Below are 57,671 nucleotides of genomic sequence, written 5' to 3' on the forward strand. Positions count from 1 at the left end.
AATGTTACGAAAATCCGATATGCCGCCGTTTTATTATCAGGTGCTTTTGGCGGTATCGGCGGAGCGATTTATGCTACCATCTTTTCGAATGAATTCAATCATGCGACAATAAATGGTCAAGGTTTCATGGCCATCGCCGCCATGATTTTTGGTAAGTGGCACCCAATCGGGGCAATGGGTGCAGCGTTATTCTTTGGTTTGGCTCAAAGTTTAAGTATCGTTGGCTCGAGCCTTCCTTTCTTCAAGGATATTCCATCGGTTTACCTCTTGATCGCTCCTTATGTTCTGACGATCATTGCACTAACTGGTTTCATTGGACGTGCAGATGCTCCAAAAGCATCCGGACAGCCATACATCAAAGGAAAAAGATAAGTTACTTAACCGGTCAGCAAACTTTGCTGACCGGTTTTTCCTTTTATATAAGCAGAAGTTCGGGCCTTATTGATGGAGATCTGGTGAAAAACCAAAAAAAGTAGCTGTAACTTGCATGATTTTTCCTTTCACATGTATATTTTAAGTAGATGTTTAAAAGGGTTCAGATCTACAAACAATAAGCTAATAAAGGTGATTTATATAATGAGGAGGATTATTCATGTCTATTGCTTCCGATACAATTACGGAAAAAAGCGGCTACAAGCTTCATGTGGTCCGTACGGGTAAATATAAAACGAATACTCTCGTGCTGAAGATGAAAGCCCCTTTGACAAAAGAGGAAGTTACATATCGTGCATTGCTGCCATATGTGTTACAAAGCAACACAAGTAAATATCCTACAACACCCGAGCTTCGATCTTATCTTGATGATTTATATGGGGCAGGGTTTTATGTCGATGTAGCTAAAAAAGGTGAATATCAAATCATAAGTTTTACGATCGATATCGTCAATGAAAAATTCCTCAGTGATTCAACGCCGCTTCTGGAAAAGGCTTTTGGATTACTATCAGAGGTGATCTTTCATCCGAAAACGAATGGCGAAGCCTTTGACTCTAAAACGGTTTCCAATGAAATCCGTTCTTTAAAACAGCGAATTCAATCCATTTCCGATGACAAAATGCGATATTCAGCTACTCGGCTTGTAGAGGAAATGTGCAAAAACGAACCATATGCTTTAGAAGCGAGCGGTAACATACAAGACTTGGAAACGATAACGCCTGAGTCCCTTTTCGCTTATTATAAAAAAATTCTGACTGAGGATGAAATCGATTTATATGTGATCGGTGATATCGATGAAGCAGAAGTAGAGGCTCTAGCTGATAAGTATGTGTCACTAGAAGAACGAGTGCCGGTGAGCCTGCCAAGGAAGACGGGCAAGGTAGTGGAGATGGAGAAGGAAAAAGAGATCATAGAAAATTCGGATGTGAAACAAGGGAAATTGAATATCGGTTATCGAACCCATGTTGCATATGGTGATCCGGATTATTATGCACTTCAGCTATTCAATGGTATTTTTGGTGGGTTTTCACATTCAAAACTTTTCATTAATGTCAGGGAGAAAGCCAGCCTTGCTTATTACGCAGCTTCAAGGCTCGAAAGCCATAAAGGTCTGTTAATGGTCATGGCCGGCATCGAAAATGCCAACTACAAGCAAGCACTGGAGATCATTCATGCACAAATGAAGGAAATGAAGCAAGGGAACTTTTCTGAAGAAGAACTGGCACAGACAAAGGCGGTCGTCAAGAACCAGCTCCTTGAAACGATAGACGTTTCGAGAGGACTGGTAGAAATTTTATATCATAATGTGGTTTCCGGGCAGAATATACCACTCGACGAGTGGTTTGCAAAAACAGAACGGACGACAAAGGAAGAAATCATTGCCGTAGGTCAAAAGATTCAGCTTGATACGATTTACTTCCTAACAGAAGCGGAGGTGCAAGGGTAATGGAGAAAATAGCATTCACTCAATTGAAAGAGGAACTTTTCCATGAAAAAATGGATAATGGCCTCGAAGTATATATTCTTCCGAAAAGTGGGTTCAATAAATCATTTGCGACGTTCACGACCAATTATGGTTCAGTCGACAACCATTTCAAACCATTGAATCAAACGGAATTCTCTAAAGTACCCGATGGTATTGCCCATTTTCTTGAACATAAGCTTTTTGAAAAGGAAGATGGCGATGTTTTTCAGCAATTTTCAAAGCAGGGAGCTTCTGCAAATGCTTTTACTTCCTTCACCCGTACAGCTTATTTATTTTCAAGCACGTCCGATTTCGATAGGAATCTAACGACTTTAATCGACTTTGTCCAGGATCCTTACTTTTCGGAAAAGACGGTAGAGAAGGAAAAAGGGATCATTGGGCAGGAAATCAATATGTATGATGATAATTCAGACTGGCGGTTATATTTCGGGACGATAGCCAATATGTATCATCAACATCCAGTGAAAATTGATATTGCCGGTACTGTGGAATCGATTGCTGATATTACCAAAGATATGCTTTACGAATGTTATAATACGTTTTATCATCCTAGCAACATGCTCTTATTCGTTGTAGGACCGGTAGAAGTCGAAAGTACCATGAAGCTGATTCGGGATAATCAAAATAATAAAGGGTACAACGAACAGCCTGAGGTGGAACGTAAATTTGACCAAGAGCCGGAAACCGTTGCCAAGGATAAGGAAATCTTAAAAATGAATGTCCAGACACCGAAAGTGATGCTGGGCATCAAGGCCATCAATGTCCATCAATCCGGTTCACAGCTTTTGAAAAGGGAATTGGCGACCAATATTTATTTGGAAATGCTGTTTGGCAAGAGTTCACCTTTGCATGAGGAGCTATACGAGAAAGGGTTGATCGATCAAAGCTTCTCCTATGATTATACACAGGAACAAGGTTTTGGGTTTGCGTTAATTGGCGGGGACAGTGCCAAACCTGATGAGTTGACCGAGTCTTTATTTGCTATCCTGCAAAAATCAAAAGCAGGAACAGGCTTGAATGAAGAAAGCCTGCAAAGGACGATCAAGAAAAAAATCGGTTCTTTCCTTCGTTCTCTGAATTCGCCGGAATATATAGCGAACCAATTCACCAGATATGCTTTCAATGATATGAACCTGTTCGATGTGGTGTCAGTATTGGAAAAACTAAAGATGGAAGATATCAGGAACGTCGCCAATGACTTAATATCCGAAGAACGGATGACTGTCTGTCAGGTACTTCCTAAATAATATAAAAGGGGGCGGGAATGTGGGGAAACGTTTTGCCCTTATTACTGGAGCCAGTGGAGGAATCGGCAGGGAAATCGCTATAAAGCTCGCTGAGGAGAATTATTCACTTTATTTACATTATAACAGCAATGAAGAAGCGATCCTTGAACTAATTGAAGAACTGAAGCCTCATCAAGTAGAACTTATTCCGGTTCAAGCAGATTTGGCTGCACCGGACGGCTACAAGAAATTGGCGGAAAATATTTTTGCCCTTCATGCAATCGTCCTAAATAGTGGCAATAGTTATTATGGGCTCATATCGGACATGGATGAGAAAATCGTCAATGAAATGGTCCAGTTGCATGTAACGAGCCCTTTCCAATTAACAAAGGAACTTCTTCCTAAGCTGATGTACCAAGAACAGGCCGCCATTGTTGCGGTCACATCCATTTGGGGGCAGACGGGTGCATCTTGTGAAGTATTATATTCAATGGTCAAGGGCAGTCAAAATGCTTTTATCAAGGCGCTTAGCAAAGAAGTATCCCTTAATGGAATCCGGGTGAATGCCGTTGCCCCCGGTGCGATTTCCACTTCCATGCTCGAATCCTTCAGTGCTGAAGATTTGGAAATCATCAAAGGTGATATCCCAATGGGCAGGATGGGCAATTCGAAAGAAGTCGCCGAGGCCGTATATTATTTGCTTTCTGACAAGTCATCTTATATAACTGGACAAATCTTAGGCGTAAATGGTGGATGGTACACATGATTTTTTTAAAGACATGTATAATTTCCTCGGTTCCTTCACAAAATATCTTTGTACTATTTTGAAGGAAAGGGTGACCATTCATGTCTGTACTAGACAATTGGGATCAATGGAAAAATTTCTTAGGCGACAGATTAAATCAAGGTGAACAACAAGGTTTGTCAGAAGGTGCTGTTAACAACTTGGCTTACGAAATCGGTGATTACCTTGCTAAGCAGGTTGAGCCCCAGAATGATCAAGAGAAAGTACTTGCTGATCTTTGGTCGGTCGCAAGCGATCAAGAAAAACATGCCATGGCAAGCGTTATGGTCAAGTTAGTCGAGAACAATGGATCAAAGTAAAATATCAATCCAAAGGCCCTGTTATTAATTAACAGGGCCTTTGGATTGAAGTTGATCACTATTTATCCTCTTATATAAAAATGAATATTTTTATAGGGTTTTTCCTTTTAACTTATCCCGAAATGCTATATTATAGAAGCTAGACAATAATAATTAATGGGTGCAAATCTTGAAATTTACGGTGGATAAGTTTTGCCCCGGATGTTGGGTAAAAGCTTTTAGGCTTAAGGAGTGTTATCGTGGAGAATAAAGAATGGTATTTTGAATATGAAATTCAAGTGAACCGTCCTGGTTTATTAGGGGATATTTCCTCCCTGCTGGGTATGCTGTCCATCAATATCATCACTATTAACGGGGTCGATGAAGGCAGGCGTGGTTTACTTTTGTTGGCGAAAGACAGCCGTAATATAGAAAGATTCGAATCAATCCTCCATACGATGGATACGATAAAGGTCATTAAGCTGCGGGAACCTAAATTGCGTGATCGTCTCGCTGTCAGGCATGGCCGTTATATTCAGCGCGATGCTGATGAGAAGAACACTTTTAGGTTTGTCCGTGATGAGCTAGGCTTGCTTGTCGATTTCATGGCCGAGCTATTTAAACAGGAAGGTCATAAATTAATCGGGATACGAGGCATGCCACGTGTCGGGAAAACTGAATCTATCGTTGCTTCGAGTGTATGTGCTAATAAGAGATGGTTGTTTGTGTCATCGACCCTTTTGAAGCAGACTATCCGCAGTCAGCTTATTGAGGATGAATATAATAATGATAATTTGTTCATTTTAGATGGAATTGTTTCCACTCGCCGTGCAAATGAGCGTCATTGGCAGTTGATTCGCGAAATAATGAGGCTTGATGCTGTTAAAGTCATTGAACATCCGGATGTTTTTGTCCAAAATACGGAGTATACCCTAGAAGACTTTGATTATATTATTGAATTGCGAAACAATCCAGAAGAAGAAATAACATATGAAGTTGTAGACCAAAAAGACCAGTTTTCAGGGTCCGATTTTGGTTCCTTTGACTTTTAAAATGGCAGGTGTTTTATTTGACTGAGTTAGGTAATCGATTAAAGGAAGCTAGGGAAGCAAAAGGTCTTAGCCTAGAAGATTTACAGGAATTAACGAAGATTCAAAAGCGTTACCTCATTGGCATTGAAGAAGGAAATTACAGTATGATGCCTGGAAAGTTCTATGTACGGGCATTCATAAAGCAATATTGTGAAGCGGTCGGGGTGGATTCAGAAGAGATTTTTGAACAATATAAGAGTGAAGTGCCCTCAGTCTATAGCGAGGAATTGCCAGAACAGCTTTCAAGGGTCCAATCCAGAAAAACGATACCGGCAGGGGATTCGAAGGTTGTAGAAATGTTACCGAAGATCTTGGCTGTCGTTTTAGTAATTGGTGTGGCCGTTTTGATATGGGTACTGGTATTGAACTATATGGGTAACCCAGATAATGATGATAAAAAGAACGCTAAAGAGAATGCAGCCGTGGGCTACAATAAAAGTGATGGGTTTAACGAAGAAAAAGAGAATGCAGACAAGAAACAGAATGAAGTAAAACCAGATTCATCTGATAAGAAGACTGAAGATGAATCAGATGTTAAAGATGAAAAGAAAGAGCAAAAACTTAGCGTCATCAGTTCCACCGGTAAAAATAGTACGTATGAATTAAAAGATACGGATACCTTTAAATTAAAGGTGACTTCCAAAGGCTCACCATGGGTTGGCATAAAAAATGGTGAAGGTAAATTACTATTCCAGGGCACCATCGACAAGAACAAAAGCCAGGAAGTTGATTTCACCAATGAAAAAGAAGCTGTCATCAATGTTGGCAGAGCGTATGAAACGGAAATTTTTGTGAATGATGAGAAGCTGGAGTATTCCATTTCACCGACTGAAGTGAATACGCAATTGGTAACGATACAATTTACGAAAGCCGAATAGTCATCTTATAGATGACTATTTTTTCTCTATATAATTCAGGCGGGAAATGGTCCACCCGGCATATTAGATTGTATTTTGAGTTAAATTATACATATAAGCATTATGTTAAGATCTAAAACGCATTGCCGAAATGGCAGGCGTAAATTTTGGAGGTTAAAAGTTTTGAATTTGCCTAATAAGATTACAGTAGCAAGAATCTGTTTAATACCAGTATTTTTAATTATCATGCTCGTACCTTTTTCATGGGGGACGTTGACTTGGGGAGAATACAGTTTGCCAGTGGCGCACCTAGCTGGAGCCATCCTCTTTATTATCGCTTCTACTACGGATTGGATCGATGGCCATTTTGCCAGAAAATATAATATGATTACTGATTTAGGGAAATTTTTAGATCCATTGGCTGATAAGCTTCTGGTTTCGGCTGCCCTAATTGTTTTGGTTGATCTGGATTTAATGTACGGTCAGTCTTGGATTGCCATCGTGATCATAAGTCGTGAGTTTGCCGTGACCGGTTTGCGTTTGGTATTAGCGGGTACAGGCGAAGTGGTTGCAGCGAACCAGCTTGGTAAAATTAAAACATGGGCACAAATCGTTTCTATTTCAGCATTATTGCTGCATAACCTTCCGTTTGCCCTCATTTCACTTCCGTTTGCTAATATCGCATTATGGATTGCATTAATCTTTACAATATGGTCAGGTTTGGATTATTTTATAAAAAACAAAGAAGTATTTGTTAATTCTAAGTAAAACGAATGGTGGTTTTGAAAAGATGGATGCAGAAATCATTGCAGTGGGCTCAGAGCTTCTTTTAGGACAAATCAATAACACTAATGGAAGATTCTTATCGCAGCAGTTTGCGGAAATGGGGATCAATGTTTTTTACCATACTGTGGTTGGGGATAACGACCGACGATTGCAACAAGCTATAGAAATCGCTGAATCAAGGGCGAACTTGATTGTCTTTACCGGTGGACTCGGTCCTACCAAAGATGATTTAACGAAGGAAACGATTGCTCGCCATATAGGGAAAAAGCTGGTTTTTAATGATGAAGCTTTGCAATCCATTGAAGCTTACTTCCAAAAGCGGGAACGGACCATGACGGAAAACAACAAAAAGCAGGCCCTTGTCTTAGAAGGCAGTGAAGTGTTGGCAAACGATCATGGCATGGCACCGGGAATGGTCTTGTCCAAATCCGGGATTACATATATGCTCCTGCCTGGGCCGCCAAGTGAAATGGAGCCGATGTTTTTAAGTTATGGTTATGAATCGATCATGAATAAATTGGAAAAGCATGAACGGATCGATTCCAAGGTTCTTCGGTTTTACGGGATAGGTGAAGCCGAACTGGAAACGGTGATTGAAGATCTCCTTGTCAATCAAACGAATCCGACAATTGCTCCGTTGGCAGCCGAAGGGGAAGTGACGTTAAGGATCACCGCTAAAGACTCTTCTAAAGAAAAATGCGAAGAGCTTATTTTAGAAGCGGAAAAAGAAATTCTTAGCAGGGTAGGTAAGTTCTATTATGGAAGTGATAATACTTCGCTAATAAAGGAACTTGTAAAAGAATTGACGGTCCGCAAGCTTTCGATCGCGGCAGCCGAAAGTTTGACCGGAGGGATGTTCCAAGAACAGCTGACAACCATCCCAGGCGCCGGTAAAGTCTTCAAAGGCGGTATTGTCAGCTATACGAATGATGCGAAGTCGAATGTCCTCGGCGTCAGTGATAATACCATCTCCGAGCATGGGGTGGTCAGCGGTGAGTGTGCAATGGAAATGGCCTCTAATGTCCGGAAAAAGCTCGATGCGGATGTAGGCATAAGCTTTACGGGTGTCGCAGGGCCGGATGAACAAGAAGGCAAGCCTGTAGGGACAGTATTTATCGGCATTTCATATCGGGATGGAAACACTCATTTCAAAGAGTTGAACCTTTCCGGAAGCAGGGCGCAGAACCGTATTCGCAGTGTGAAGTACGGATGTCATTACCTATTAAGGGATTTATGAACGCTGAAGCAGAGCTTTTTACAGCTCTGCTTTTTATTTGGTTCAAGAAGTTTGTTTCTTGAAAAAAAGGGAAAAAAGAAAAAAGTTAATTCAATGAAAATGTTTTTTTTAGGGAGTAAGTGAAAGGAAATGGAGATTTCATTAAGATAAAAAGCTTTTTTACAAAGAATATCCCGCAAGAAAAAAACGAATGAATGTTCGACTTTTTGCTTGGCAAAATAGTAAAAAGAGTATATAGTAAAGATAGGTTTTGAGACAGGATGCAAACCTTGATCTCAAATAAATTGCTAACGTAAGTACACCTTTAATCGGACAGCCGATTATTTGAATATAGAGGAGGAAATTGAGTGAGTGATCGTCAAGCGGCTTTAGATATGGCGTTAAAACAAATTGAAAAACAATTTGGTAAAGGTTCTATTATGAAACTTGGGGAACAGACTGATCGTAGGATTTCAACGATTTCAAGCGGTTCTTTAGCATTGGACGTAGCATTGGGAGTGGGCGGATATCCAAGAGGCCGGGTCATTGAGATATATGGACCTGAAAGCTCCGGTAAAACGACTGTTGCCTTACATGCTATTGCAGAAGTACAAAAAACTGGAGGCACGGCTGCATTCATTGATGCCGAGCATGCTTTAGATCCAGCGTATTCAGAAAAACTTGGTGTGAATATTGATGAGTTACTGCTTTCGCAGCCTGATACTGGTGAACAAGCCTTAGAGATCGCTGAAGCGTTAGTTCGAAGTGGAGCGGTAGATATCATTGTCATTGACTCGGTGGCAGCACTTGTTCCTAAAGCTGAAATAGAAGGCGAAATGGGAGATTCCCATATGGGTCTTCAAGCCCGGATGATGTCTCAGGCACTTAGAAAACTGTCTGGTGCCATTAATAAATCAAATACCATTGCCATTTTCATTAACCAAGTACGTGAAAAAATCGGTGTTATGTTTGGAAATCCAGAAACGACTCCGGGAGGCCGGGCATTGAAGTTCTATTCAACAGTTCGTCTGGAAGTGCGTCGTGCGGAACAATTAAAACAAGGTAATGAAATCGTCGGTAATAAAACCAAAATCAAAGTTGTAAAAAACAAAGTTGCTCCACCATTCCGTCAAGCAGAAGTTGACATCATGTATGGTCAAGGGATTTCCCAGGAAGGTGAAATCATCGATATGGGTGCAGATCTTGATATCGTCCTTAAAAGCGGATCGTGGTACTCATACAATGAAGAGCGTGTCGGACAAGGCCGCGAAAATGCGAAGCTGTTCTTGAAAGAAAATAAGGATATCGCTCTGGAAATTTCTCAGAAAATCAGAGATCACTATAATCTTGATGGAGAGCATGAATTACCACCAGAAGAAAATGAAACAGAAGAGCATTTTGAATTACTTGATTAATGGTAGGAAAAGGCCTAAGCTTGTTCGCTTAGGCCTTTTCTATATATTGTGAGAAAAGTGCGAAATTTTCAGCGGATTAAATGGCATTGAAAACAGATATCCAGACTTCTTCCATAATGAATGCTGTAGTTAATGATGGTTGATATTAAGAAAACTTGAATAATCATTGATACATAAGGGACAAACGCTTGACAATAAAAATTCTCAACTATACAATTAATATGTATATTTTACAATTTTTCAAACTAAAATTTTGAAAATTAAGTGCTGTATATTGAATTTATGTGCAATGTACTTGCCGACAGTTCAACATTTTATGTAAAAAGTTCATAGCAAGGGGAGGTGAAACGATGGAACCCATGACAATCATCTTCACTTTGCTTGGCCTAATCGTCGGTGCAGTTGTTGGTTATTTTATTCACAAATCAAAATTTGAGAGTAAAATAGCAGGGGCAAAGGGCTCTGCGGAACACATCCTTGAGGATGCAAAACGTGAAGCGGAAGCACTTAAGAAAGAAGCCTTGTTGGAAGCAAAAGATGAAATTCATAAAGTTCGTTCCGATTCGGATCGGGAATCCCGTGAAAGAAGGAACGAATTACAAAAACAAGAAAATCGGTTATTGCAAAGAGAAGAGAATCTGGACCGCAAGGATGAAACGTTAGACAAACGTGAAAGCCTTTTGGAGAAAAAAGAAGATTCTCTAAACCAAAGACAACAGCATATTGAAGAGATGGAAAGCAAAGTGGACGAGACGGTTCGTAAGCAGCAAACAGAGCTTGAACGTGTTTCCGGTTTAACTCGTGAAGAAGCTAAAGCAATCATTATAGACCGAATGGAAAACGAGCTGGCTCACGATGTAGCGCTTATGATTAAAGAAAGTGATACCCGTGCCAAAGAAGAAGCTGATAAAAAAGCAAAAGAAGTTCTTTCTCTTGCCATTCAGCGTTGTGCGGCTGATCATGTTGCAGAAACCACCGTTTCTGTAGTAAATCTTCCAAACGATGAAATGAAAGGACGGATTATCGGACGTGAAGGACGAAATATCCGGACGTTAGAAACGCTAACAGGTATTGACCTTATTATCGATGATACTCCTGAAGCTGTCATTTTATCTGGATTTGATCCAATTAGACGGGAAACGGCACGCTTGGCTCTTGAAAAACTTGTTCAGGACGGACGGATCCATCCGGCTCGAATTGAAGAAATGGTTGACAAAGCAAGACGTGAGGTAGATGAACATATTCGTGAAATTGGTGAACAAACAACTTTTGAAGTTGGAGTTCACGGTCTTCATCCAGATCTCATCAAAATACTAGGGCGTTTGAAGTTCCGTACAAGTTATGGGCAAAACGTACTTAAGCATTCAATTGAAGTGGCCCAGCTTTCAGGTTTACTGGCCGCTGAGCTTGGTGAGGATGAGGTTCTTGCCCGCCGTGCAGGTTTATTGCATGATATTGGGAAAGCGATTGATCATGAAGTGGAAGGCAGTCACGTTGAAATTGGCGTTGAATTAGCAACCAAATATAAAGAGCATCCAACGGTCATTAACAGCATCGCTTCACATCATGGCGATACGGAACCAACTTCCATCATTTCAGTTCTTGTGGCTGCCGCTGACGCATTATCAGCTGCAAGACCAGGTGCTAGAAGTGAAACGCTTGAAAATTACATTAGAAGACTTGAAAAACTTGAGGAAATTTCCGAATCCTATGACGGAGTGGAAAAATCATTTGCGATTCAAGCCGGACGTGAAGTGCGGATTCTAGTGAAACCAGAACAAATCGATGATCTTTCGGCTCATCGACTCGCACGTGATATCCGAAAAAGGATTGAAGAAGAGCTCGATTATCCAGGTCATATAAAAGTTACGGTCATCCGTGAAACAAGAGCAGTCGAATACGCCAAATAAATTGTTAATGAAAGACGAAGTGGTGCAAACCACTTCGTTTTTCTTTTTCCGATATTAATCGTTAAGCGTAATTCCTATAATTACCCCAAATTATGTTACAATACATACTTGAATAATTCATATAATTAGGTGAATCTAGAAAGGGTTTTACAATGAAATTGTTATTTATTGGAGATGTAGTGGGGTCTCCTGGACGTGACATGATCCAAGAATACCTTCCTAAGTTAAAAGAAAAGTATCGTCCGCATATCACGGTAATCAATGGGGAAAATGCTGCAAGTGGCCGTGGAATTACAGAAAAGATTTACCGCAGTTTTTTAGAGTGGGGAGCGCAGGCGGTGACCATGGGAAACCATACATGGGATAATCGCGACATTTTTAATTTTATTGATGATGCGAAATATCTCGTCCGTCCAGCGAATTTTCCAAATGGAGCACCAGGAGAAGGAATGAAATTTTTAAAATTGAATCAGCAGGAAATAGCGGTCATCAATTTGCAAGCTAGAACATTCATGCCGGATTTGGACTGTCCGTTCAAAAAGGCGGAAGAACTAGTGGCGGAGGCTCAAAAAAGGACACCAATCATTTTTGTCGATTTTCATGGAGAAGCTACAAGTGAAAAGCAAGCTATGGGGTGGTTCCTGGATGGTAAGGTTACAGCCGTTGTTGGTACACACACACACGTCCAGACAGCCGATAACCGTATTTTACCTGCGGGCACCGCTTACATATCAGATGTAGGCATGACAGGACCGTATGATGGCATCCTTGGTATGGACAGAGGGGCAGTCATTCATCGGTTCTTAACTAGCCTTCCTGTCCGTTTCGAAGTGCCTAAAGAGGGCCGGACCCTATTAAGTGGAGTTCTCCTTGAAATTGATGATAAAACTGGCAGTGCTAAAAAAATAGAAAGAATTTTGATTAACGAAGATCACCCCTTTTATAATTGATTTGAATGGATGGACAGTTAAACTGGCCATCCATTTTTTCATTCTTTAATAAATGGTGGACAATCCCGGTTTTCTTTGTCATACAAGTTTTACTTGATGAATATAGTAGCAGTGGAAAGTGTTATAACTATTGAGCCAAGTTAGAATCGGCAGGGAAAACAAGGAGGACTAGGAATGGAAATATTAAAAGTTTCAGCAAAATCTAATCCTAATTCTGTAGCAGGCGCACTAGCGGGAGTGCTCAGGGAAAGAGGGGCAGCCGAAATACAAGCAATCGGTGCAGGTGCGTTAAATCAAGCCGTCAAGGCAGTAGCAATCGCAAGAGGGTTTGTCGCACCTAGTGGAGTTGACTTGATTTGTATTCCTGCCTTTACAGATATACTTATTGACGGCGAAGAGAGAACGGCAATAAAGCTAATCATTGAACCAAGATAATTTCATGAGTGGGTGTCCTGTTTGTCGAATGGCGAGCAGGCTCTTTTTTGTCCTGAAATCCAAATGACGAAAAACCCGGGTCCCTTTATAATGGAGTATATGATCCTTTAAGGGACAGGGACAGGAAGGGGGATTACATTGGCAATTTTTGATGCACATTGTGATGTGTTGATGAAGATGTTCATAGATCCGGATATTACTTTTTTGGATAGTGATAAATTACATATAACGAAGCGGGGATTATTGGATCAAGGAGGAAAAGTCCAATGTTTTGCAATATATATTCCTGAAAAAGTACACCCTGATATGAGATTTCAAGCGGCTTTGGCAATGGTGGATATTTTTCATGAAAAGATTTTATCAGAGCCGGAAATGAAATTTATAAAAAGCAAGGCAGACATCGATTCTCTAAAAGAAAAGGAAATAGGTGCGGTGCTAACTTTGGAGGGGTGCGATTGCATTGGAAATGATTTGTTGAAACTTAAAACCCTAATTCATCTTGGAGTGTCCTCAGTAGGTCTAACTTGGAATTACGCCAACTTGGTAGCTGATGGTGCATTAGAATCAAGAGGCGGCGGATTGACAGGGTTTGGAGCGGAGGTGGTGGCGCTTTTGAATGAGAAGTCAATTTGGTGTGATTTATCCCATTTATCTGAAGTTGGATTTTGGGACACCCTAAAACTGGCAAAATTCCCAATTGCCTCACATTCGAATGCCTATCATCTTTGTTCGAATCCGCGAAATTTGAAAGACGGCCAGATAAAAGCCCTTTTACAAAAAAATGGAGTGATAGGGGTAACCTTTGTCCCTCAATTTCTATCAAATGGTGATTCGGCTTCGATAAAGGATATCTTGAAACATATAGAGCATATATGCAATTTGGGCGGGGAAAGACAAATTGGATTAGGCTCTGACTTTGATGGAATCGATCATATGGTAGAAGAATTAATGTCATATAAGGATTATCATAACCTTATCAATGAACTGAACAGGCTTTATTCAAGTGAGTTTGTAAAAGGCCTCCTTTTTGGTAATTTCACTCGTAATTTTCCGCTTAAATAGGAAATATTTTAAGTGATTTTTAATTCTTACTATATAGATATGAATAAATATTCTGAAAATATAAAAAATAAAAGCAAAAAGGTTGCAATTTAATGATTTAACCGATAGAATTGAAAGCGTTTAGTACACCTTTTCTATATTAGAACGATTAATTATACATAGTCGAATGTTCTGAAGAGAGGTGCGTTTTAAATGCATTTATATACGAACGTCCTAAAGGAGTGTAAGACATGATCAATCAACTTTCATGGAAAGTTGGCGGACAACAAGGTGAAGGTATTGAAAGTACAGGAGAAATATTCTGTATTGCCCTCAATCGCTTAGGTTATTACTTGTATGGCTACCGTCATTTCTCATCCCGAATCAAGGGTGGACACACGAATAACAAAATTCGTGTAAGTACTACGGAAACTCGTGCTATCTCTGATGATTTAGACATCTTAGTTGCTTTTGACCAAGAAACAATTGACGTCAATTATAAAGAATTACATGAAGGTGGCATCATAATCGCAGATGCAAAATTCAAACCTGTCTGCCCAGAAGATACAAAGGCAGAATTATATATTGTTCCATTTACGGAAATAGCAGGGGAATTAGGAACATCATTAATGAAAAATATGGTCGCTATCGGTGCGACATGTGCTGTTCTGGGAATGGAAATTTCCGTATTCAACGATGTGGTTGATGAAATATTCGGCCGTAAAGGTGAAGAAATCGTTAAGAAGAATATGGATGCCATTACTGCTGGCTACAAAGCAATGGAAGTGATGCTTGGAGAAAAACTGGGCGCAATGGAGCTGGAAAAGGCAGACGGCCAAAAACGATTGTTCATGATCGGAAACGATGCTATCGCTTTAGGCGCAGTTGCAGGCGGTTGCCGCTTCATGGCAGCTTACCCGATTACTCCGGCCTCGGAAATTATGGAATACCTAATTAAAAAACTTCCTCAATTGGGTGGGACTGTCATACAGACTGAAGATGAAATCGCAGCAGCTACAATGGCGATTGGTGCAAACTATGGTGGTGTACGTGCCATCACAGCTTCAGCTGGACCTGGACTTTCATTGAAAATGGAAGCGATTGGTCTAGCGGGCATCACCGAGACGCCAATTGTCATTGTCGATACTCAACGTGGCGGTCCATCTACAGGACTTCCTACAAAACAGGAGCAATCCGATTTAATGGCCATGATTTATGGTACACATGGTGAAATTCCTAAAATCGTCATGGCTCCGAGTACAGTCGAGGAAGCTTTTTATGATACGGCAGAAGCATTCAACCTTGCAGAGGAATATCAATGTCCAGTTATCATTTTATCCGACTTACAGCTATCACTAGGTAAACAGACGGTTCAGCCGCTTGATTACGGAAAAGTGGAGATAAGACGCGGTAAATTGGTGGACTTTGAAATTGAAGAGGATGAAAACAAATCATACTTCAAGCGTTATGAAGTAACTGAAGACGGGGTTTCCCCACGTGTAGTTCCTGGAATGAAAAATGGAATTCACCATGTTACAGGTGTTGAACATGATGAAACGGGCAGACCTTCTGAAACGGCTTTGAATCGTAAAGTGCAAATGGATAAACGGATGCGTAAGCTTAATAATCTTACAAACACATTCCATACGCCAGTATACAAAAACACACCGCATGAAGAAGCGGATTTATTAATTCTTGGTTTTAACTCAACACGCGGGACGATTGATGAAGCGATCGGCCGGTTAGAAACGGATGGAATGAAAGTGAATCATGCGCAAATCCGGTTGATACATCCTTTCCCAGCTGATGAAGTCCTATCATTGGTGCAAAGTGCCAAGAAAGTAGTAGTTATTGAAAATAATGCGACTGGACAATTGGCTAATATTATCAAGATGAATGTCGGACATGTTAATAAAATTAAAAGCATCCTAAAATATGATGGCAACCCATTCCTCCCGCATGAAATTCACACACAATGCAAGGAGATGTTCGAATATGGCAACGTTTAAAGAGTTTCGTAATGATGTAAAACCTAACTGGTGTCCTGGCTGCGGTGATTTCTCCGTTCAGGCTGCCATGCAGCGTGCGGCAGCAAATGTAGGATTGGAGCCGGAGAATTTGGCTGTAGTTTCCGGTATCGGCTGTTCAGGGCGTATATCCGGTTACATCAAGTCATATGGTTTCCACGGAATCCATGGCCGTTCACTGCCAATTGCCCAGGGAGTGAAAATGGCCAACCGTGAATTGACCGTTATAGCTTCTGGCGGTGACGGAGATGGATTTGCAATCGGGATGGGACACACCATTCATGCGATCCGTCGTAATATCGACATTACTTATATTGTCATGGATAACCAAATTTATGGATTGACAAAAGGCCAGACTTCTCCTAGGTCCGCTGCTGGATTTAAAACGAAATCCACTCCAGAAGGATCAATAGAACAGTCTGTTTCACCTATGGAATTAGCATTGTCAGCTGGCGCTACGTTTGTAGCCCAAAGCTTTTCCACTGACTTAAAAGACCTGACGGCGATCATTGAAGCAGGGATAAACCATAAAGGATTCTCCTTTATCAATGTTTTCTCTCCATGCGTAACTTATAATAAGATCAATACGTATGATTGGTTTAAACAAAACTTAACTAAATTGAACACGATTGAAGGCTATGATTCATCGAATAAAGAACAGGCGATGCAGACTTTGATGAAACATGACGGCCTTGTGACAGGGATTATTTATCAAGACTCTTCACGTCCTTCGTACCAGGAATTAGTGCCGGGTTATGCTGAAGAAGCGTTAAATAAATCAGATCTTACACTGGATCAAGCACATTTTGATAAGCTTGTTGAAGAATTTATGTAAAACGAAAAGGTTCACCCCTAAGATGGGGTGAACCTTTTTTGTGATTAATTGGAAAGCTCAAGTAGAGAGAATCACTATACTCTCTGGATTAGCTTACCACCAACCGTTATTGCATCCAAAGCCGCCGAAGAAATTGCAACGATTCCTTCTGCAACAACAATGGTGATGGCGGTCCCGATCGCGGTCCCGATCCCGATCGCGGTCTCTATCGCGGTCCCGGTCGTGGTCCCGATCACGGTCTCTATCGCGGTCGCGCCTATTACAGCCTCTCACAGCACGACAAAAATCGTCTGCGATTCTGTCGTTATTATTATCATGATGGTGATTATTGTTACATGACATATAAGTCACTCCTTCGTTTATTTTGGTTGTACAAGATATCTTATTCGAGAGCGGACAAGATGCTATAGAAACATGGCCCATTTAACGAAAATGTACGTATGCCCCAAGATCATCGTTATTTATGTGAAAAGGCTGGTACAAAAGCGATTATGGTATTTTTTTAATTAGTTTTTCATATCTTTACATATTAAGGTAGATGAATAGAACAGCCCTATTTCAGGGGGAGTGTAAATGTTGAGAGGGAAAATGAAAGCAGTGGTCAAACATCACCGAGGTTTTGGGGCACAATTACAAGTTGTGGATATTCCAGATATTCGTGATGACGAAGTCTTGATTCGAGTGAAATTGACCTCGATCTGTGGAACGGATATTCATATTTTCACCTGGGATAAATGGTCGCAGGGAAGAGTGAATCCGCCATACGTATTTGGACACGAATTTGCTGGGGAAGTAATCGAGATAGGGGCAAGTGTGAGCAATGTTTCAGTTGGTGATTGTGTATCTGCCGAAACACATATAGTTTGCGGTACATGCAGGCAGTGCTTAACAGGACAATTCCATATTTGTAAAAAAACCAACATTATCGGTGTCGATAAACAAGGGTGCTTTGCAGAGTATATAGCTCTGCCCGCCAAAAATCTATGGAAAAATCCAAATGATATGCCACTCGATATCGCTACCATCCAAGAACCGATGGGAAATGCCGTCCATTCAGTGCTTGCTGGCGAGGTACTGGGTAAAACGGTGGCCATAATCGGCTGTGGTCCAATTGGGCTTATGGGAGTTGCTGTAGCGAAGGCTGCAGGTGCTGATAAAGTAATCGCTCTTGATATTAATGATTATCGACTTCAGCTTGCCAAAAAGATGGGGGCTACAGACCTCATTCATTCAATTAAACAGAATCCACTGGAAATCACGAAAGGTCTGACAAATGGGGATGGAGTGGATGTGGTTTGCGAAATGAGCGGTAATCCGATAGCTATCGAACAAGGGTTTAAGATGGCGACAAACGGTGGAAGGATATCAATTCTAAGTCTGCCGTCTCAGCCCGTCACTCTTAATATAACGGATGATATTGTATTCAAGGGTCTTATTGTCCAAGGGATAACCGGAAGGAAAATGTTTTCAACCTGGCAACAGGTTTCCAGTCTGCTTGGAAGTGGCAAGGTTGATGTAAAACCAATGATTACACACCGTTTTCCGCTAAGCGATTTTGAGAAGGGATTTGAACTGATGATCAAAGGTCAGTGTGGTAAGGTGCTTCTGATACCTTAACCATCTGAAAAGGAGGAGAAATGAGAGGTTTTGAATCAACTGGAAATAGGATTATCTGGATTTGAAAAAGCTGATAAGGTGCCAGGGGTCATCCAATAAATGAATAAGAAGAGGCTAATTTCGTCATAGTGAATATACGAATCAAGCCTCTTCTTTCATGTTCTTATTTTCGGCATTTGTGAAAAGTTTCTTACAATTGAAGAAGGCACGACAGAATGATTGTTTCTTGCTGTTAAAAGCTTTATACTATGTTAATGTGGATATATCACACTTAAAAGCTAATATTTACTGGTAATTCTTAATAATGAATCCGTATAAAAACCATTAGAAGATAGGTCTTGAAATAGTTGGGGAAAGAAATAAACTAACTATTTTGAAAGGAGATTAACTATGAACGAGAAACAACGTTTAGAATCACAACAAGTACAGGCTGAAAATCCAGCGGACAAAAAATCCGATAAGGACTTCAGTAAGTACTTTCAAGCCGTTTATATTCCGCCTTCCTTAAAAGATGCGAAAAAGCGAGGAAAAGAAGAAGTAGAATATCATGATGACTTTGCAATTCCTGAAGGTTTCCGTGGGATGGGAGAAGGCAAAAAGTTTTACATTCGTACATACGGCTGTCAAATGAACGAACATGATACTGAAGTCATGGCGGGCATCTTTACGGCACTTGGTTATGAACCGACAAACACGGTGGATGATGCTAACGTCATTTTACTTAACACATGTGCAATTCGGGAAAACGCAGAGAATAAAGTGTTCGGTGAATTGGGGCATTTAAAATCATTAAAATTGGAAAAGCCGGATCTATTGCTTGGGGTTTGCGGTTGTATGTCGCAAGAGGAGTCAGTTGTAAAGCGGATTCTTGAGAAGCACCATTTTGTAGATATGATTTTCGGAACGCATAATATCCACAGGCTGCCACAAATTCTTAATGAAGCTTATCTATCCAAGGAAATGGTCATTGAGGTTTGGTCTAAAGAAGGTGATGTAATCGAGAATCTTCCGAAGGTGCGTAAAGGCAAAACGAAGGCATGGGTCAATATCATGTATGGCTGCGATAAGTTTTGTACATACTGCATCGTACCTTACACAAGGGGGAAAGAAAGAAGCCGCAGACCTGAAGATATCATACAGGAAGTCCGTCATTTAGCGGCTCAGGGTTACAAAGAAATAACTCTGCTTGGACAGAATGTGAATGCTTATGGTAAAGATTTTACGGATATCGAATATCGTTTCGGTGATTTGATGGATGAAATCCGCAAAATCGATATTCCGCGTATTCGTTTTACGACAAGTCATCCCCGTGACTTTGATGATCACTTGATCGAAGTCCTGGCTAAAGGCGGAAATCTCGTTGACCATATCCACCTTCCTGTTCAATCTGGAAGTACGGACACACTTAAAATCATGGCCCGTAAATATACACGTGAGCAATATTTAGAGCTGGTAAGAAAGATTAAGGATGCTATCCCAAGTGCATCGCTAACAACTGACATCATTGTAGGCTATCCGAATGAAACGGAAGAGCATTTTGAAGAAACGATGTCTTTATACCGCGAAGTTGGTTTCGATGCAGCGTATACTTACATTTATTCACCACGTGAGGGAACACCGGCTGCGAAAATGCAGGATAATGTACCGATGGAAGTGAAAAAGGAACGTCTGCAACGCTTGAATGCCCTTGTCAATGATACGTGTGCGTTGAAAATGAAAGAGTATGATGGACAGATTGTTGAAGTGCTTGTTGAAGGCGAAAGCAAGAAGAATGCGGAAGTATTAGCAGGTTATACAACGAAAAATAAGCTCGTGAACTTCAAAGGACCAAAATCCGCTATTGGCCAAATCGTAAAAGTGAAAATCACCGGTACGAAAACATGGTCATTAAATGGGGATATGGTTGAAGAAGCAACGGCGATTGAGGTGGAGTAATATGACGAAATATACTAAAGATGACATCCTGTCAAAAGCGGCCGAGCTTGCTGAAATGATTGCCAGCACGGAAGAAGTCGATTTCTTTAAACGGGCAGAAGCTCACATCAATGAAAACCAAAAAATCCGTGAAATGATCGCAAGTATCAAGAGTTTGCAAAAACAGGCGGTAAACTTCCAGCATTACGGAAAAGAGAAAGCATACAGCCAAGTTCAGGCCAAAATTGATGCACTGGAAAAACAATTGGATGAACTTCCGATCGTCCAAGAATTCAAGCAATCCCAAGTTGATGTAAATGATCTCTTACAAATGGTCTCATCACAAGTATCGAATAAGGTGACGGACCTGATTATTGAATCGACCGAAGGCGACGTCCTTCGCGGGGAGACTGGTTCACAGGTACAAGCCGGCGGCGGAAGCTGTTCATGAATATGGCAAAGCCCTTCTGATTTCAGAAGGGCTTTTTTATATTGCGTAAATCCTTATACAGCGCCCATTCGTGACACATATCCCAAAACATGAGCATAAAATAACCTAGGTTTAAAACATTACTGCAGTTTTCAAACAATTAAAATTCTACGCACACTAGACTTTTACCACGCATAGGATGAATGGAAACTGTATGAGGAGGGTTCGCTAGCATGTCACAATATAGAGAGATAATTACTAAAGCGGTGGTGGCAAAAGGACGTAAATTCACAAAGTCCTCTCACACCATTTGCCCGGCTCATCATCCTTCTAGCATTCTAGGTTGTTGGATCATCAACCATAAATACGATGCAAAGAAAGTCGGCAAAAAGGTAGAAATTCACGGCAGCTACGAAATCAACGTCTGGTATTCTTATAACCATAATTCGAAGACGGAAGTTGTAACTGAAAAAGTGCAATATACCGACGTGATTTCGCTGAAATACCGTGATCCCGATTGTCTTGATGACCATGAAATTTTTGCAAAAGCTGTCCAACAGCCGAATTGTTTAGAAGCTTGCATCTCCCCATGTGGACAAAAAATCATTGTCCATGTGGAAAGGGAATTCTTTGTGGAAGTCGTCGGCGAAACGAAAATTTGTGTCGCTGTTAGTCCAGATGGCTGCTGTGAGGATGACTGGGGCTCTGATTTCGATGATGAGGAATTTGAAGATTTAGATCCGGATTTCCTTGATGAATTCGAAGACGAATAGAATATAGAAAGTAACTACCGGATGACATTCCCTTCATCCGGTTTTATTTAATTTGAAACAGGACAGGACCCTTGCAGGCATAACGATGAGAAACCAAAAAAAGTTTGCAGATACTGCCAGCATACAACAGTTAATCTCACAAGGATAATTGATTTACCATTCAATTTCGAATTCAGGCAATGTTGCTTTCCCGTATGTTATAATGAAGGACATAAATGAGTAATAGATTTTAGTTTGGAAAGGTTTTGAAGGAATGGCTGGATATACTCCGATGATACAGCAATACTTAAAAATTAAGGCAGAGTACCAGGATGCCTTTTTATTTTTTCGTTTAGGCGATTTTTATGAAATGTTTTTTGACGATGCACTGAATGCATCCCAGGAGCTCGAAATCACATTAACGAGCCGAGAAGGTGGTAGTGAAGACCGAATTCCGATGTGCGGCATTCCGTATCACTCGGCTGCTAATTATATTGATATATTGATAGAAAAAGGATTTAAAGTAGCTATATGTGAACAGACTGAAGATCCCAAGCAAGCCAAAGGTGTGGTACGCAGGGAAGTTGTCCAGCTGATTACACCGGGAACGAAAATGGATAGTAAGGGCCTTCGGGAAAAGGAAAATAATTATATAGCCACTATCACTTATTTTACGGATGGGCAGTTTGGCTTTGGGTACAATGATTTATCGACCGGGGAGAATAAGGTCACTTTGATTGAGAGTTTTGAAGAAGTTCTGAATGAATTTGCCATCCTGGGTGCGAGCGAAGTGGTCATTGCTGAAGATTTTAATGAAGAATGGAAAAAAAAGCTGCAAGAACGGGGTGCTGCCGCTTTATCCCTAGAGAATAATTTGGTTCAAAGCGAGTCATTCGTTGCATTGCTTCATCTGTTAAAAGACCAGAAACTGGCAACGACGACCACACGTTTATTAAATTATCTATACCGTACTCAAAAGCGCAGCCTGGATCATTTACAGCCAGTGCTTGCATATGAAACGTCACAATATATGAAAATTGATTATTATAGCAAACGCAATTTGGAATTGACTGAAACCATTCGTTCGAAAGGCAAAAAAGGTTCATTACTATGGCTGCTTGATGAAACGAAAACAGCCATGGGCGGAAGGATGTTGAAGCAATGGATTGATAGACCGCTCATTAATAAAAAACAGATCGAGCGGAGGCAAAGCCTTGTTGAAACCCTGAAAAATCAATACTTCGAACGGCAAGACTTACGTGAACGGCTTAAGGAAGTGTACGACTTGGAGCGGCTTGCCGGAAGGGTCGCCTTCGGGAATGTAAACGCTCGGGACTTGATTCAATTGAAACGTTCATTGCAACAGGTGCCAATCATTCGTGAAATCGTGAAGTCCATGGCTTCCAATCAGGATATTTCAATTCTTGCCGATAAATTGGACCCTTGTGAAGAAGTGACGGATCTGCTTGAAACGGCGCTTGTAGAAAACCCGCCATTGTCCGTGAAGGAAGGGAATATCATTCAGGACGGTTTCCATAAGGAGCTGGATACGTACAGGGATGCCAGCAGAAACGGGAAAACCTGGATTGCACAGCTGGAACGAGAAGAGCGGGAACGCACAGGGATCAGATCATTGAAAATCGGATATAATCGTGTTTTTGGCTATTATATTGAAGTCACACGAGCCAATTTGCATCTGCTTGAAGAAGGGCGTTATGAACGGAAGCAAACACTAACGAATGCCGAACGTTATATCACACCTGAATTAAAAGAAAAGGAAGCTTTGATTTTACAAGCAGAGGAAAAAAGCGTCAGTTTGGAATATGACCTATTCCTTAATCTTCGTGAAGAGGTCAAAAGCTATATCCCGCGCTTACAGGATTTAGCGAAAGGCGTCAGTGAACTGGATGTCCTGCAGTGCTTTGCGACGATTAGCGAAGAACGCCATTATGTGAAGCCTGTATTTTCTGATGATAGAAGAATCGTCCTGAAGGAGGGCAGGCATCCAGTGGTCGAGAAAGTCCTTCAATCACAGGAGTATGTCCCCAATGACTGCTTTATGGATGGAGAACGGGAGTTACTCTTGATCACAGGGCCCAATATGTCGGGGAAAAGTACGTATATGCGTCAGATTGCGCTAACATCGATTCTAGCGCAAATTGGATGCTTCGTGTCCGCAAGTATAGCTGAATTGCCTATTTTTGATAAGGTATTTACTAGGATTGGCGCGGCTGATGATTTGATTTCCGGTCAAAGTACATTCATGGTCGAAATGCTTGAAGCAAGAAATGCGATTATGAATGCGACAGAAAACAGTTTGATATTATTTGATGAGATCGGGCGGGGAACATCAACTTACGATGGAATGGCGCTTGCCCAGGCCATCATTGAATACATTCATGAGGAAATTGGTGCCAAGACCCTCTTTTCGACTCATTATCACGAATTGACGGTATTGGCATCAGAACTGCCTAAATTGAAAAATATCCATGTCAGTGCTATTGAGCAAAATGGAAATGTCGTTTTCCTTCATAAAATTAAAGAAGGTCCAGCGGATAAAAGTTATGGTATTCATGTTGCAAAGCTTGCTGATTTACCGAAGCAGTTAATTGATCGGGCGGCAGCCATTTTAGCGCAATTAGAGAATGAAAATGGACAAGCAAAGGCGATGGCTGAACAGCCCGCTGCTGTTGTCAAAGCACCAATTGCCGAAGCTGAAGCTGAAGCCTCTCCTGTAACATCCGCCAATGAGGCACAGCTTTCCTTCTTTGGGGAAGAGGCTCCTAAAGGGAAAGTGAATTCTTCACCTAAGGAAAAAAAGGTGCTGGATGACATTAAATCACTCGATATCCTTGAAATGACGCCGCTTGAGGCGATGAATATCCTTTATAAATTACAAAAGAAACTTAAATGAGAAAATAAAGCGAGGCGATAATAATGGGAAAAATCATGCAGCTTGACGAGGCTTTGTCCAATAAAATCGCAGCTGGCGAAGTTGTGGAACGCCCAGCCTCAGTCGTTAAGGAACTTGTGGAAAATTCAATAGATGCAAACAGTACCATAATAGAGATTGAATTGGTGGAGGCTGGCCTTGGTTCAATCCGGATCGTGGACAATGGCGATGGGATTTTGGCCGATGACATAGAGGCAGCATTTAAACGACATGCCACAAGTAAAATAAAAGATGAAAATGACCTCTTCCGAATTCGAACACTTGGCTTTCGCGGTGAAGCAATGCCCAGTATTGCTTCAGTTTCCCGTTTCGAATTGAAAAGCAGCACGGGTGAAGGTGTAGGGACGCGCATACTTCTAGAAGGCGGCATGGTTAAGGAACTCGAGGCTTCATCCGGCCGTAAAGGAACGGATATCCTGGTTTCCGACTTGTTTTACAATACTCCTGCAAGGTTGAAATATATGAAGACCATTCATACCGAGCTAGGAAATATTACGGATGTCGCTAATAGGCTCGCACTTTCGCACCCGGATGTTTCAATACGGTTATCACACAATGGGAAGCGTATCCTGCATACGAATGGGAACGGGGATGTCAGGCAGGTGCTAGCTGCAATCTATGGTACGAATATCGCCAAAAAGATGATTCCGATTCAGGCAAGCTCCTTGGACTTCAAATTATTCGGCTATATCGTTATGCCTGAGGTCACCCGGGCTTCAAGGAATTATATATCAACCATGATAAACGGCCGCTTCATTAAAAACTATGCACTCGTGAAAGCGATCTTGGATGGGTACCATACACTTCTTCCAATTGGCCGTTTTCCAATCGCTTTGTTGAATATTGAAATGGATCCGATTCTTGTCGATGTCAACGTACATCCATCCAAAATGGAGGTAAGGCTCAGCAAGGAACAGGAATTGTACAGTCTCGTATCAGAAACGATTAAATCTTCCTTTAAAAAGATATCTCTAATTCCAAGTGGATATACACCTGCACCAAAGCCGGAACAAGTGAAAAGTGAGCAAACTACGCTGGAATTGGACCATGTCGTGGAAAGCGGGAAGCGCGTCCTTGAAGAAGCCAGGAAAGAAGCTTCACTCTTGAAGGATACCTTGATCCGGGAAAAGCAGGACCAAAAGAAACATATGGAGCTTGTTGAGGATTTCAATCTCGAACCAATAAAGGAATTAATCTACAGCAACGAACAGCAACAAATGGCAGATACCTATATACCGGTCTTACAAGATGATGAAAGCAAACCATATTTCGAGTCGGCTGAAAAGTATACAACCTATACTGTCGAACAAGAGGAAGAAATCGAGGGGAATGAACCGGATAGTCGAATCCCTCCCATGTACCCAATTGGACAAATGCATGGAACATATATTTTCGCCCAAAACGAAAAAGGTTTGTACATCATAGACCAACATGCTGCCCAGGAACGGATCAAATACGAATATTTTAAAGAAAAAGTCGGACGGGTCGAAAACGAACTACAAGATATGCTAGTCCCCATCACCCTTGAATTTTCGACCGACCAATGTATCCGGATAAATGAATATCGGCATGAGTTGGAAAAAGTCGGAGTCTATTTAGAAGAGTTTGGCTATAACGCCTATATTGTCCGATCGCATCCACAATGGCTCCCTAAAGGAATTGAACAGGAAATCCTTGAAGAAATGATAGAACAATTGCTATCGATGAAAAAGGTCGACATCAAAAAATTGCGCGAAGAAGCAGCTATCATGATGAGCTGTAAAGCCTCCATTAAGGCAAACCGCCATCTGCGCAATGATGAAATTCAAGCACTATTGGATGAACTAAGACGGACAACCGATCCCTTCACATGCCCTCATGGAAGACCGATCATCATCTCTTACTCCATTTATGAAATGGAGAAAATGTTTAAGAGAATCATGTAATTAAAAGCAATGGAGAACCCTTATGTAATGGGGTTCTCCATTGCTTTTTTAGTTAAATGACCACAAAATGACCACATTTATTGGTCCATGCTCTTTTTTCCTAGTGCTTTTGAAAAGTTTTCTGCAGAGGAGTCCTGTATATTCTGAGTAACATGACTATATTTATCTAATGTGATAGAAACTTTTGAATGTCCTAATCTTTCTGATACCACTTTAGAATTTTCTCCAATCTCCAACATTATAGTTGCATGTGTATGGCGTAAATCATGAAATCGAATCCTCTTCATTCCTGCAAGCTTAATATCATAAAGAAACTGCTTGTGAATCGTATTTGGGATTGACTGGCTCTCCACCAAAAGCAGACTTCTTAAAACAGAATAATGAATGAAATTACATCATGTTTTTGCTTGGGATTCATACAGGTTTGCGTATCTCGGATATTCTTCTTTACCTAAACGGCGATCTGAAGTTTATTCAACTTTATCCGGAATAGATTGCCACTAAAACATAAGTTCTCACTTAAAAGGAGTGTAGAATGGGAGGCAGGACGGGAAGAAGGAAACTCTCTTCGGTTATGAAGGGGTTTTTGTCTGTGTATCGCCTAGAAGTTGTAGTTTTACTAGCAGGACAATTTCTTTCAGACGTCGAATGTGTATATTTGACGAAAGGAGAGGGATTTTATGAGTGATATTATTAAATCCACTGATTACTGTAACTTACTTAAACAAGGGAAAATAACAGTTGGTAATTCCGTATATGCTATAGAAAAAATATATGTAAAGGAAAAAGAAACAGAAGAAATAAGGTTTGCATACTATAAAAAAGACAGCACGGGTAAAGAATTTTTTGTTCCACGTCCTTTAGATTTGGAGGAAGAGCATTTAATTGCTTTGTTAAAAGCAGGTATAGATGAAGGTGTGCTTCCGAATGATTATAAAACTAAACTTTGACTTAAGAGACTGCTTTAATTGAGTGGTCTTTTTCTATTTACCAATACAAATGAAAAAAGTATGAAATCTTAATATTATTGATTGAAATCGATTTAAATGAGTAAAAGAGGAGGTTTTCAAATGGATCATTTTTTTATTATAGAAGGTTGTAGAGAAACGGGTAATTATGTTGTTTATGAGGGTAAAAAGGGAGTCGAAGAAAATTGATAATTCAAACTGTAAACAATAAAAAGAAGGAGGGATTAAAAGAATGTAGACAGTATATAGGTAATCACCTGAAAAATGAATGTGGGTATGCATTAAATCAGGTAGTACCGCATCAGTGTGTAAAACCAAATAGGGAAGAGTTAAAAAACCCTTGGCACCTTAATTGTACAGTACAAGATTATATAGATGGTATTGATCCAGCAAAAAATAGGGGTGAAATACAGAAACTATATAAGGGGTGGTATTTAAGTATACTGTTAAATACATGCCTATAATGATCGATACATGAACGCTTATGCGTAAAATATTATCTAGGAGAATATCACTGTTTTCGATTGTGTTAAATAATCAAAAAAAGGAGCGGGTTTAAATGAGTAAACAGGAAGATAAAACAATGAAAGAAGTGATTATAGGTTGGGGGTTACCTGATTGTCTTAAACAAGATGAAGATAACATAGCCTATAAATTTGATGAATGGAAAATATGAAGGCGGACACAGGTGTAGAGAAGAAGATGTGAAATTCTCTCTTTATAATAAAAAAACTGAAAAAGACTTGTTTACCATGGATTTCTATAAAATTGGTCAATTAGGAGAGATGGCCGGAAAAAATAGAAATAGTATAAAATTACAATTACTACATGTCTATGATCCTTCTTATAGAAAGGAAGGGATATCTAGTCATTATATTAAAAAGCTTAAAGAGTATGCCATTAGTAAAAGGAGAAAATACATATATATAGATGCCAACGCTGATGGTGTTAAGAGTGTCAATAAGGAGAATTCCTAAAGTCAAGAAGAATTAGAAGAATATTATAAAAAGCGAAGTAGTTCTGAAATGCCTATTAAACTCGAATGCTAATTCTGAGCATTTTTTATAGTCCTTTTTATTTTGCAAAAAGAAAAGAGAGTTCGATGAAGTTTGCTGACCATTTCTTAGTTAATCCCTTTTAAATTTTTTGATATACTCCTTTATGAATTATTTGTGAACAGAAAGTGGAAATATGAAAACTAATATCCAAAAAGTTGTCACAAGGACTTATCTTTTTTTAGTAGAACCTTTAATGAAAGGTGGTTTTTATTTTTGAAATACTGTAATGCCACTTTTATTTTTCCTGATGGTTACGACTGAACTTTTATTAAAAGGTAGGTCCATTAGTTTTATTGAAGAGCGAATAAACAGATATAAGAACCCTCACTGGATGGATAATATGGCTATAGTTTTGTCAGTCCTTGCCCTATTGATTGCGATACTTAATCTATACCTAAAGTGGAGGATGAAGAAAGATGAATGACAAAGAGCTCCATTTCAAGAATTTAGAAAAGCTTAAACAAAAACTGATAGAGGGTATAATAGTGTCTTCAACAGTATATATTTTAGAAAATTTAATAAAAAAATGTTTTATTTCTAAAGGAGAAAAGTATATGAAATCATTTTATTTAGGTATTGTTATCGTTTTAATATCACTTCTTATTTCGGTTTTCACTAGTGATTGGACACTTTTGTATAAAATTACAGGAGGCATTACTGCAATAGTATTAGTATTATGTGCATTATTTTCTGGTGGATTTGTAGATGGTGATAGAATGGGAAGAAATTTATTTTCTGAAACGAAAGAAGATAAAAAAGAAAGAGTTTTCTTGACTACAAGACTTTTATTAATAGGGCTTCCTAACTTTCTTACAGCTTTAACTGTTTATTTTTTAATCTAAATAATGCTCCAAATTAAACAAAAGGCTAACCACTAGGTTAGCCTTTTGTTTATCGATTTCCTGGAATAGAAAATTCAACTTGCATGATTTTGGAAGGGTAAAGTCCAACTTGAAGATCCTCTACTAATTTTTAGGTTTGTACTAACACCACATGTATTATATTTAGATGCAATTACTGCTTTCCAACTAGACGGGATATTATAGGAATAGGTATTTGATCCAGTAGCAATCTGTTTTGATTGTCCAGAAGTAGAACCAAAGCTTCCTGGACCAACTTGGCCAACAATAGCTGATCGATTTGATAAAACATAGTTGCCTGCTCCATTATAGCTCCATCCACCTGTAACCTTTGTTAATTTAAAATGTTTTACTTGATTTTTATCATAAACATTAGACCAAGTAATAGTCGAATAAGCTTTTACGCCCTTTGTAGAGTCCCATTTATCATCTTTTTTTGATGCAAAAGGTTGAATCTTAGTATCTAGTTTTTGTTGTTCAATTTTATCAGTAATATCTTGAGCAACATGGAATGTAGTAGTTGCATATGTTTCAACCAATTGACCATCCACATTTTCTACTTCTAGTAATTGACTAGTTGAATGAGATTGAGTTTCTAATTCTAATTTTTCCACAGATTTTGTTGAAAGCTCAAATTTCTCTAAATCATCCTGTTGACTAGATAAATCTGAAACACCATTTAAAGCTCTAGTATAAAGTTCATTAAGATCAGTGATTTGTTCATATTTAATTACTTTTTTATTTAACTTTTCGCTCGAAGCAAATGAAGAACCACCAAAACTAAATAACATTGTTAAAGATAATAGCTGTACTAATTACTTTTCTTTTCATTACAATAACCTCCAATATTTTTTTAGGGCTTTTTTCAACAAATGATATTGAATCTAAAGTCCTAAATAATAGTTCTATATAACCACATATTTTCCCTTCTTTTATTTTTTTAATTTTTAAAGGATATGATAGTTCATTAGTCTATTCCGCAATTATATAATTTCTCCCTGCGCCCTTACAGACAAATTAGTGGATGGCTTTTTATTATGAATAAGGAAGGTGAGTGTGTATGACGGTATCTGAGTGTCTTGATCATTGGCTTATATCTTATATAAAAAAGAATAAGAGATACACCTTCATGATGAATCGTACCAAAAATAAAAGGATTAAGAATAAAGCTATACAAAAGGCTTCATTAGCATTAATCATGAAAGGTCATATGGAAGAAATTATTATGATGAGCAGGAGTGAGTAGGGATGGAACTAACGGATTACTATTGCAAGAAGTGTGGCTTGGTAGTAAGACTGCCGGATAATCAACACGATAACCTTATCTGTGCTAAATGTTATAAGCATGTGATTACAACAAGGAAACCTGCTGGAAATGGAATACCTAAGACAATTCAATTGTATTTATTTTATTTACCTACGTCTCTTATCTTTCATTCGGTCATAAACTTTTTTTAGGTACCGAGTTTACTGTAACTCAGTATTAGGAGTTAGTTATTTGGAAAGTTTGGAACCTGAATAAGTTTCACTTGAAACAATTATGAGGAGGAAACAAATGAGTAAGATTATCAGTGCGGAAACAACCGCTAAAGTAGAAACCCAGCCCCGAGGAAAAATGATTGCTTATTGGTCAGTCACATTACTACTCGCAGCAGCTGTTATGTTAAGTGGTATCGGGCAACTTATGCAATATGGGGGAAACATCGAGTTAGTGACGAATCTTGGTTACCCATTATACGTCTTGACCATTCTCGGGATTTGGAAAGTGCTTGGAGCCATCGCTCTGGTTGTGCCAGGTGTTCCTCGGCTTAAAGAATGGGTTCACGCTGGTATCTTCTTTTTAATGACTGGTGCGGCTTTATCTCATGCGTTTGCTAACGATTATGGTGATTACGGGTTTTCTATTATCCTACCGCTGTCATATGCTGCATTAAATATCGCCTCGTGGGCGCTACGTCCGAATAGCCGCAAACTTTAGGAAGTGGTGAAATTAACGGGAGTCCCTTCGTACCATCAATAGATCTCTACTACAGAAAATAATATTTTGAACACCTCTGAAGCAATAGAAATCTTACAGTGTTCGACAAAACTTAAACAACTTAGTTAACAGAGAAGCCATCACTCCAATTAAGGGTTTGCCTAGAGACCAAGTAGTTTTATAAAGAGGATATAGTAAAGCGTAAAGATTATATGGATAAGAAGAGGGAAGCATCATCCTAACCGATGGTGCTTTTTATTTTGGGGAAAGAAGGGTGAGCTTGATGAAGTTTGGAAGAGTGAGGGGGAAATAAAAAACGAACCAACAAAGGGTCAGATAAAAAGGAGCCAAAGCATAGGCTAGTGACCTTATATGATTTCTAATAAATTCGTTGATGAATATATTAAGTTGTATGAATTAGGAAAGATAATGATTAATAAAGAACGTGTCCTACTGATTGTGTATTTGAAGAAACATGTTTTATCCCGAGATGATCTATATTTCGATGAAGAACAAATAAATAATTTTAAGAGGTTTACCGAGAAATGGTATTTCCCCTTAGAACCTTTTCAAATGTTCATAGCAGCTTTTGTTTTTATGTTTTACAAAGATAACGGGGAGAAACTTCTTTCGGAAATTCCTGATTATGATGGGAAGGGGTGGTGGTAAGAACGGTTTAATCACTGCATTAACGAATTTTTTCATAAGTGAATTGCATGGTATCCCAAAGTACAATGTTTCCATTGTTGCAAACTCGGAAGACCAGGCAAAGACCGCCTTTATGAAAATGTACGAAACCATTGAAGAACTTAAAATTTCAGAAGGAATGTTTTATAAAACGAAAGTGGAAATTAAAAACAATGCGACAAAAAGCATTGTAAAATACCGTACATCCAACACTTCCACGAAGGATGGTTTGCGTATGGCTGTGTCATTTATGATGAGATCCATCAATACGAAACAATAGAAGAAACTCGGTAGAATATATAGTAATTGCATATTGAATAACCGTATCCAAGTGAGTGCTGGATTTTTAACCCATTAACCACATTGGGTGACCACCATAATATGAATGACAACAAATTTTCTATTCGGAAATGAAATGTCATGAATTCAAGGGATGGATAAATTCAAATAAATAAGTAAACGCAACTAATGTGAGATGTTACGAGGTTAAATGAATTCGGCTTTTTAAAAGAATCATGTAATTAAAGCAATGGAGAACCCTTATGTAATGGGGTTCTCCATTGCCTTTTTCGATTCCGATTTATTAGACGTCATCCATGAAGGGGGTATAGGAATTGAATAGGGTTAATCAAGTTCCCGACACTTATCTTCAATAATAATAATACTGGGGATTAGGTTGGAATTGATAGTTGGGTGCAGGGGCAGCATACATCTGGTTATCATAGTGATTAATATATTGCGGATATTGCTGAATGTCTTCTTCGGGCGCTCGATGGCAGTTTGCTGGCGGACCGATGAATGTTGATGGTTGGACCGGTGCAATTGCTTTTTTCCATTGGTTTTCATCCATGCAATACGTATGTGCCATAATATTTGCAGGTGTCAATTTCAAGATATCCGAACCGAGGATTACCTCAGGTGTTGATGCGTTAAAAATGGCCAGCAGATGAGTGTTATCGGTATTAGCCACTTCATAATGCCACCAACCTTGTGGAACATTAGCTACTTGACCGGGTTTAATGGGGTAATTTTGTATTTGCTTAGTAAAAGGATTCAGTAATGAAACGGTTGCAGCTCCAGTAATGCAATACACTAGCTCTGCAGCATTTTGGTGATAATGCGGTTCTACGACATTGTTCTTACTAAGGTAAATATCTAATAGTGAAACATTTTCGAGTGTGTTCAATTGTTTGATACCTAATACATTTATATAGTTTTGATTGTCTTTTTTCATTAAATTGCTTTGATTAACATCGAAAAAATATTGTGTGGATGGTGAGGTATAGTCCATATAGGAGACCATGAATGTATCATTCCTTTTCTAATGAGTTCATTTTTCAGGATATGTTAGATTTCATTGTAATGTGCAAAAACCCAGGGTTATTTGCCTATGGTCCTAATGATCGTATATGATCCCTGTCTATCTTTTAGGAAAGGACACAGATTAAATTATTATATAATAGCCTGTTGAATTTAATGCAAATGAATCAAATTGACCATAAAACACAATTAGATGAAAAGGGTTTAGGAGTCCCTTGTGATCCCGTCATAGTATGAAAGAGATGCATTGATTTGGTGTAATATAGATAAATATTATTTTTATATACTATAAAACCGAAACTACTAAACTGAATTTTTGATATAATCAAACTTTTAACAAGCAGTATTTTTCCATTGCGTGTCTTTAAATTACAGTGATATAATGTTCTCTGTGATTTTAAAGTTAAACATAGGAAGTGGCTAAAATTGTCGAACAATTCAAAAGAGAGTAAATTCGTTCCGTACGTCTCTGCATCTAAATCTCTACCCGAATTAACTGCAACTGCAATTATTCTAGGGATCATTCTTGCAATCGTATTTGGAGCGGCAAATGCATACTTAGGCCTACTTATTGGGTTGACTGTCTCTGCTTCGATACCCGCAGCGGTAATTTCAATGGCTATCTTAAGAGGGGTTTTTCGCAGGGATTCAATATTAGAAAACAATATTGTGCAAACGATGACCACGGCAGGTGAGGCTATTGGTGCCGGTGCTGTATTTACCATTCCAGCATTATTCATGTGGGACATGGACGTGAGTCAAGCATTCATCATTTTCGTTGTATTAACTGGGGGATTTTTAGGGGTCTTCATGATGGTTCCCCTTCGCCAGCTTTTGATTGTAAGGGAACATGAAACATTACCTTATCCTGAAGGTACGGCATGTGCCGAGGTCCTGAAGTCAGGAGAAAAGGGTGGTACAAGCGCGAAACTAATCGGAGCCGGTTTGGTTATCGGCGGTGTGGTTAAAGGGCTTGGTGATGGGTTTAAGCTCTTCAAGACAGAAGTTGAAACAGGAATCGCGAATTTTAAAAATGCAGTGGTTGGTCTTGATGCCTTTCCTTCCCTTTTGGGTGTAGGTTATATTATTGGACCGCGTGTTGCAGGACAAATGCTAGGTGGGGGGTTATTAGCCTGGGTCGTTCTAATACCGGCCATCAGCTTTTTTGGCGGCAGCAATGGAACAGCCATTTTCCCTTCTGATGTACCGATCGGTGAATTGGATGCATGGGGAATTTGGGATAATTATATACGCTATATTGGTGCTGGTGCCGTTGCAACTGGCGGATTGATCACATTGATCAAAACATTACCTATACTTTTCAGTTCAGTTATTGATACTCTTAAAGGCGTAAAAGCCAATAAAGGGCAACTTAAATCAGGTTCAATTCGTACTGAAAAAGACATACCGGCTAAATATGTTTGGCTGGGAACGATCATTGTTATTTTAATCATTGCTTTCACACCAATAACTGATGTTGGTATCATTGGTGCGATTGCAATTGCGATTTTTGGATTTTTATTCGTGACGGTGGCTTCAAGGGTTGTTGGAATCGTCGGAAGTTCTTCTTCCCCGGTTTCTGGAATGACGATAGCCACACTATTGATTGTAGCAATTGTCTATAAAGCTACTGGTTTTACTGGTACGACAGGAATGGTAGCCGCTTTAACCGTTGCTGCGATCATTTGTACAGCACTTGCGGTTTCAGGTGATGTTTCTCAAGATTTAAAAACAGGATATATCGTGGGCGGTACACCATGGAAACAACAAGTTGCCATGATGATTGGTGTCGTTGCGTCTGCTTCTGTCATTGGTTTTATCCTGGTTCTAATGGATAACGCTTATACGATGGGATCTGCAGAACTACCTGCACCTAAAGCGGCACTAATGAAAATACTTGCTGAAGGTGTTCTTGGGGGAGATTTACCTTGGACCCTTATCTTTATCGGTGCGGCTATTGCCATAACATTAGAGTTTTTCGGTCTGAATTCACTTGTTGTTGCAGTCGGCATATACTTGCCGGTTCATACTAGTGCCCCAATCATGATCGGTGGATTTATCCGTTTCTTCGTTGAATTCTTCTCGAAAACAAAAGAAGCGCTTAAAGCACGTGTTGATAGAGGTGTATTATTTGCATCTGGTTTAATAGCAGGTGAATCATTGATTGGTGTACTTATTGCCATATTGATTGCAGCAGGTGTCCAAGTACCGGCTGCGGCTAAATTAGCCAGCAATTTGATACCTTTCTTACTATTCCTTGCTCTAGCTGGATTGCTTTGGTTCGTATCTAGCAAAGGGAAAAAAGAAGATGCTTCGTAAACGCCAATCAAAAAAGAGGAACCTGTTAACTATGGTTCCTCTTTTGGAAAGACGCGTCACTATGGAACAAGAATCCCCGGAAGCAACTTTTTTAGTCATTCAACGGACCAATTTCGTGGAACGAATTACGATTCGTTTCTTTAAACAACCATCAGTCCGGAAAATCAAGCTTGATAAGTTTGGGGCATTTGCCATTAAACAAATGGAGTTCCAAAGCAATGTTAATCAGATTTCTAAAGCGATGAGTGAACACTTTGGTGAGGAAGCGGAACCAGCCTTGCCGCGATTGATGAAATTTCTGGAAATCCTTGAGGTTCATGACTGGATCATATGGGATGAAGAAGAAAAATGAAAAAAAGCTGAAGCTCTTTTTGCTGCTTCAGCTTTTTTTAGTTTAATGATTATGTAACTAAAGCAAAATCCAATTAATTGTCTGGACATTCATATAACAAAACTTTACCCTGGATAAGATCACCTTTAATGAAAAAACATGAAGCAGGTGGACATAACAATGGAAGACACGAATTATGATGAAATGCTGAACATCAAAACGGAAGGTGAACAAAAAAAGTTCAATGATTCTTTGCATTATCACCGATACGAGCCTACGCCATATAACGCATTAGAACATTTATTCAAAAAATATCCACTGAAACGAAATGATCACATTGTGGATTTTGGATGCGGTAAAGGACGGTTGAATTTTTTTATCCATCACTTATATCAATCATCTGTGGTTGGCGTGGAGATGAATGAAAATTTCTACAAAGAAGCGATCGAGAATCTGAATGGCTACATGAAAAAAAGGAAAAACAACTATGGCAATATAGAATTCCAATGTTGTTTGGCTGAAGAATATCATATTGATACGAAAGATAATCGTTTTTATTTCTTTAATCCGTTCTCTGTACAGATTTTCATGAAAATCATCAATAACATATTGCTTTCCTTTGAAAAAGAACCGCGCCAAATCGAGCTGATTTTATTTTATCCTTCACAGGATTATATTTTTTTCCTCGAAAATCAAACCGCCTTCGAGATGAAAGAAGAAGTGATGTTACCAGGCTTGACTGAATCTAATCCTTTTGAGAAATTCGTCATATACCAATTGTTAAATTGAATGGATTTTAGTTTCTTAATGATAATCAAGTAAATATAAAAAACACCCAAGCAATGTTTCATGGATGCTTGGGTGAAATGAATGAAAAATCATAAGGGATGTTTAATGTACAGCATATTGTAAAATCTTTTGAGGCTGTGGCTCATATTGTTTTTCTATATAAATTTGATGCCAAATCATAAAGGTTAAAATGGTCCAGAGCTTCCGGCTGTTATCCGTTTTATTATTTACATGGTTTTCAAGTAATTTCATAATTTGCGGTTTGTTAAAAAGGTGGTCAGTTGGGCTCTCTTGGATTAACCTTACTGCCCAATCGTATAATTCATCCTTTAACCAATGGCGTATAGGAACTGGAAAGCCTAGCTTCTTTCTGCTCCATACATGTTCCGGAACTATCCCGCGGGCAGCTTTTCGGAGCATGTATTTGGTCGTTCCATTTCTTACCTTTTGATCCATGCTAAGTTTTGAAGCCGTATCGAAAACGCATTTATCCAAAAATGGAACTCTTACCTCTAAAGAATTCGCCATGGACATTTTATCTGCCTTCAATAAAATATCCCCTTTTAGCCAAGTTTGAATATCAATGTTTTGCATTTGGGTAATAGGATCATACTCTAAAGCACTTTGATAGATGGGATTTGTCACTTTTTCATTTTCTAATCCGTTGCGATAATTCACTAATAAAAGTTTTTTCTCTTTCTCGCCGAATATGTTTGCGTTTCCAATATATCGTTCGTCTAAAGGTGTAACTCCGCGCTCTATAAAACTCTTTCCTTTAACCCCTTCTGGCAAAACAGATGAAAGTGCCTTCAACATGCTGTTCAACGGAGCTGGTATATAGGAAAACATGCGCAGGGAATGGGGCTCCCGGTATATATTATATCCGCCGAATAACTCGTCTGCACCCTCCCCGGACAAGGCGACCTTGACATGCTTTTTAGCTTCCCGTGCGACAAAATATAGCGGAACGGCAGCTGGGTCAGCTAAAGGGTCATCCATATGCCAGATAATCTTTGGAAGTTCTGCCAAGAATTCTTCAGGACTTATGATATAACTTATATTTTCTACATTTAGAGCGGCTGCCGTTTCCTGTGCAACGTTTATTTCACTATATCCATCTCTTTCGAATCCTACAGAGAAAGTTTTGATCTTAGGGTTAATCTGTTTTGCGATGGAGCAGATAAATGATGAATCAATTCCTCCTGATAGAAAAGATCCAACCGGAACATCACTTCTCATATGTACGTTCACGGAGTCCATTAAAGTTTCTTGTATTTCTTTCATTACCTTTGAATCTTCTATATTGGAAGGGCGAAAAATAGGTTTCCAGAACTTTTTTATCTCCATTTTCTTTCCGGGCTCTTTTGTGAAATAATGTCCAGGAGATAACTTGTTAATGTTTTTTGAAAGGGTGGAAGGTTCGGGAACATATTGAAAACTGAGAAAATGCTGTAATGAATTCACGTCCAACTCTTCATTCATTGCTGTCAAGATACTCTTTTTTTCTGATGCGAAATATGTGACATTATCTTGTTCACAGTAGAAAAAAGGCTTGATTCCAAAATGGTCCCTAGCACCAAAAAGTTTTTGCTCGAGTTTATCCCAAATGATAAAAGCGAACATGCCGCGCAGTTTCTGGACGGTTTGCTCTTTTTGGCTACTATAGAGAGCCAATATTACCTCCGTATCAGAATCCGTAGTAAACTCGTATCCTTCATCAGTGAGTTCTTTCCTTAGTTCAATATAATTATAGATTTCGCCATTAAAAATGATCCAATATCTTTCATTTTCATATGAAAGAGGTTGGTTACCATTATCTATATCGATTATGCTTAATCTCCTAAATCCAAAATTCACAAATTCATCAAAAAAATATCCTTCATCATCCGGGCCCCTATGGGTGATGATCGTGTTCATTTTCTTGATCGTGTCTTTCATATTTGAATTTATGGCTTTCGGATATTTTTGAATACATCCAACAAAACCGCACATAAAATCCACCTGCCTAATTATTTAATAGTAAGAGATTCCCCAGTAACTTTTATCAAGAAATATAGGTATAAAGTTTGGATGTCAATCTAAGTAGTAAAATATCTCTAGTCTACTAGGTTAGATTATAATGCTATATTTGTCAATTTTACTCATTTGATGAATTAATTTGTAAGTTTGTTTTTATGTGGTCACAATGAATCCAAGCAAAAAAAGAGGCAATCGATATGATTGCCTCTAAACGCATATAAAAAAACACTTAACTTTAACTTGAGCATAAGGGACAATCCAACTGCAATGGATCGAAAATGCCGAAAAAAATGGGCTGCCTCACTGAAATAAGCATCTGACTCCTTGTATTTATTAATCAATAGTTCCGTTCGATGACAAAGTGTGCACGATCGCCTCTAAAGAGAGTTTTAGAGAATTCAATGACCGATCCATCATTCTCATATGTGTAAGTTTCTAATGAAAAACAAGGTGAACCGTTGGGTACATCCAATTTGTCAGAAATGGAATCGTCGGCTAGTGAAAACTCCAAGTGTTCGACCGTTTTTTTTACTTTTAAATTGAATTGTGTTTCAAGTACTTTAAAGAGTGAGTGTTCACAGGCTTCGATATTTAGCCCGGGAGTTTTATACCATGGGAGATAGGCAATTTCATATTGAAGGGGGACGTCGTTTACGTAACGTATCCGTTCCAGTTTGTTTACTGGGTCTCCAATATTTTGTTTAAAAAGCTTGGCAAGGGTAGCGTTTGCTTCAATCACCTTTAAGCTAATGACCTTTGTGGAAGGATTTTTTCCTTGCATCGTGACTTGCTCAGAGAACTTTTCAACCGTGCTTGAAAGGAATTGCTTCACTTTATTTTCCGAAACGAAAGTCCCTTTGCCTTGAACACGGTAGATATAGCCTTCGACGGTCAATTGCTGTAAGGCCGTGCGAACTGTTGTCCTGCTTACTCCGTATATTTTACAAAACTCAGCCTCAGTCGGTAATTTTGTATTAGTTTGATATTCGCCATTTTTTATGAGATCGATGATCGATTCCTTAACTATGGAATGCAATGCCGCTTCTTTATTCATGGTTTCCACAGATGATTCCTCCTATACTCATTCCAATATATACATATAGATTATCTCGGATAAGTTCAATAATCAACTTTAAATCACAAATTTGTAGTAACAAATTAAAAATTGTGTTGATATTTTTTTGATTTGTAACTACAATGTATGTATGGAGGTAATAATACCCATATTATAAATGCCTTTCAAGGGAAGTGATAAAGCAAGGGAACATCGTTCATTATAAAATTACGGTTTAATTTTGCTTGAAAATACTGAATAATCAATCATTAAACAGGGGGGGACTTTCAATGAATATCTTATTATGTTGTTCGGCAGGGATGTCTACTAGTTTATTAGTTACCAAGATGGAGGAAAGCGCTAAAAAACAAGGGGTAGAGTGCAATATATGGGCTGTTGGTTCTACAGAAGTGAACAATGAAATGGATAAGGCTGATGTAATTTTATTAGGTCCGCAGGTTCGATATCTTCTTTCCAAATTACAGGAAGCGGGAAAAGAAAAGGGAATTCCGGTCGCAACCATCCATCCAATGTTCTATGGGCTATGTAATGGTGAAGAAGTACTTAAACAAGCCACTACTTTAATAAAAGGAGAATAAGGATATGATGACTTTTATTGATAAGTATATTATGCCCGGCGCTGTAAAAGTAGGAAATAACCGGCATCTGCTCGCGATTCGTGACGCATTGATTGGAATGATAGCGATTACAATGATCGGGTCATTCGCCGTCCTGTTCAATAATCTTGGGCAAGTCATCAAGCCTTACGGAAGATTGATGGAGGCCATTTTCGGTCCTGCATGGAATACGCTAGGCGGTGATATTTGGTTTGGAACTTTTGCATTCATGACGGTATTCGCTGTATTCGGCATTTCTTATAAACTAGCAAGGTCATACGGTGACGATGGTTTTGAAGCGATGCTGGTTTCCGCGGCCTGTTTCTTCCTATTATTGCCTCAAATCGGAAATGTCACTTTAACCATCGATGATAAGGATGTTACAGGAGGGGCATGGGGTTTCGTAAGCGTGAACTATTTTAATGCCACGGCCCTATTTACAGGAATAGTAGTAGCCTTAATAGCAACCGAAATATTTGTGAGACTTTCCCGAGTTAAATATTTAGTCATTAAATTGCCTGATGGAGTACCTCCAGCGGTAGCCCGTTCATTTGCAAAGTTAGTGCCGGGTATGGCAACGATCTTTGTCGCTGGTGTGTTCGGACTGCTATTCCGTAAAGCTACGGATGGTCAGGTACTGAATGACTGGCTTAGTAAAGTGATTGTATCCCCCTTACAAAGTGCTGTAGATTCATTGCCATTCGCTATTTTACTAGTCTTTCTTGTTCATTTATTATGGATGATCGGTTTGCACGGTCCAAATATCCTTGGAGGGATAACGACACCGCTTTTTGAAAGTTCGGGAGTGAAAAATATTGATTTATATGCACAAGGTGTCAAAGACATGGACCAATACGGGGTATTGGCAGGTTCTTTCCTAGATGCATTTGTTTATTTAGGCGGATCTGGTGCAACATTGGGCCTCATCATCGCAATGATCATTGCCGGTCGGAAACGTTATAAACAGATGATTGCACTCGGTGGGGCTCCAGGGGTGTTCCAGATTAATGAACCTATTTTATTCGGTTTGCCTATCGTGCTGAATCCAATGTGGTTCATCCCATTTGTTCTCGGTCCGGTAATTACAACGGTGATCTCTTATATAGCGGTAAGCAGCGGAATGGTTTTCCCGATCGTTGCTAAGATCCCATGGGTTACCCCACCGATTGTGGGTGGATTCCTGGCCACAGGCGGACATGTATCTGGAGCGGTCTTGGCTGCAATCAATCTAGTCATTTCAACAGCTATTTATTTACCATTCGTTTATGCTCAAGTGAAGATAGATACCAAAAATGAAACAAAGCTTACAAAAGATTCAGAAACGCTAAGCGTTTAAGAAAGTAGTGATGAAAAATGGAAAAAGAAGAATTATACCAACTATCCTTTCAATTGATTTTATATAGTGGGAATGCGAGAAGCTTTGCAATGGAAGCGTTGCAGGAAGCAAAGAAAAAGAATTTTGATTCTGCCCGTTTGAAAATCGCCGAGGCCGAAACGGAATTACTGCAGGCCCATAAATACCAAACTCAATTAATCCATGCCGAGGCGGGCGGGGACCATTTTGATCTTCCCATCATCCTAGTGCATGCACAGGATCATTTAATGACGGCGATGACAGTAAAGGATCTTGCAATGGAAATGATCGATCTACGCGAAGAATTCTTACATGCAAATGTTGTGAAGGAGAGGACTGCCGAATGAGCAAGGGGCTGAAGATTGTCACGATTGGCGGAGGATCGAGCTATACGCCAGAACTGATCGAAGGTTTCATTAAATATCATGAAGAACTTCCCGTGAGTGAAATTTGGCTCGTGGACATCGAAGCGGGGAAGGAAAAGCTTGAAATTGTCGGGGATTTGGCAAGAAGGATGATTGAAAAGGCCGGTGTGAATATTGATGTCCATCTCACTCTAGACAGAAAGAAAGCGCTTAAAGGGGCGGATTATGTAACAACCCAACTGCGGGTTGGTCAGCTCGCAGCAAGGGCTCTTGATGAAAAGATTCCATTGAAACACGGAGTGATCGGACAGGAGACGAATGGACCAGGCGGGCTTTTCAAGGCTTTTAGAACGATTCCTGTCATTCTGGATATTGCTCGTGAAATGGAGGAGTTATGTCCGGATGCATGGCTGATTAACTTCACGAACCCTGCTGGAATGGTAACGGAAGCAGTTCTGCGTCACAGTAATATTTCCAAGATCATCGGCCTTTGCAATGTTCCGATTGGCATGGAACGAGGTGTTGCGGATTTAATGGATGTCGAGCCATCAAGAGTCCGGATCGACTTTGCTGGTTTGAACCATATGGTTTACGGCTTGGATGTATTCGTTGATGGGGAGAGTGTCAAAGATCAAATCATCAATCTGATTACAGATCCAGCTAAAGCGGTCACGATGAAGAATATCCATGCAATGGGCTGGGAGCCGGAATTCCTTAGAGCGTTGGACCTGTTTCCGTGTCCATACCACAACTACTATTATAAAACGGGTGATGTACTGGCCCAAGAATTGAAGGATGCTGAAAAAGGGGAAACACGTGCTGAGGTCGTTCAAAGACTTGAAGCAGGATTATTCGAGCTTTACAAAGACGAGGATCTGGCTATCAAGCCGCCGCAGCTTGAAGAGCGCGGAGGTGCGTACTACAGTGATGCGGCTGTACGGTTGATTTGCTCGATGCATACGGATAAGCGAGATATTCAAGCGGTAAATACCATCAACCATGGTGCGATTGAAGGCATCCCGTATGGATCGGCTATTGAAACCAGTTGCGTGATAACTAAGGATGGTCCCAAGCCAATCAATGTAGGAGAGCTTCCTGTCGCCGTTCGCGGATTAATTCAACAAATCAAGTCCTTTGAAAGGGTAGCCATCGAAGCTGCGGTATCAGGTGACTATGATACTGCATTGCTAGCCATGACGATTAATCCACTCGTTCCAAGTGATAGGGTAGCGAAACTTATCTTAGACGAAATGCTTGAGGCACATAAAGATTATCTGCCTCAGTTTTTTGAAAAAAAGGAGTTGCAGGATAATTTATCATGATTGAGGTCCTTGTAAATGCAGATGATTTCGGGTTAACTAAAGCGGTGAATTATGGGATTTTGGATAGCCACAAATATGGAATTGTCAATTCGGCAACGATCATGATGAATGCGAAAGCAACGGAGCATGCGATTGAAATCGCAAAGAAGACACCGTCGTTAAAAGTAGGTATACACTTAGTGCTGACATGGGGAAAACCTTTGTTGAGCGACGTGCCGAGCTTAGTTGACGAATCTGGTTTCTTTAAGAAGCAAGGTTTGGTATATGGTGACACTAACGGTATTTCCTTGAGCGAATTGGAGAGGGAGTGGTCAGCACAGATCGAAAGATTCTTGGAATTCGGTCTGTTACCGACTCATTTCGACAGCCATCATCATGTACACGGGATAACAGAGTTTCTGCCAGTTATTCAAAAGCTATCCGATAAATACGGATTGCCAGTGCGTAATGCCGGAAAGCACCTTGCTGGGATTCAAACCGTTACAGATGTGTTCCTGGATGACTTTTATGGAGAAATGGTGGTTGAAGACTACTTTCAAAACCTGAAGGGACGGGTAATGGATGGGGCAAGCGTAGAGATAATGACTCATCCTGCTTATATGGATGAAGAATTGATGAAAGTTTCCTCTTATAATGATAAACGCATGAAAGAACTCCGGATTTTGACAAATGCAAAATTACCAGAGGGATTTTTCCTTAGATTCAGCATCAACCAAGTTAAGATTTGATTTTAAATTGTAGCCCTTTAATTACAAAGAGGACCATTCATCAAATGATGAATGGTCCTTTATAATTCATGATTGCTTTATCTAAAATTAATAAGCCAAACTGAATAGGGCTTTGATGTGTGATAGATAGCGAACATTACTTGCTTCTTTCATCAATGTAGCCGGCAGACCTTTAAGGGAAGTGTTATTGGCCCCAACGGTTGCCACCGCATCCTTACGGCCAAGGCTCGCAAGTGTACCTGAGTTTACAGGTGAAAATTCTTCAAGTTTCTTGCCTTCAAAGGCTGCATATAGGTTGTATCCAACAAGCTCACCCATTTGCCAAGCATTTTGTGCAGTAGGAGCGTATGGACGGCCGCCTTCTGGAGGGAATGCAACGGCACTGTCCCCGACGACGAATACATCATTATGGGATTTGGATTGCAAATACTCATTAACGGTTGCTTTTCCGCGATCCACTTCAAGGCCTGATTCGCCTACGATAGGAAGGGCTGCGACTCCGCCTGTCCAAACAAGCGTATTGGCAGTTATGGTTTGTCCATCTTTCAATTCGATTTGGTTTCCTTTAACACCCGTAACAGGCAGACCTGTCAAGAATTCAACGCCGCGTGCTTCCAAGCTTGTCATGGCACGTTCGATTAAGTGATCAGGCAGGACCGGAAGGATTTTTGGACCAGCTTCCACAAGCTTGATTTTCAAGTCCTTGAAGTCCACTCCGAACTTTTTGGCGATTTTAGGGAAATGATCCACGATTTCACCGATTAACTCGACGCCCGTCAAGCCGCCGCCGCCGATCACGATTGTTGCGTCGGCTTCATTATTCGTTTGTGCATATTCGCGGATGCGATCTTCGATATGTTTGTAAATCTTGTTTGCATCATTTACGGATTTCAAGACCATGCTGTTTTCCTCAAGACCCGGAATGCCGAAGAATCCTGTTTGGCTTCCCAAAGCAACAACCAGGGCATCATAAGATAAAGTGGAGCCATTGGAAAGCTTCACTTCTTTTTTATCGACTGAGAAAGACTCCACTTTGGAAATGGCAAGGTCGATATCTTTTCCTTTGAAAAGTTTTTCCAAAGGAATGGAAACAGCTTGTTCAGAAATGGATCCGCCTGCAAGACGGTGCAATTCGGTGATGATTTGGTGTGTTGGAAATTGATTCACCACTGTAACCTGCACTTCATCCTTTTTGTAATATTCACGTACGGATAAGGCAGATAGTAAACCAGCGTAACCTGCACCTAAGATGACGATTTGTTTTGACATAGTTAATCCCCCGTTCTTACTGAAAGTTTATCAAATTATTTTTGGTTTTTACGTTCTGAAGAGACTTCAAGAAAAGCTTGGGCGAAACGGAAAAGCTTTTGTGCTTGCGGATCTTTCATCATTCTTAACAGACCAAAAAGACCAATCACATCAGTATTCACTTCAGCACGATCCTTAGCTTCGATGGCATTAGCCGCAAGCCCTTTCACTGAACCGACTACAGGTCCTGCGATCTCCGAAATGGCGCTGACCGTATCATTTTTCAAAACATCATCAGTCGCTACTGATTGAGCGAAATCATAAGACTTTGTTAAAATATTCACTAACTCAGTCAGCTTTGGTAACTGCTCAACTAAAGTGTTCAAGGATTCCTGAACCTCAGGCTTTAAAAGCTGATCTAGGATATCCAATTGTTCTTGGTTTGCAGAAATATTAAATGTTTCATGTTCAGGTTTTGAGACTACATCTACCATATCTAATTCCCCTTTAAACTTAATTATTTTGTTTTATGTGTTTTCCGCCGATACTACTAATCATACGACTCTAATCCCTTAATTTCAAATATATTTTTTGTGATAGGAATATAATTTAATAGTTATAATTAAGAGCTAGTAGGTGGATTTTGTGATTTATCTTAATATTCCAAAAAAATATTAAGGTTATTCTGGTTTTAATACCTTAAATATAGCTTTTTATTAGGGACATTTAACTTTTTTTATATAAGATAACGATTGTGATTCACTTTATTATTATGGTGTGGCTTGTTCTATAGCTTGTCCAAGTAATAAATGATGGCTACATGTAGCTCTTACACCGTGATTCCTAAATAGACATCTTTAGTTTCACATGGATGTTTGTTGTACTATAATGTCCATAATCTTTGAAGATGCCATGCAAGTATGGACCCCAAGAATATTTTATCTGATTTAGGGTAAATAATATTATCGGAATTGGAGATGATGCCCTTGGTAGAACGCAGGATGTTAAAGATACGTGGAGAAGTTATCGAAATATCTTCCAGGTATTGTGAGAAATATAGAAAATGGAACTGTACTGCTAAACTTCCCAATAGTTCCTTAATAGCTTATTGCCGTGATAAGAATAAGCTTCGTGCTGAGACAGTTTCTATGAGCAGGTTATTAATTACTTATGATGACTATAAAATTGTATGAGATGTAATGGAATTAATAAATAGATAGGGTCAAGGCGCACAACCTCGAAGATGATGGTTGGGCGCCTTTTTTATTGAATAATATTTAATGCTATGTTTCATTTATCTGCGAAATCGGGAATATATCTTCGGAAATGGAGATATATCATCGAAAACTCCTAATTAATCTACAAATTATACAATTTATCGATTTTTCGACAAAAACTCTTTTTTTAAAAAAGCTATTTTATTAATAAAAAGCAACGAAATTGTCAAAAAAATATCAGAAAATACTGAAAAGGATAGTAAAATTATGTTAATATATTTAAAAAAGTGTTATTTTCTAACAAATAATGAATAATTTATTGTTAAGGATATCCAATAAGAAAAAGGAAAGTTTAGATACCAAAGTGCAATGCTATTTGGCTGTGTAGGGCCCGGTCCATTTTATAAGCAGGTGAAATGGCCTTAAAGATTTTGCGACAATAAACTGAATAGGAGTTGGTAGAATGGTTAGTATTAAGGGATATGGAAAAGCGACACAAGAATCAGTGAATAATTTTCAGAAATATGTGGGATTTGAAATCCCTGGAGATTATAAACAGTTTCTCCTTACCCATAATGGCGGCACAACTGCAGTGCAAAACAGTAAGTTTTATGTAGATGCATTAGACACACTCGTTTGCTTAAATGTACTTTATGGGTTAGAGCTTCCGGATAAAGAACTGGATTTACAGAAATGGCATGAAGAAAACAGAGAAGACTTACATAAGAATTGCATTATTATAGGTAATGATACGTGTACAGGTAAAATCTTGCTGATAGATAACGAAGAGGAAAAGGGAGTTTACTTCTGGGATCAGGGGTGGTATTCCGATCCATCAAGCCAGGATGAAAATATTTATAAAGTTGCAGAGAGTTTTAATTCCTTCATTGAGGGATTGAAAATCCCGGAGGAAATCTAATTTTATTTGAATCCCCTTGATTGGCTCAGACCATTCAAGGTTTTTTATTGTAAATTCAATAACAAGATTGATGATATGTAAGAGTGATAGTAAGGATTGTTATGTTAAAGAGGTGAAGAAAATGTATAAAATCTTATTGATTGAAGATGATGTCAAAATAGCTGGAATCTTGGTCAATTATATAAAAAGGTATGGATATGAGGTTTTTGAAGTTAAGCAATTGGACAAAGTATTTGCGGAGTTCCAGGAGATAAGGCCAGATTTGGTTTTATTGGATATCAATCTGCCATATTATGATGGTTTCCATTGGTGCCGGCTAATAAGGACGGTTTCGAAGGTTCCTGTCATATTCATCTCTGCAAGGACAGATGAAATGAACCAAGTCATGGCCATTGAATATGGGGGAGATGACTATTTAACAAAACCGTTTCATTTGGAAGTGGTATTAGCGAAAATAAAGAGTGTCCTACGTAGGGTGTATGGTGAATATGCGGATATATCTTCATTCCACCAGCAAGTAAAGGAAATGGAGGGATTAACGCTTTATACGGAAAAAGCGATGATCGAATATCAAGACAATCAGATAAATTTAACTCAAAATGAGTTGAAATTATTGAGTTGTTTACTACGACAGTATGACACCATTGTCTCTCGTGAAGAATTACTTGAGGCATTATGGAATGATGATTCATTTGTTGATGACAATACATTGACCGTCAATGTCACAAGGGTACGAAGAAAACTTGAGGATATTGGCATCAAGCATGCCATAACAACTAGCAGGGGAAAAGGATATCGACTAAAAATAGTGCAAGGTGAAGAAAAGTGAAGCTGAAATCCTTTATTAAAGACCGTCTTTATTTTATATTTTATACTGTTTTATTGGTAAGCCTGCTTATTATTGCCTATGCATTAGCCGTTCTGGAAGCGGTGAATCACATATCGATTTCAAATATCATCTATTTAATTATTCTCGCGTTGTTTATGATGCTTATATTTTTAGCGGCCGATTACATAAGGCAATACCGCTTCCTTAATCAATTAGCAAGGATGACGCAAGAACCGAGCTTGTCGTTTGAATATGTCGAAGCCTTTAGGGAACCTTTGACAAATGAACAAAAGTTGTGGATGGAGCTTTTTCAACAAATGAACAAGGTAACCATTGGGCAATTACAAGAACAAATCAAACAGAAGGAGCAATATGAGCTGTTGATTCATCAATGGGTTCATCAAATGAAGACACCTGTTTCAGTCATTTCCTTACTGATTCAAGAAGGCAAAAGGACATTTTCGAATGAGTCGATGAAGGATCATCTTAAAGAGATAGAAGAAGAAAATGATCGATTTCGCAGAGGGCTGGAAATTATCTTGCATGGAGCAAGGCTGCAGCGTTTTTCGGAGGATGTAAAATCGGAGCGGGTTGACTTAATTGATCTAGTCAAGCAAGTAATTAACGAGGAAAAAAAACAGTTCATCAAACGGTTCATATATCCCAGGCTTGAAACGGAGCTTGAGAATGTATATGTACATTCGGATCGTAAGTGGCTGCACTTCGCCGTTAGTCAGGTGGTCTTTAATGCACTGAAGTATTCAAGGCAGGGAGAGCATGACAGCATAACATTCAACATTGTTGAAAAAAAGTCAGAGGTTTTACTTAGGATAACGGATCAGGGCATTGGAATTGTCCCACATGATGTAAAACGAGTGTTTGATCCATTTTTTACAGGAGAGAACGGGCGGGCCCAACAAGAGTCAACTGGAATGGGACTATATCTAGTGAAGGAAATCGTTAACAGACTTGGGCATGGGATTACCATACAATCGACTGTATCCGAAGGGACTACAGTGGAATTTCTCTTTAATACAAATACCTTACATGAAAGGTGACAAAATTGTAAGGCTGCTAAGCGGTTATGTAATAAACTTCGATGGGAGCCTCCCACTATATTCATTATACTTGTGGTAAGAAAGGGAGGTATGCAGGATGTCGATTTTAAAAGCGGAGCAATTATCCAAAACTTATTTTCAAAAGCAGGGGAATTTATTTCATAAAGCGTTAGATAATTTCACCATGAATGTACAGAAAGGGGAATTTGTCGGAGTGATGGGTCCATCAGGCAGCGGGAAAACCACTTTGCTTAATTTAATGGCCACGATTGATAAGCCCACCACCGGGAAAGTCATTCTAAATGATCAAAATCCTAATGAATTAAAAAATCAGGACCTGGCTTTGTTTCGAAGGAGGGAGATTGGATTTGTTTTTCAAGACTTTAATCTTCTTGATACACTTACCGTTCGCGAAAATATCCTCCTTCCTTTAGCGTTAGATCATTATAAACTCGATGAAATGGAAAATAGGGTAAATCAGTTGGCGCACCTTCTGGGGATTGAAGGGATTTTAGAAAAACGGACTTTTGAAATATCCGGAGGTCAGCAGCAACGAACGTCGTGTGCAAGAGCGATGATTCATGAACCATCCATTATTTTAGCAGATGAACCTACAGGTAATTTGGATTCCAAGTCTGCCAAGCAGGTAATGGATACCCTCACGACACTCCAGGAGAAAAAGGGAGCAACCATCCTCATGGTCACTCATGACCCGACTGCCGCCAGTTTCTGTGACCGGGTTTTATTCATAAAGGATGGCAAGTTCTTTTCGGAGGTTCATAATGGAGGGGAAAGACAGAGCTTCTATCATAGGATTTTAGATACGTTAAGTGTTTTGGGAGGAGTCTATCATGAACATTCGACTTCTCGCTAAGAGAAACATCCAAGGAAATGCCCAACGTTATCTTGCTTATTTTTTCAGTATCGTACTTTCCGTCTCAATCTTTTTTATTTATGCATCATTTATCTTTCATCCTGATGTGGTCCATACTAATATCCCTGGGGGAAAGCTTATTAGTATGGGGCTCATTGCTGCTGAAATTGTGATCATCATATTTTCGGTTTTCTTTATAGCTTATTCGAATGCCGCATTTTTACAGCCGCGAAAAAAAGAGTTTGGTTTGCTCACACTACTTGGAATGTCCAAATCCCAACTTAGAAAACTGATTTACCTGGAGCAAACGATCGTTTCCCTCATATCAATCATGATTGGGGTAGGATTGGGGCTTTTGTTCTCAAAGTTATTCTTAATGACAGTTTCTTGGTTATTGGCTGTAGAACAACCATTATCGTTTGTCTTTGTCCCTAAGGCCTTCATATATACGATTGTTGGTTTCATTTTATTATTTCAGCTATTATCGCTACTTTCATTGGTTCACATTGGAAATGCAGAAGTGGTCGATTTACTAAAAGATAAACAAAAACCAAAAAAGACGCCCATTGTTTCAAAGTGGTTAATTGCACTATCAGTTGTTTGCTTAAGCATTTCTTATTATTTGGCAGTCACGATGTCATTGAACAATTCATATATTCGGGTATTGCCCATTTTAATATTCATACTGATCGGAACCTATTTTTTATTCAGTCAAAGTATTGTCGCTCTATGCAGAAGGCTTTATCAGAAGAAGAAAAGCTTGTACAATGGAACGAATTTAATTAACCAAACAAACCTGATATTTAATATTAAGGATTATTCCAGGTTATTCTTTTTAACCTCGATCATTACGGCCGTCATTTTGACAGCTGCAGGAACACTTTTCATGTTCAGTGCAGATTTAAAGAAGCAAGGGGTGGATAACATTCCACAATCAATTGGCTGGGTTGAAAATGACGCTTCCATCTATTCCGTCATTGAACCATCCGAAGTAGAGAAAACTTTAAAGGAAGATGGATTCAAGATCCTTTACAAAGTAAATATGACAGGTGTGCCCATCACTCACATGCTTCCCCATATGAGAACGGGAGAACCCAGTGAAAATAGGTCATTATTAATCTCGGAAAGTGATTATAACAAAGCGGCAACTTTGCGAAAATTAGATTCCGCAAAGTTATCTGGAAAAGAAGCGTTATACGTTTTTCCTTATGGAGGGGGACTGGATTATCAATTCGTCCAAAATGGCGAACAAAAGGAGCTTCACTATGGTAAACAAATCATACGGGTTACAATGGCGGGTCAGCGCAATCATTCCATAATCGCTCCCATCAAATCAGCAACCACCCTGATGGTGGTCGATGATCAGCTGTATAATGAAATAACTGCTGATATGCCTTTAAAAGAGATGGTAAGAGTACGCGGGTACGAAGTGAAAGATTGGGAAGAATCGATGGAAACCTCTGGGAAAATCGAAAAAATGTCTAACAATCCTGACCATCAATTGCAAACAAGAGCACCTATTTATCATAAAATGAAACAAGGTAGCATATTGATCTTATTTATCGGTTTGTTTGTCAGTTTATTATTCTTTATCGTCCAAGGAAGCATGATGTACCTGCGAGTTTTTACGAATTTAGAAGATAAGAAGATCCAAATTCATGCCCTTCATCGATTGGGTCTAACAAAAAAAGAAATACAGCAAATTTTAAGTGCGGAAATACGCATCCTCTTTTTCGCTCCTTTTGTGATAGGGATGATGCATGCCATAGTTGCCTACGTGGCATTAAGCAATTTATTGGGCTCCAATTTGTTTGGTTATTCGGCCATGGTCATCGCTACGTATTTTCTTCTTCAACTGCTATATTATCAAGTAACTAAAAAAATGTATGAGCGGGCAGTCATCAATGCGATTAAATAAAGCTATCAAAATGGAATCAGGGGATAATCTTCTGATTCCATTTTTCATTAAAAGGAAAACTTCTCTTTTGAATTGGCGTTTCCCTTAATGATAAATCAGTTAATATGTACTATTGAAAGAGAGTAATCCGTTTTTTTCTTGCACCTGAATATGAAAAATGTAAATTTTGGTGTGATTTTACTGATGGCACCTCTAGATTCTTGTAATATTTTCATATAAAGGGTAAAATTATTTATTTCATGTGGAAATATCGAGTTCGACGACTTTTGATTTTCCATATTCTTATATGAAATTATATTAATATAATAAACTATATAGGTAAAAAAATGTTTTATTAGAAATATTTAGTATTGGATTTAATGTAGATTAAAATTTAAAAAGTTATAGGATCAAAAAAGTGGCGAAACTATCAAAAAAGAAGTGGGTAATCTGTTAATTACTTGATTAATTATAGTATGATATGCCTGCAGTTATGGAGAATATTAGATTTTTCTCTATTTCTTTGTCCCTTTATATAGTAAACTCAAAATAGGTTCGTTAACTTTTAGCTGCTAGAGATGAGGTAAGTTTAATCCTATGAAAAATAAAAAGTTAAGGGCATTTCTTTATTTGAGTATTCTTTTATTAATTGTTTTCATTCTTCTAAATATGCTTTCTACATATTTAAGCATTAAAAATTCTGTGCAAAAATCCGTTGCTAATCAAAACTTGGTAGCTGCTAGATCTATTGCCGACTCAATGGATGTAGAGGCCTATCAGCGATTTCTTAATAACCAAGTAAAGAGCCAGGAATATAGGGATATAAAAGCTTACTTAGAGGATGCCCGTGAAAAAATAGGTGCATTATATGTTTATACAATCATGGTTGATAACCCGAAAGTATCCAAAGCCATGATTACTGGATTTTCTAAAGATCATAAAGGCGATTTTCCTATCGGCGGCGTATGTACTGTTCCTTCGGAGCAGGTCAAACAGGCGTATGAAGGCAAAAGCTTTATTACCGGGAATCTGGAAGATCCCGAATATGGGGAGTATTTGACTGTGGGTGTGCCAATGAAAAATCAAGATGGCACCATTATTGGTTTTTTGGGCATTGATGTGAGCGCAGAAGATATTAATGCCATTAACGGAAAGGTATTGAAAAGCAGCATTGCCATCCTTGTATATAATGGGGGATTTGTTATCATGTTGCTGGTTACCTTTTTTGTCCTTCAAAAATGGTATCAAAAAGAACTGACACGTGAAGTCGGGGATACGGAAGATACGTATCATTCGGAATTTCAATCGCTCATTGCTTCAGTCCGCTCATTAAGGCATGATTTTTCCAATCATATTCAGGTGATACATGGACTGCTTAAATTAGAGGAGAACTCAAAAGCGCTCGATTATTTAACTGGCCTTTCAAAAGAAGTGCATTCGATTGAATCGATGAAATTGGATGTGATACATCCGGGCTTATCTGTCCTGTTAGAGACGAAAAGGCTCTCGGCCCAGAATTATAACATCGATATTGAGATTGATGTTTCACACAAATCCTTCAATCGGGTCAAAACAATCGACTTGATTAAACTATTATCGAATGTCATCGATAATGCTATCGAGGCAACGATTGAATTGCCAGAGCATGAACGCCGAATGAATATTGCCTGCAAAGCTGATGATGAAAAGTATACGTTTATGGTCACTAATACCGGACCGATGATTTCCGAATTAGATCAGGAGAACATATTCGCCAGCGGATTTTCTACCAAAAAGGCACAAAAGGGAAAAATACGCGGACAAGGATTGTTCATCGTTAAAGACTTGGTTAACAGATATGATGGAGAGATTCATGTAAAATCCACTGAAAAAGAAACGACCGTTACGATGATGATACCTGTAAATGGAAGAATGGGCTGAACGGATAATCAAAGGGAAGCAGAATATTGATAAAAAAGGTATGATTCCTCAAAAAAAGAAGGAATCATACTTTTTTTCCGTTCTCGGGATTATATTATGTATTTCATTTTTTCCTTAAGAGGTATCCATACAGAATTTATATTCTCAGCCGGTGTCCTATATCTTGCTAAATGCGTAAATGCAGCTGGGAACTTCATCTATATTTTCGGTATGTTATACTCTGGAAATCTAAGACAATAAAGCTGTACTATATGAAAAAAGAAGGCATTACAACCTTTTTAATGGATCAGTATTGAATGTGAATTAAGTGATTTCAAGATGACGATTAATCCGATAAAAAGGTGAATAAAAGAACCTGAACTGGACATAATGGGTAGATGTTTAGCTGCTTCCATCGGGATTATGATAAGATAGGGAAAAAATCATATAAGGCAGTGAGAATGTGAAACAACAAAAAGGAAAACTTCTCGTTATCATTGGACCGACTGCTGTTGGCAAGACAAAGATGAGCATTGAGATGGCAAAGTTATTTAATGGTGAAATTATCAGCGGAGACTCCATGCAGGTTTATAAAGGGATGGATATTGGGACTGCAAAAATCAAGAGGGAAGAAACAGAAGGAATTCCTCATTATTTACTTGATATCAAGGACCCTGATGAACCATTTAGTGCGGCAGAGTTCCAGGAGCGTGCTAATGCTTGTATCGAGGATATCCAAAGTAGAGGTAAACTCCCTATTATCGTCGGTGGAACAGGATTATACATACAATCGGTCATTTATGATTATCAATTTTCGGAAGCACCATCCGACCCTGTTTATAGGGAAGGACTCGAAAAACAGGTAAGGGAGATAGGGATCGATCCTGTTTTTGAACAATTACGTAAGGTTGACCCAGAAAGCGCGAATCGGATTCATCCTAATAATGTAAGAAGGGTGATTAGGGCACTTGAGATTTTTCATTGTACAGGTAAAACGATGAGTGAGCAGCTGAATGAACAGCCTACAGAATTGAAATATGATACGTGCATCATTGGATTGACAATGGAACGAGAAAAGCTGTACAAACGCATCGATCAACGTGTTGATGGGATGGTAGAAGAAGGCCTGATTCAAGAGGTGGAGTCATTTCATGAAAAAGGTTTAAGGGATTGCCAATCAATTCAGGCTATAGGCTATAAAGAAATCTATGATTTTTTTGATGGAAGAGCTTCATTGGATGAAGCGATTGAAACTTTAAAGCAGAATTCCCGTCGATATGCCAAAAGGCAATTAACTTGGTTTCGAAATAAAATGGATGTCATTTGGTTTAATATGACCGATTTAGAGGATTTTTCAAAAAAAATACATGAAATATCTGGATTTATAGCAGGAAAGCTTTTCAGTGAAGGCGAATACATAAATTTAGAGAGAAAAGAGGAGGACTAATACATGAAACAGTCAGTAAATATTCAAGATCAGTTTCTTAATCAATTACGGAAAGATGGTACGTATGTGACGGTATTTTTATTAAACGGGTTCCAGATTAGGGGACAAGTTAAGGGGTTCGATAATTTTACCGTTTTATTTGAATCGGAGGGCAAACAGCAGTTAGTCTTTAAACATGCGATCTCTACATTTGCTCCACAACGTAATGTTCAGATTGATTACGAAGTGAAGGAATAATCATATATATGAATGTGAAAAACAGGTTTCGCTTATAGCGACCTGTTTTTTTTTGCTTGCATTTCTCGGTTCTTTTTCAAAGAATCGATAATTTTACGCACCTGTTATGAATATATATTAAGGGACGGATTATTTTCCGGGAAACCGCAGGAAATGACATTCTTCCATATAAATTGATGATCGGGAATGAAACTTGTCGTAAAAAATCCTCCAAGGAAAGAATCCTGTCAGAATAAGTCGCCGTTTGGAAGGGAATATGGCTAATTATACTGAAATCTTGGGTATTCACGAAAAGATATAATGAAATTCTCCGATGGGATAGTTTTGGCTATGCTACATATGCCTATTACCATCATAAATTGAATGAAAATTGTGGAGTCAGGGGCCAAGATGGAGAGGTGAATGCATTGGAACAACCGATCCGTATGAAAAATAACGGGCAAATCAATATTGTGTTTAATGCTGAAAACAGAAAAGCGCTACAAAAGGATCTGCCGATAAAAGAAATTTTGGTGCAAGAAATCCCCCACCAGCATGTGGCGTTGAAAGAGATTGAAGATGAACTGAAATCGCTGGTCGGAATGGAAGAAATGAAACGGATGATTAAAGAAATATATGCCTGGATTTACATCAATAAACAACGTGAGGCAAAGGGGCTGAAGACTGGCCGACAAGCACTGCATATGATGTTTAAAGGAAATCCCGGAACAGGGAAAACGACGGTTGCACGTTTAATCGGAAAGTTGTTTCAAAAAATGAATGTATTATCGAAAGGTCATTTAATTGAAGCGGAGAGAGCAGATTTGGTCGGGGAATACATTGGTCATACTGCCCAAAAAACAAGGGATTTAATTAAAAAGGCCATTGGAGGGATCTTATTTATTGATGAAGCCTATTCCTTGGGAAGAGGCGGCGAAAAGGATTTTGGTAAAGAAGCCATAGATACCCTTGTCAAGCATATGGAGGATCGTCAGCATGAATTCATATTGATCCTTGCTGGATATTCGAGGGAAATGGATTATTTCCTCAGCCTTAACCCTGGCCTTCATTCTAGATTCCCGCTTGTTGTTGATTTTCCGGATTATACGATCGATCAGTTAATGGAAATAGCCGATCGGATGTTGCAGGAAAGGGAATATCTAATGAATCAGGATGCCGAAAGGAAATTAAAAGAACATTTAATCATATTACGATCATTCCGGGGGCCTATTTCATTTTCTAACGGACGTTATATCCGCAATGTACTTGAAAAGACGATTAGGGCGCAGGCGATGCGGCTTTTACTGGAGGATTCGTTTGAAAAAACCGATTTACTGACGCTTACCAGCCAAGATTTGATTTTTGAGGATGATGAGAAAGAATGACATAGAAAAGCCCACCAAGATGGCGGGCTTTTCAATTTATGTTTTCGGCACCCATTTTTTATTAGGAAGATGCCAATTATTAGTGTAAGAAAGGATTCGCAATATCGTAATGACGGCAAAGAGCGAATAAAGCTGCCAAGACTGGGATAATACACCACTGCCTAAAGCCAAGCCTGCAATGATGGCCCATACTACGTAGATTTCTTTCCTGAAGACCAGTGGCTTTCTTCCGGCAAGCACGTCACGGATTATCCCTCCGCCGCAACCGGTTAATGCAGCAGATACAATGACGGCACTTATTGGATGATTAAGTTCCACGGCATACATCGCGCCTTGGATGGCAAAGGCTGAAAGGCCAATGGCATCACTGAGGTTTCCCCATCTGTCCCAGTGCCTTGAAAGGTTTGTGGGAAAAACAAAAACGATGGTGATGGATACTAAAGCGATGGCAAAATAGAAACTTTGATCCCATAACGCTGAAACGGGGACACCTATAAGCAGATTACGGATTGCCCCTCCGCCAAAGGCGGTT

The 57,671-nt window shown here is 39.2% G+C and carries 52 protein-coding genes and 2 pseudogenes (2 of these 54 only partly in view); 46 read left to right on the plus strand and 8 right to left on the minus strand.

Annotation, left to right across the window (positions count from 1 at the left end; genetic code table 11):
- From ABIE66_RS08790 to mutL, 23 genes are all read left to right on the plus strand, one after another.
- Positions 1-372, plus strand: partial view of an ABC transporter permease gene (locus ABIE66_RS08790; protein ID WP_289317105.1) — the end only. The gene continues 588 nt to the left of window position 1, outside the view; the window shows 372 of its 960 coding nt (coding positions 589-960); the start codon falls outside the window, past its left edge; its stop codon occupies positions 370-372.
- Between the two features lie 220 nt (positions 373-592).
- A complete protein-coding gene (gene yfmF, locus ABIE66_RS08795; RefSeq protein ID WP_370014422.1) occupies positions 593-1,879 on the plus strand; it encodes an EF-P 5-aminopentanol modification-associated protein YfmF in 1,287 nt (428 codons plus the stop codon).
- Positions 1,879-3,165, plus strand: a complete 1,287-nt coding sequence (gene yfmH / locus ABIE66_RS08800) for an EF-P 5-aminopentanol modification-associated protein YfmH (RefSeq protein WP_289317103.1) — start codon at positions 1,879-1,881, stop codon at positions 3,163-3,165. Before yfmF ends, yfmH begins: the two co-directional genes overlap by 1 nt.
- A gap of 19 nt (positions 3,166-3,184) precedes the next feature.
- Positions 3,185-3,910, plus strand: coding sequence for an elongation factor P 5-aminopentanone reductase (gene ymfI / locus ABIE66_RS08805; RefSeq protein WP_289324433.1), 726 nt, complete (start codon positions 3,185-3,187; stop codon positions 3,908-3,910).
- An 80-nt stretch (positions 3,911-3,990) separates the two neighbouring features.
- The gene (locus tag ABIE66_RS08810; protein ID WP_289324434.1) at positions 3,991-4,248 is read left to right on the plus strand and encodes a DUF3243 domain-containing protein; all 258 of its coding nucleotides are present in this window, start codon (positions 3,991-3,993) and stop codon (positions 4,246-4,248) included.
- Between the two features lie 239 nt (positions 4,249-4,487).
- The gene (locus ABIE66_RS08815) at positions 4,488-5,279 is read left to right on the plus strand and encodes a DUF3388 domain-containing protein (RefSeq protein ID WP_289324435.1); all 792 of its coding nucleotides are present in this window, start codon (positions 4,488-4,490) and stop codon (positions 5,277-5,279) included.
- Positions 5,280-5,287: 8 nt separating this feature from the next.
- A complete protein-coding gene (locus ABIE66_RS08820; RefSeq protein WP_370014423.1) occupies positions 5,288-6,196 on the plus strand; it encodes a helix-turn-helix domain-containing protein in 909 nt (302 codons plus the stop codon).
- A 162-nt stretch (positions 6,197-6,358) separates the two neighbouring features.
- On the plus strand, positions 6,359-6,943 hold the full coding sequence (gene pgsA, locus ABIE66_RS08825; protein ID WP_034313524.1) for a CDP-diacylglycerol--glycerol-3-phosphate 3-phosphatidyltransferase: 585 nt from the start codon (positions 6,359-6,361) through the stop codon (positions 6,941-6,943).
- A 22-nt stretch (positions 6,944-6,965) separates the two neighbouring features.
- A complete protein-coding gene (locus tag ABIE66_RS08830) occupies positions 6,966-8,198 on the plus strand; it encodes a competence/damage-inducible protein A (RefSeq protein ID WP_370017005.1) in 1,233 nt (410 codons plus the stop codon).
- 347 nt (positions 8,199-8,545) lie between these two features.
- Complete coding sequence (gene recA / locus ABIE66_RS08835; RefSeq protein WP_370014424.1) at positions 8,546-9,592, plus strand: recombinase RecA; 1,047 nt, start codon at positions 8,546-8,548, stop codon at positions 9,590-9,592.
- Positions 9,593-9,942: 350 nt separating this feature from the next.
- The gene (gene rny, locus ABIE66_RS08840; protein ID WP_289317097.1) at positions 9,943-11,502 is read left to right on the plus strand and encodes a ribonuclease Y; all 1,560 of its coding nucleotides are present in this window, start codon (positions 9,943-9,945) and stop codon (positions 11,500-11,502) included.
- Positions 11,503-11,654: 152 nt separating this feature from the next.
- The gene (locus tag ABIE66_RS08845; protein WP_370014425.1) at positions 11,655-12,452 is read left to right on the plus strand and encodes a TIGR00282 family metallophosphoesterase; all 798 of its coding nucleotides are present in this window, start codon (positions 11,655-11,657) and stop codon (positions 12,450-12,452) included.
- A gap of 174 nt (positions 12,453-12,626) precedes the next feature.
- Positions 12,627-12,887, plus strand: coding sequence for a stage V sporulation protein SpoVS (gene spoVS / locus ABIE66_RS08850; protein ID WP_029281188.1), 261 nt, complete (start codon positions 12,627-12,629; stop codon positions 12,885-12,887).
- A gap of 138 nt (positions 12,888-13,025) precedes the next feature.
- Positions 13,026-13,949, plus strand: coding sequence for a dipeptidase (locus tag ABIE66_RS08855; RefSeq protein ID WP_370014426.1), 924 nt, complete (start codon positions 13,026-13,028; stop codon positions 13,947-13,949).
- 230 nt (positions 13,950-14,179) lie between these two features.
- Entirely contained in the window at positions 14,180-15,937 is a 1,758-nt protein-coding gene (locus tag ABIE66_RS08860) for a 2-oxoacid:acceptor oxidoreductase subunit alpha (protein WP_370014427.1), read from the plus strand.
- Positions 15,924-16,790: a 2-oxoacid:ferredoxin oxidoreductase subunit beta gene (locus ABIE66_RS08865; protein ID WP_289324439.1), complete on the plus strand. Its 867-nt coding sequence runs from the start codon at positions 15,924-15,926 to the stop codon at positions 16,788-16,790. Before ABIE66_RS08860 ends, ABIE66_RS08865 begins: the two co-directional genes overlap by 14 nt.
- A 48-nt stretch (positions 16,791-16,838) precedes the next feature.
- A complete protein-coding gene (locus ABIE66_RS08870) occupies positions 16,839-17,129 on the plus strand; it encodes a hypothetical protein (RefSeq protein ID WP_370014428.1) in 291 nt (96 codons plus the stop codon).
- Between the two features lie 237 nt (positions 17,130-17,366).
- Entirely contained in the window at positions 17,367-18,407 is a 1,041-nt protein-coding gene (gene tdh / locus ABIE66_RS08875) for an L-threonine 3-dehydrogenase (RefSeq protein WP_370017006.1), read from the plus strand.
- Positions 18,408-18,797: 390 nt separating this feature from the next.
- A complete protein-coding gene (gene miaB / locus ABIE66_RS08880) occupies positions 18,798-20,342 on the plus strand; it encodes a tRNA (N6-isopentenyl adenosine(37)-C2)-methylthiotransferase MiaB (protein ID WP_370014429.1) in 1,545 nt (514 codons plus the stop codon).
- A gap of 1 nt (position 20,343) precedes the next feature.
- Positions 20,344-20,772: a YlbF/YmcA family competence regulator gene (locus ABIE66_RS08885; RefSeq protein WP_289317090.1), complete on the plus strand. Its 429-nt coding sequence runs from the start codon at positions 20,344-20,346 to the stop codon at positions 20,770-20,772.
- A 212-nt stretch (positions 20,773-20,984) separates the two neighbouring features.
- The gene (locus tag ABIE66_RS08890; RefSeq protein WP_289324441.1) at positions 20,985-21,524 is read left to right on the plus strand and encodes an outer spore coat protein CotE; all 540 of its coding nucleotides are present in this window, start codon (positions 20,985-20,987) and stop codon (positions 21,522-21,524) included.
- Between the two features lie 253 nt (positions 21,525-21,777).
- Positions 21,778-24,417 (plus strand): DNA mismatch repair protein MutS, encoded by a 2,640-nt coding sequence (gene mutS / locus ABIE66_RS08895; protein WP_370014430.1) that lies wholly within the window; start codon positions 21,778-21,780, stop codon positions 24,415-24,417.
- Positions 24,418-24,440: 23 nt separating this feature from the next.
- Entirely contained in the window at positions 24,441-26,381 is a 1,941-nt protein-coding gene (gene mutL, locus ABIE66_RS08900) for a DNA mismatch repair endonuclease MutL (RefSeq protein WP_370014431.1), read from the plus strand.
- Positions 26,382-26,458: 77 nt separating this feature from the next.
- Here mutL and ABIE66_RS08905 read toward each other — a convergent pair.
- Positions 26,459-26,713: pseudogene (locus ABIE66_RS08905) on the minus strand (tyrosine-type recombinase/integrase); the annotation flags it as partial.
- A 348-nt stretch (positions 26,714-27,061) separates the two neighbouring features.
- Between ABIE66_RS08905 and ABIE66_RS08910 the strand changes: the two are divergent.
- The 4 genes from ABIE66_RS08910 (at position 27,062) to ABIE66_RS08925 (ending at position 29,249) form a co-directional block, all read left to right on the plus strand.
- Positions 27,062-27,331 (plus strand): hypothetical protein, encoded by a 270-nt coding sequence (locus ABIE66_RS08910; RefSeq protein ID WP_370014432.1) that lies wholly within the window; start codon positions 27,062-27,064, stop codon positions 27,329-27,331.
- A 203-nt stretch (positions 27,332-27,534) separates the two neighbouring features.
- Positions 27,535-27,813 (plus strand): hypothetical protein, encoded by a 279-nt coding sequence (locus tag ABIE66_RS08915; protein WP_370014433.1) that lies wholly within the window; start codon positions 27,535-27,537, stop codon positions 27,811-27,813.
- Positions 27,814-28,008: 195 nt separating this feature from the next.
- Positions 28,009-28,326 (plus strand): hypothetical protein, encoded by a 318-nt coding sequence (locus ABIE66_RS08920; protein ID WP_370014434.1) that lies wholly within the window; start codon positions 28,009-28,011, stop codon positions 28,324-28,326.
- Positions 28,327-28,823: 497 nt separating this feature from the next.
- A complete protein-coding gene (locus ABIE66_RS08925; protein ID WP_289324444.1) occupies positions 28,824-29,249 on the plus strand; it encodes a DUF5316 domain-containing protein in 426 nt (141 codons plus the stop codon).
- A 74-nt stretch (positions 29,250-29,323) separates the two neighbouring features.
- Here the strand turns inward: ABIE66_RS08925 and ABIE66_RS08930 are convergent, their stop codons facing one another.
- Entirely contained in the window at positions 29,324-30,058 is a 735-nt protein-coding gene (locus ABIE66_RS08930; RefSeq protein ID WP_370014435.1) for a hypothetical protein, read from the minus strand.
- A 764-nt stretch (positions 30,059-30,822) separates the two neighbouring features.
- Between ABIE66_RS08930 and ABIE66_RS08935 the strand changes: the two genes are divergently transcribed.
- Both ABIE66_RS08935 and ABIE66_RS08940 read left to right on the plus strand, forming a co-directional pair.
- Complete coding sequence (locus ABIE66_RS08935) at positions 30,823-31,245, plus strand: DoxX family protein (RefSeq protein WP_370014436.1); 423 nt, start codon at positions 30,823-30,825, stop codon at positions 31,243-31,245.
- A 372-nt stretch (positions 31,246-31,617) separates the two neighbouring features.
- A pseudogene (locus tag ABIE66_RS08940) lies at positions 31,618-32,223 on the plus strand (terminase large subunit domain-containing protein); the annotation flags it as partial.
- 358 nt (positions 32,224-32,581) lie between these two features.
- On the opposite strand, the gene ABIE66_RS08945 reads toward ABIE66_RS08940, so the two are convergent.
- Positions 32,582-33,235, minus strand: a complete 654-nt coding sequence (locus ABIE66_RS08945) for a cupin domain-containing protein (protein WP_370014437.1) — start codon at positions 33,233-33,235, stop codon at positions 32,582-32,584.
- Positions 33,236-33,678: 443 nt separating this feature from the next.
- Between ABIE66_RS08945 and ABIE66_RS08950 the strand changes: the two genes are divergently transcribed.
- From ABIE66_RS08950 to ABIE66_RS08960, 3 genes are all read left to right on the plus strand, one after another.
- Positions 33,679-35,571: an OPT family oligopeptide transporter gene (locus ABIE66_RS08950; protein WP_370014438.1), complete on the plus strand. Its 1,893-nt coding sequence runs from the start codon at positions 33,679-33,681 to the stop codon at positions 35,569-35,571.
- A 61-nt stretch (positions 35,572-35,632) separates the two neighbouring features.
- Positions 35,633-35,923, plus strand: a complete 291-nt coding sequence (locus tag ABIE66_RS08955) for a PqqD family protein (protein ID WP_370014439.1) — start codon at positions 35,633-35,635, stop codon at positions 35,921-35,923.
- Positions 35,924-36,082: 159 nt separating this feature from the next.
- Positions 36,083-36,691 carry a methyltransferase domain-containing protein gene (locus ABIE66_RS08960; protein WP_370014440.1) on the plus strand — a complete coding sequence of 203 codons (609 nt, stop codon included), beginning with the start codon at positions 36,083-36,085 and terminating at the stop codon, positions 36,689-36,691.
- A 102-nt stretch (positions 36,692-36,793) separates the two neighbouring features.
- Here the strand turns inward: ABIE66_RS08960 and asnB are convergent, their stop codons facing one another.
- Together asnB and ABIE66_RS08970 are read right to left on the minus strand one after the other, a co-directional pair.
- On the minus strand, positions 36,794-38,683 hold the full coding sequence (gene asnB, locus ABIE66_RS08965; RefSeq protein ID WP_370014441.1) for an asparagine synthase (glutamine-hydrolyzing): 1,890 nt from the start codon (positions 38,681-38,683) through the stop codon (positions 36,794-36,796).
- Positions 38,684-39,047: 364 nt separating this feature from the next.
- Positions 39,048-39,764 carry a GntR family transcriptional regulator gene (locus tag ABIE66_RS08970; RefSeq protein ID WP_289318429.1) on the minus strand — a complete coding sequence of 239 codons (717 nt, stop codon included), beginning with the start codon at positions 39,762-39,764 and terminating at the stop codon, positions 39,048-39,050.
- A 290-nt stretch (positions 39,765-40,054) separates the two neighbouring features.
- On the opposite strand from ABIE66_RS08970, the gene ABIE66_RS08975 reads away from it, so the two are divergent.
- The 5 genes from ABIE66_RS08975 to chbG are packed head-to-tail and all read left to right on the plus strand — an operon-like array spanning position 40,055 to position 44,150.
- Positions 40,055-40,363, plus strand: coding sequence for a PTS sugar transporter subunit IIB (locus ABIE66_RS08975; RefSeq protein WP_289317080.1), 309 nt, complete (start codon positions 40,055-40,057; stop codon positions 40,361-40,363).
- 4 nt (positions 40,364-40,367) lie between these two features.
- On the plus strand, positions 40,368-41,717 hold the full coding sequence (locus ABIE66_RS08980; protein ID WP_370014442.1) for a PTS sugar transporter subunit IIC: 1,350 nt from the start codon (positions 40,368-40,370) through the stop codon (positions 41,715-41,717).
- A 17-nt stretch (positions 41,718-41,734) separates the two neighbouring features.
- Positions 41,735-42,082, plus strand: coding sequence for a PTS sugar transporter subunit IIA (locus ABIE66_RS08985; protein WP_289317078.1), 348 nt, complete (start codon positions 41,735-41,737; stop codon positions 42,080-42,082).
- On the plus strand, positions 42,079-43,422 hold the full coding sequence (locus ABIE66_RS08990) for a 6-phospho-beta-glucosidase (RefSeq protein WP_289324450.1): 1,344 nt from the start codon (positions 42,079-42,081) through the stop codon (positions 43,420-43,422). The genes ABIE66_RS08985 and ABIE66_RS08990 overlap by 4 nt, the downstream gene beginning before the upstream one ends.
- The gene (chbG, locus tag ABIE66_RS08995; protein ID WP_370014443.1) at positions 43,419-44,150 is read left to right on the plus strand and encodes a chitin disaccharide deacetylase; all 732 of its coding nucleotides are present in this window, start codon (positions 43,419-43,421) and stop codon (positions 44,148-44,150) included. The genes ABIE66_RS08990 and chbG overlap by 4 nt, the downstream gene beginning before the upstream one ends.
- Positions 44,151-44,237: 87 nt before the next feature.
- On the opposite strand, the gene ABIE66_RS09000 is transcribed toward chbG, so the two are convergent.
- Both ABIE66_RS09000 and ABIE66_RS09005 read right to left on the minus strand, forming a co-directional pair.
- Positions 44,238-45,419, minus strand: a complete 1,182-nt coding sequence (locus ABIE66_RS09000) for an NAD(P)/FAD-dependent oxidoreductase (RefSeq protein WP_289335878.1) — start codon at positions 45,417-45,419, stop codon at positions 44,238-44,240.
- 35 nt (positions 45,420-45,454) lie between these two features.
- Entirely contained in the window at positions 45,455-45,892 is a 438-nt protein-coding gene (locus tag ABIE66_RS09005; protein ID WP_289324453.1) for a helical membrane plugin domain-containing protein, read from the minus strand.
- A gap of 1,186 nt (positions 45,893-47,078) precedes the next feature.
- Here ABIE66_RS09005 and ABIE66_RS09010 point away from each other — a divergent pair.
- From ABIE66_RS09010 to spoVK, 9 genes are all read left to right on the plus strand, one after another.
- Positions 47,079-47,534: an SMI1/KNR4 family protein gene (locus tag ABIE66_RS09010; RefSeq protein WP_370014444.1), complete on the plus strand. Its 456-nt coding sequence runs from the start codon at positions 47,079-47,081 to the stop codon at positions 47,532-47,534.
- Between the two features lie 121 nt (positions 47,535-47,655).
- A complete protein-coding gene (locus tag ABIE66_RS09015) occupies positions 47,656-48,363 on the plus strand; it encodes a response regulator transcription factor (protein ID WP_370014445.1) in 708 nt (235 codons plus the stop codon).
- On the plus strand, positions 48,360-49,421 hold the full coding sequence (locus ABIE66_RS09020; RefSeq protein WP_370014446.1) for a sensor histidine kinase: 1,062 nt from the start codon (positions 48,360-48,362) through the stop codon (positions 49,419-49,421). The genes ABIE66_RS09015 and ABIE66_RS09020 overlap by 4 nt, the downstream gene beginning before the upstream one ends.
- Before the next feature lie 97 nt (positions 49,422-49,518).
- Positions 49,519-50,295: an ABC transporter ATP-binding protein gene (locus ABIE66_RS09025; protein ID WP_370014447.1), complete on the plus strand. Its 777-nt coding sequence runs from the start codon at positions 49,519-49,521 to the stop codon at positions 50,293-50,295.
- A complete protein-coding gene (locus ABIE66_RS09030; protein WP_370014448.1) occupies positions 50,273-52,213 on the plus strand; it encodes an FtsX-like permease family protein in 1,941 nt (646 codons plus the stop codon). The genes ABIE66_RS09025 and ABIE66_RS09030 overlap by 23 nt, the downstream gene beginning before the upstream one ends.
- 576 nt (positions 52,214-52,789) lie before the next feature.
- Positions 52,790-54,112, plus strand: a complete 1,323-nt coding sequence (locus tag ABIE66_RS09035) for a sensor histidine kinase (protein ID WP_370014449.1) — start codon at positions 52,790-52,792, stop codon at positions 54,110-54,112.
- A gap of 505 nt (positions 54,113-54,617) precedes the next feature.
- Positions 54,618-55,538, plus strand: coding sequence for a tRNA (adenosine(37)-N6)-dimethylallyltransferase MiaA (gene miaA / locus ABIE66_RS09040; protein ID WP_370017007.1), 921 nt, complete (start codon positions 54,618-54,620; stop codon positions 55,536-55,538).
- Between the two features lie 3 nt (positions 55,539-55,541).
- Positions 55,542-55,775: an RNA chaperone Hfq gene (gene hfq / locus ABIE66_RS09045; protein WP_289317066.1), complete on the plus strand. Its 234-nt coding sequence runs from the start codon at positions 55,542-55,544 to the stop codon at positions 55,773-55,775.
- Between the two features lie 407 nt (positions 55,776-56,182).
- Positions 56,183-57,139 carry a stage V sporulation protein K gene (gene spoVK / locus ABIE66_RS09050; RefSeq protein WP_289327278.1) on the plus strand — a complete coding sequence of 319 codons (957 nt, stop codon included), beginning with the start codon at positions 56,183-56,185 and terminating at the stop codon, positions 57,137-57,139.
- A 36-nt stretch (positions 57,140-57,175) separates the two neighbouring features.
- Here the strand turns inward: spoVK and ABIE66_RS09055 are convergent, their stop codons facing one another.
- Positions 57,176-57,671 carry the 3' portion of a trimeric intracellular cation channel family protein gene (locus ABIE66_RS09055; protein WP_289324461.1) on the minus strand. The gene runs 113 nt beyond the window's last position, so 496 of the gene's 609 nt are visible here — the last part of the coding sequence; its start codon lies off the right edge, out of view; the stop codon is at positions 57,176-57,178.

Source organism: Peribacillus sp. B2I2 (assembly GCF_041261685.1).
Classification (GTDB): domain Bacteria; phylum Bacillota; class Bacilli; order Bacillales; family DSM-1321; genus Peribacillus.

Excerpts from the sequence above, each read along its gene's own strand:
- yfmF (WP_370014422.1), top strand. The coding sequence starts at position 593 with ATGTCTATTGCTTCCGATACAATTACGGAAAAAAGCGGCTACAAGCTT.
- yfmH (WP_289317103.1), top strand. The coding sequence starts at position 1,879 with ATGGAGAAAATAGCATTCACTCAATTGAAAGAGGAACTTTTCCATGAA.
- ABIE66_RS08810 (WP_289324434.1), top strand. The coding sequence starts at position 3,991 with ATGTCTGTACTAGACAATTGGGATCAATGGAAAAATTTCTTAGGCGAC.
- ABIE66_RS08830 (WP_370017005.1), top strand. The coding sequence starts at position 6,966 with ATGGATGCAGAAATCATTGCAGTGGGCTCAGAGCTTCTTTTAGGACAA.
- rny (WP_289317097.1), top strand. The coding sequence starts at position 9,943 with ATGGAACCCATGACAATCATCTTCACTTTGCTTGGCCTAATCGTCGGT.
- ABIE66_RS08845 (WP_370014425.1), top strand. The coding sequence starts at position 11,655 with ATGAAATTGTTATTTATTGGAGATGTAGTGGGGTCTCCTGGACGTGAC.
- spoVS (WP_029281188.1), top strand. The coding sequence starts at position 12,627 with ATGGAAATATTAAAAGTTTCAGCAAAATCTAATCCTAATTCTGTAGCA.
- ABIE66_RS08860 (WP_370014427.1), top strand. The coding sequence starts at position 14,180 with ATGATCAATCAACTTTCATGGAAAGTTGGCGGACAACAAGGTGAAGGT.
- ABIE66_RS08865 (WP_289324439.1), top strand. The coding sequence starts at position 15,924 with ATGGCAACGTTTAAAGAGTTTCGTAATGATGTAAAACCTAACTGGTGT.
- miaB (WP_370014429.1), top strand. The coding sequence starts at position 18,798 with ATGAACGAGAAACAACGTTTAGAATCACAACAAGTACAGGCTGAAAAT.
- ABIE66_RS08885 (WP_289317090.1), top strand. The coding sequence starts at position 20,344 with ATGACGAAATATACTAAAGATGACATCCTGTCAAAAGCGGCCGAGCTT.
- ABIE66_RS08890 (WP_289324441.1), top strand. The coding sequence starts at position 20,985 with ATGTCACAATATAGAGAGATAATTACTAAAGCGGTGGTGGCAAAAGGA.
- mutS (WP_370014430.1), top strand. The coding sequence starts at position 21,778 with ATGGCTGGATATACTCCGATGATACAGCAATACTTAAAAATTAAGGCA.
- mutL (WP_370014431.1), top strand. The coding sequence starts at position 24,441 with ATGGGAAAAATCATGCAGCTTGACGAGGCTTTGTCCAATAAAATCGCA.
- ABIE66_RS08910 (WP_370014432.1), top strand. The coding sequence starts at position 27,062 with ATGAGTGATATTATTAAATCCACTGATTACTGTAACTTACTTAAACAA.
- ABIE66_RS08920 (WP_370014434.1), top strand. The coding sequence starts at position 28,009 with ATGAATGGAAAATATGAAGGCGGACACAGGTGTAGAGAAGAAGATGTG.
- ABIE66_RS08925 (WP_289324444.1), top strand. The coding sequence starts at position 28,824 with ATGAATGACAAAGAGCTCCATTTCAAGAATTTAGAAAAGCTTAAACAA.
- ABIE66_RS08930 (WP_370014435.1), bottom strand. The coding sequence starts at position 30,058 with ATGTTATTTAGTTTTGGTGGTTCTTCATTTGCTTCGAGCGAAAAGTTA.
- ABIE66_RS08935 (WP_370014436.1), top strand. The coding sequence starts at position 30,823 with ATGAGTAAGATTATCAGTGCGGAAACAACCGCTAAAGTAGAAACCCAG.
- ABIE66_RS08945 (WP_370014437.1), bottom strand. The coding sequence starts at position 33,235 with ATGGTCTCCTATATGGACTATACCTCACCATCCACACAATATTTTTTC.
- ABIE66_RS08955 (WP_370014439.1), top strand. The coding sequence starts at position 35,633 with ATGGAACAAGAATCCCCGGAAGCAACTTTTTTAGTCATTCAACGGACC.
- ABIE66_RS08960 (WP_370014440.1), top strand. The coding sequence starts at position 36,083 with ATGGAAGACACGAATTATGATGAAATGCTGAACATCAAAACGGAAGGT.
- asnB (WP_370014441.1), bottom strand. The coding sequence starts at position 38,683 with ATGTGCGGTTTTGTTGGATGTATTCAAAAATATCCGAAAGCCATAAAT.
- ABIE66_RS08970 (WP_289318429.1), bottom strand. The coding sequence starts at position 39,764 with ATGAATAAAGAAGCGGCATTGCATTCCATAGTTAAGGAATCGATCATC.
- ABIE66_RS08975 (WP_289317080.1), top strand. The coding sequence starts at position 40,055 with ATGAATATCTTATTATGTTGTTCGGCAGGGATGTCTACTAGTTTATTA.
- ABIE66_RS08980 (WP_370014442.1), top strand. The coding sequence starts at position 40,368 with ATGATGACTTTTATTGATAAGTATATTATGCCCGGCGCTGTAAAAGTA.
- ABIE66_RS08985 (WP_289317078.1), top strand. The coding sequence starts at position 41,735 with ATGGAAAAAGAAGAATTATACCAACTATCCTTTCAATTGATTTTATAT.
- ABIE66_RS08990 (WP_289324450.1), top strand. The coding sequence starts at position 42,079 with ATGAGCAAGGGGCTGAAGATTGTCACGATTGGCGGAGGATCGAGCTAT.
- chbG (WP_370014443.1), top strand. The coding sequence starts at position 43,419 with ATGATTGAGGTCCTTGTAAATGCAGATGATTTCGGGTTAACTAAAGCG.
- ABIE66_RS09000 (WP_289335878.1), bottom strand. The coding sequence starts at position 45,419 with ATGTCAAAACAAATCGTCATCTTAGGTGCAGGTTACGCTGGTTTACTA.
- ABIE66_RS09005 (WP_289324453.1), bottom strand. The coding sequence starts at position 45,892 with ATGGTAGATGTAGTCTCAAAACCTGAACATGAAACATTTAATATTTCT.
- ABIE66_RS09010 (WP_370014444.1), top strand. The coding sequence starts at position 47,079 with ATGGTTAGTATTAAGGGATATGGAAAAGCGACACAAGAATCAGTGAAT.
- ABIE66_RS09015 (WP_370014445.1), top strand. The coding sequence starts at position 47,656 with ATGTATAAAATCTTATTGATTGAAGATGATGTCAAAATAGCTGGAATC.
- ABIE66_RS09025 (WP_370014447.1), top strand. The coding sequence starts at position 49,519 with ATGTCGATTTTAAAAGCGGAGCAATTATCCAAAACTTATTTTCAAAAG.
- ABIE66_RS09030 (WP_370014448.1), top strand. The coding sequence starts at position 50,273 with ATGAACATTCGACTTCTCGCTAAGAGAAACATCCAAGGAAATGCCCAA.
- ABIE66_RS09035 (WP_370014449.1), top strand. The coding sequence starts at position 52,790 with ATGAAAAATAAAAAGTTAAGGGCATTTCTTTATTTGAGTATTCTTTTA.
- miaA (WP_370017007.1), top strand. The coding sequence starts at position 54,618 with ATGAGCATTGAGATGGCAAAGTTATTTAATGGTGAAATTATCAGCGGA.
- hfq (WP_289317066.1), top strand. The coding sequence starts at position 55,542 with ATGAAACAGTCAGTAAATATTCAAGATCAGTTTCTTAATCAATTACGG.